46 protein-coding genes (1 of these 46 running past the window's edge) are annotated in these 56,522 nt (G+C 69.2%); 24 read left to right on the top strand and 22 right to left on the bottom strand.

Translation table 11 applies throughout. The annotated features are described in order from the left end of the window. Window positions 1-212, bottom strand: partial view of a DUF2007 domain-containing protein gene (locus HR086_RS05225; RefSeq protein WP_141642764.1) — the 5' portion only. It extends 133 nt beyond the left edge of the window; only the first 212 of its 345 coding nucleotides appear in the window; its start codon is at window positions 210-212; its stop codon lies off the left edge, out of view. A gap of 337 nt (window positions 213-549) precedes the next feature. Between HR086_RS05225 and HR086_RS05220 the strand changes: the two genes are divergently transcribed. Continuing rightward, entirely contained in the window at window positions 550-2,421 is a 1,872-nt protein-coding gene (locus HR086_RS05220; RefSeq protein WP_174465028.1) for an ATP-binding protein, read from the top strand. A gap of 24 nt (window positions 2,422-2,445) precedes the next feature. Here the strand turns inward: HR086_RS05220 and HR086_RS05215 are convergent, their stop codons facing one another. Further along, a complete protein-coding gene (locus HR086_RS05215; RefSeq protein WP_141642766.1) occupies window positions 2,446-2,868 on the bottom strand; it encodes a hypothetical protein in 423 nt (140 codons plus the stop codon). 215 nt (window positions 2,869-3,083) lie between these two features. On the opposite strand from HR086_RS05215, the gene HR086_RS05210 reads away from it, so the two are divergent. Continuing rightward, complete coding sequence (locus tag HR086_RS05210; RefSeq protein WP_174458143.1) at window positions 3,084-3,296, top strand: hypothetical protein; 213 nt, start codon at window positions 3,084-3,086, stop codon at window positions 3,294-3,296. Window positions 3,297-3,378: 82 nt separating this feature from the next. Here the strand turns inward: HR086_RS05210 and HR086_RS05205 are convergent, their stop codons facing one another. The 3 genes from HR086_RS05205 to HR086_RS05195 are packed head-to-tail and all read right to left on the bottom strand — an operon-like array spanning window position 3,379 to window position 7,294. Further along, window positions 3,379-4,218: a hypothetical protein gene (locus tag HR086_RS05205; protein WP_141642768.1), complete on the bottom strand. Its 840-nt coding sequence runs from the start codon at window positions 4,216-4,218 to the stop codon at window positions 3,379-3,381. Continuing rightward, window positions 4,215-4,982 carry a hypothetical protein gene (locus HR086_RS05200; protein WP_174458144.1) on the bottom strand — a complete coding sequence of 256 codons (768 nt, stop codon included), beginning with the start codon at window positions 4,980-4,982 and terminating at the stop codon, window positions 4,215-4,217. The genes HR086_RS05205 and HR086_RS05200 overlap by 4 nt, the downstream gene beginning before the upstream one ends. Then, entirely contained in the window at window positions 4,979-7,294 is a 2,316-nt protein-coding gene (locus HR086_RS05195; RefSeq protein ID WP_217441688.1) for a TonB-dependent receptor domain-containing protein, read from the bottom strand. Before HR086_RS05195 ends, HR086_RS05200 begins: the two co-directional genes overlap by 4 nt. Window positions 7,295-8,570: 1,276 nt before the next feature. On the opposite strand from HR086_RS05195, the gene glpD reads away from it, so the two are divergent. Next, window positions 8,571-10,268, top strand: coding sequence for a glycerol-3-phosphate dehydrogenase (gene glpD / locus HR086_RS05190; protein WP_141642771.1), 1,698 nt, complete (start codon window positions 8,571-8,573; stop codon window positions 10,266-10,268). Window positions 10,269-10,496: 228 nt separating this feature from the next. After that, entirely contained in the window at window positions 10,497-12,275 is a 1,779-nt protein-coding gene (locus HR086_RS05185) for a S8 family serine peptidase (protein ID WP_174465027.1), read from the top strand. 10 nt (window positions 12,276-12,285) lie between these two features. Here HR086_RS05185 and HR086_RS05180 read toward each other — a convergent pair whose 3' ends face one another. Both HR086_RS05180 and HR086_RS05175 read right to left on the bottom strand, forming a co-directional pair. Beyond that, window positions 12,286-12,777 (bottom strand): anti-sigma factor, encoded by a 492-nt coding sequence (locus HR086_RS05180; protein ID WP_174465026.1) that lies wholly within the window; start codon window positions 12,775-12,777, stop codon window positions 12,286-12,288. Further along, on the bottom strand, window positions 12,774-13,391 hold the full coding sequence (locus HR086_RS05175; protein WP_174458148.1) for an RNA polymerase sigma factor: 618 nt from the start codon (window positions 13,389-13,391) through the stop codon (window positions 12,774-12,776). Before HR086_RS05175 ends, HR086_RS05180 begins: the two co-directional genes overlap by 4 nt. A 148-nt stretch (window positions 13,392-13,539) precedes the next feature. Here HR086_RS05175 and HR086_RS05170 point away from each other — a divergent pair, with 148 nt between their 5' ends. Beyond that, on the top strand, window positions 13,540-14,766 hold the full coding sequence (locus HR086_RS05170; RefSeq protein WP_174465025.1) for an acyltransferase: 1,227 nt from the start codon (window positions 13,540-13,542) through the stop codon (window positions 14,764-14,766). Window positions 14,767-14,819: 53 nt separating this feature from the next. Here the strand turns inward: HR086_RS05170 and HR086_RS05165 are convergent, their stop codons facing one another. Together HR086_RS05165 and HR086_RS05160 are read right to left on the bottom strand one after the other, a co-directional pair. Further along, entirely contained in the window at window positions 14,820-15,110 is a 291-nt protein-coding gene (locus tag HR086_RS05165; protein ID WP_174458150.1) for a FruA-associating protein, FapA, read from the bottom strand. A gap of 141 nt (window positions 15,111-15,251) precedes the next feature. Continuing rightward, on the bottom strand, window positions 15,252-16,298 hold the full coding sequence (locus HR086_RS05160) for an NAD(P)-dependent alcohol dehydrogenase (protein ID WP_174458151.1): 1,047 nt from the start codon (window positions 16,296-16,298) through the stop codon (window positions 15,252-15,254). A gap of 102 nt (window positions 16,299-16,400) precedes the next feature. On the opposite strand from HR086_RS05160, the gene HR086_RS05155 reads away from it, so the two are divergent. Further along, on the top strand, window positions 16,401-17,336 hold the full coding sequence (locus HR086_RS05155) for a LysR substrate-binding domain-containing protein (RefSeq protein ID WP_174458152.1): 936 nt from the start codon (window positions 16,401-16,403) through the stop codon (window positions 17,334-17,336). Window positions 17,337-17,350: 14 nt separating this feature from the next. Here HR086_RS05155 and HR086_RS05150 read toward each other — a convergent pair whose 3' ends face one another. Beyond that, window positions 17,351-19,423, bottom strand: a complete 2,073-nt coding sequence (locus HR086_RS05150; RefSeq protein WP_174458153.1) for a BTAD domain-containing putative transcriptional regulator — start codon at window positions 19,421-19,423, stop codon at window positions 17,351-17,353. Window positions 19,424-19,672: 249 nt separating this feature from the next. Between HR086_RS05150 and HR086_RS05145 the strand changes: the two genes are divergently transcribed. The 6 genes from HR086_RS05145 (at window position 19,673) to HR086_RS05120 (ending at window position 26,760) form a co-directional block, all read left to right on the top strand. Further along, entirely contained in the window at window positions 19,673-21,259 is a 1,587-nt protein-coding gene (locus HR086_RS05145; RefSeq protein ID WP_174458154.1) for a bifunctional 3-(3-hydroxy-phenyl)propionate/3-hydroxycinnamic acid hydroxylase, read from the top strand. A gap of 192 nt (window positions 21,260-21,451) precedes the next feature. Next, window positions 21,452-22,594 carry a M4 family metallopeptidase gene (locus tag HR086_RS05140; protein ID WP_174465024.1) on the top strand — a complete coding sequence of 381 codons (1,143 nt, stop codon included), beginning with the start codon at window positions 21,452-21,454 and terminating at the stop codon, window positions 22,592-22,594. 3 nt (window positions 22,595-22,597) lie between these two features. Then, the gene (locus tag HR086_RS05135; RefSeq protein ID WP_174458156.1) at window positions 22,598-22,933 is read left to right on the top strand and encodes a protealysin inhibitor emfourin; all 336 of its coding nucleotides are present in this window, start codon (window positions 22,598-22,600) and stop codon (window positions 22,931-22,933) included. 64 nt (window positions 22,934-22,997) lie between these two features. Beyond that, window positions 22,998-23,396 (top strand): BlaI/MecI/CopY family transcriptional regulator, encoded by a 399-nt coding sequence (locus tag HR086_RS05130; protein WP_174458157.1) that lies wholly within the window; start codon window positions 22,998-23,000, stop codon window positions 23,394-23,396. Continuing rightward, on the top strand, window positions 23,393-24,997 hold the full coding sequence (locus HR086_RS05125) for a transglycosylase SLT domain-containing protein (RefSeq protein ID WP_174465023.1): 1,605 nt from the start codon (window positions 23,393-23,395) through the stop codon (window positions 24,995-24,997). The genes HR086_RS05130 and HR086_RS05125 overlap by 4 nt, the downstream gene beginning before the upstream one ends. 86 nt (window positions 24,998-25,083) lie before the next feature. After that, window positions 25,084-26,760, top strand: coding sequence for a hypothetical protein (locus HR086_RS05120; RefSeq protein WP_174465022.1), 1,677 nt, complete (start codon window positions 25,084-25,086; stop codon window positions 26,758-26,760). Window positions 26,761-26,766: 6 nt separating this feature from the next. Here the strand turns inward: HR086_RS05120 and HR086_RS05115 are convergent, their stop codons facing one another. After that, window positions 26,767-27,411: a TetR/AcrR family transcriptional regulator gene (locus tag HR086_RS05115; RefSeq protein ID WP_174458160.1), complete on the bottom strand. Its 645-nt coding sequence runs from the start codon at window positions 27,409-27,411 to the stop codon at window positions 26,767-26,769. Between the two features lie 72 nt (window positions 27,412-27,483). On the opposite strand from HR086_RS05115, the gene HR086_RS05110 reads away from it, so the two are divergent. Both HR086_RS05110 and HR086_RS05105 read left to right on the top strand, forming a co-directional pair. Then, window positions 27,484-28,299 (top strand): alpha/beta fold hydrolase, encoded by an 816-nt coding sequence (locus HR086_RS05110; RefSeq protein WP_174465021.1) that lies wholly within the window; start codon window positions 27,484-27,486, stop codon window positions 28,297-28,299. A gap of 43 nt (window positions 28,300-28,342) precedes the next feature. Continuing rightward, the gene (locus tag HR086_RS05105; RefSeq protein ID WP_254614098.1) at window positions 28,343-29,353 is read left to right on the top strand and encodes a PHB depolymerase family esterase; all 1,011 of its coding nucleotides are present in this window, start codon (window positions 28,343-28,345) and stop codon (window positions 29,351-29,353) included. A 61-nt stretch (window positions 29,354-29,414) separates the two neighbouring features. Here HR086_RS05105 and HR086_RS05100 read toward each other — a convergent pair whose 3' ends face one another. After that, entirely contained in the window at window positions 29,415-30,371 is a 957-nt protein-coding gene (locus HR086_RS05100) for an MBL fold metallo-hydrolase (RefSeq protein WP_174458162.1), read from the bottom strand. Between the two features lie 65 nt (window positions 30,372-30,436). Between HR086_RS05100 and HR086_RS05095 the strand changes: the two genes are divergently transcribed. Continuing rightward, entirely contained in the window at window positions 30,437-31,327 is an 891-nt protein-coding gene (locus tag HR086_RS05095; RefSeq protein ID WP_174458163.1) for a LysR family transcriptional regulator, read from the top strand. Window positions 31,328-31,350: 23 nt separating this feature from the next. Here HR086_RS05095 and HR086_RS05090 read toward each other — a convergent pair whose 3' ends face one another. Then, a complete protein-coding gene (locus HR086_RS05090; RefSeq protein WP_174465020.1) occupies window positions 31,351-32,331 on the bottom strand; it encodes a protocatechuate 3,4-dioxygenase in 981 nt (326 codons plus the stop codon). Window positions 32,332-32,462: 131 nt separating this feature from the next. On the opposite strand from HR086_RS05090, the gene HR086_RS05085 reads away from it, so the two are divergent. The 3 genes from HR086_RS05085 to HR086_RS05075 all read left to right on the top strand — a co-directional run bounded on the left by HR086_RS05085 (window position 32,463) and on the right by HR086_RS05075 (window position 38,462). Next, window positions 32,463-33,284: an NAD(P)-dependent oxidoreductase gene (locus HR086_RS05085; protein ID WP_174460487.1), complete on the top strand. Its 822-nt coding sequence runs from the start codon at window positions 32,463-32,465 to the stop codon at window positions 33,282-33,284. A 148-nt stretch (window positions 33,285-33,432) separates the two neighbouring features. After that, the gene (locus tag HR086_RS05080) at window positions 33,433-34,503 is read left to right on the top strand and encodes a virulence RhuM family protein (RefSeq protein ID WP_174460488.1); all 1,071 of its coding nucleotides are present in this window, start codon (window positions 33,433-33,435) and stop codon (window positions 34,501-34,503) included. 227 nt (window positions 34,504-34,730) lie between these two features. Continuing rightward, complete coding sequence (locus HR086_RS05075; RefSeq protein ID WP_254626184.1) at window positions 34,731-38,462, top strand: ATP-binding protein; 3,732 nt, start codon at window positions 34,731-34,733, stop codon at window positions 38,460-38,462. Between the two features lies 1 nt (window position 38,463). On the opposite strand, the gene HR086_RS05070 is transcribed toward HR086_RS05075, so the two are convergent. Continuing rightward, window positions 38,464-39,426 (bottom strand): hypothetical protein, encoded by a 963-nt coding sequence (locus tag HR086_RS05070; RefSeq protein ID WP_174465018.1) that lies wholly within the window; start codon window positions 39,424-39,426, stop codon window positions 38,464-38,466. Between the two features lie 183 nt (window positions 39,427-39,609). Here HR086_RS05070 and HR086_RS05065 point away from each other — a divergent pair, with 183 nt between their 5' ends. Beyond that, a complete protein-coding gene (locus HR086_RS05065; protein ID WP_174460491.1) occupies window positions 39,610-40,701 on the top strand; it encodes an isopenicillin N synthase family oxygenase in 1,092 nt (363 codons plus the stop codon). A 25-nt stretch (window positions 40,702-40,726) separates the two neighbouring features. Here the strand turns inward: HR086_RS05065 and HR086_RS05060 are convergent, their stop codons facing one another. Both HR086_RS05060 and HR086_RS05055 read right to left on the bottom strand, forming a co-directional pair. Continuing rightward, window positions 40,727-41,914, bottom strand: a complete 1,188-nt coding sequence (locus HR086_RS05060) for a hypothetical protein (protein WP_174465017.1) — start codon at window positions 41,912-41,914, stop codon at window positions 40,727-40,729. Window position 41,915: 1 nt separating this feature from the next. Continuing rightward, window positions 41,916-44,576: a TonB-dependent receptor domain-containing protein gene (locus HR086_RS05055; RefSeq protein WP_174465016.1), complete on the bottom strand. Its 2,661-nt coding sequence runs from the start codon at window positions 44,574-44,576 to the stop codon at window positions 41,916-41,918. A 312-nt stretch (window positions 44,577-44,888) separates the two neighbouring features. Here HR086_RS05055 and HR086_RS05050 point away from each other — a divergent pair, with 312 nt between their 5' ends. Both HR086_RS05050 and HR086_RS05045 read left to right on the top strand, forming a co-directional pair. Then, entirely contained in the window at window positions 44,889-46,247 is a 1,359-nt protein-coding gene (locus HR086_RS05050; protein ID WP_174465015.1) for an amidohydrolase family protein, read from the top strand. Window positions 46,248-46,387: 140 nt separating this feature from the next. After that, the gene (locus HR086_RS05045) at window positions 46,388-47,599 is read left to right on the top strand and encodes a murein transglycosylase A (RefSeq protein WP_174465014.1); all 1,212 of its coding nucleotides are present in this window, start codon (window positions 46,388-46,390) and stop codon (window positions 47,597-47,599) included. Between the two features lie 19 nt (window positions 47,600-47,618). On the opposite strand, the gene HR086_RS05040 is transcribed toward HR086_RS05045, so the two are convergent. Beyond that, a complete protein-coding gene (locus HR086_RS05040) occupies window positions 47,619-48,935 on the bottom strand; it encodes a thioredoxin domain-containing protein (protein WP_174465013.1) in 1,317 nt (438 codons plus the stop codon). A gap of 262 nt (window positions 48,936-49,197) precedes the next feature. Between HR086_RS05040 and HR086_RS05035 the strand changes: the two genes are divergently transcribed. Both HR086_RS05035 and HR086_RS05030 read left to right on the top strand, forming a co-directional pair. After that, entirely contained in the window at window positions 49,198-49,848 is a 651-nt protein-coding gene (locus HR086_RS05035; RefSeq protein ID WP_254626183.1) for a hypothetical protein, read from the top strand. Window positions 49,849-49,914: 66 nt separating this feature from the next. After that, on the top strand, window positions 49,915-50,136 hold the full coding sequence (locus tag HR086_RS05030) for a hypothetical protein (RefSeq protein ID WP_141642801.1): 222 nt from the start codon (window positions 49,915-49,917) through the stop codon (window positions 50,134-50,136). A 7-nt stretch (window positions 50,137-50,143) separates the two neighbouring features. On the opposite strand, the gene HR086_RS05025 is transcribed toward HR086_RS05030, so the two are convergent. Then, window positions 50,144-50,743, bottom strand: coding sequence for a CDP-alcohol phosphatidyltransferase family protein (locus tag HR086_RS05025; RefSeq protein ID WP_174465011.1), 600 nt, complete (start codon window positions 50,741-50,743; stop codon window positions 50,144-50,146). 207 nt (window positions 50,744-50,950) lie between these two features. On the opposite strand from HR086_RS05025, the gene HR086_RS05020 reads away from it, so the two are divergent. Beyond that, window positions 50,951-51,946, top strand: coding sequence for a DUF4846 domain-containing protein (locus HR086_RS05020; RefSeq protein WP_174465010.1), 996 nt, complete (start codon window positions 50,951-50,953; stop codon window positions 51,944-51,946). Between the two features lie 103 nt (window positions 51,947-52,049). Here the strand turns inward: HR086_RS05020 and HR086_RS05015 are convergent, their stop codons facing one another. From HR086_RS05015 to HR086_RS05000, 4 genes are all read right to left on the bottom strand, one after another. Next, window positions 52,050-53,117: a fatty acid desaturase family protein gene (locus HR086_RS05015; protein ID WP_141642804.1), complete on the bottom strand. Its 1,068-nt coding sequence runs from the start codon at window positions 53,115-53,117 to the stop codon at window positions 52,050-52,052. Between the two features lie 329 nt (window positions 53,118-53,446). After that, window positions 53,447-54,748, bottom strand: coding sequence for a cytochrome P450 (locus HR086_RS05010; protein ID WP_174465009.1), 1,302 nt, complete (start codon window positions 54,746-54,748; stop codon window positions 53,447-53,449). A 453-nt stretch (window positions 54,749-55,201) separates the two neighbouring features. Further along, entirely contained in the window at window positions 55,202-55,612 is a 411-nt protein-coding gene (locus HR086_RS05005; RefSeq protein WP_141642806.1) for an STAS/SEC14 domain-containing protein, read from the bottom strand. Window positions 55,613-55,767: 155 nt separating this feature from the next. Next, the gene (locus HR086_RS05000; RefSeq protein WP_141642807.1) at window positions 55,768-56,187 is read right to left on the bottom strand and encodes an STAS/SEC14 domain-containing protein; all 420 of its coding nucleotides are present in this window, start codon (window positions 56,185-56,187) and stop codon (window positions 55,768-55,770) included. Between the last annotated feature and the right edge of the window lie 335 nt (window positions 56,188-56,522).

Genomic DNA, 56,522 nt, shown 5'->3' with positions numbered 1-56,522 from the left:
TTCTTCAGCTCCGCCACCACTTCCCGCGCCTGCTCCACGTCGCCGGGCAGGAGCCAGAGCTCCACCCACGTCTCCCCGCTCGGAATCTCCCCGCTCAGCGGAACGAGGGCTTCGCCGCGCACCTCCACGGACATTCCCTCGGCTTCCAGCGTTCCCGCCAGCAACCGCGCCTCTCCCACCGTGCGGTGCACGGAGAACTGCACACGCGTCATGTCTCTCTCTTCACAGAACGCAAGGCGCTCGGCAACCACACCCTCCCTCCTGCTCGTGCCTTCACTCACCGCTGCCCGCTCGTCTGCTTATTGTTCATGCTTTGTCACATGTCACCTGGACCACGCGCCCCTCCTTCTCCCGTGTTTGCCTTTCACCGCGAGTCCAGGTGAAGATCCGCGCCGACGGGCTGTCGCCTCGAGAGTCTCCCTGCGCTCCTGTCATCCGGTGTGTGAAGCCTTTGTCCAGGAAGCGAGACGCCGTCCGATGCGTGCGCACGCTCTCCATTTCAGATTGGCCGCCCTCGCGCGCGCCGTGTGGGCTCGGCACGGGGTGGCCGTGCTCTGCGCGGGTTCCGCCTGGGCGTTGCCGTGGGTGCTGGGGCCTCTTCCTGCGTCCCTGGGTGTCCTCTGCTCCATCGCAGCGGTCCTCGTCGCGGCGCTCGTCGGTGGCGCGGGCCCCGCCTGGCTGGCGACGCTGTTGGGCTCGTTCGCCGTGGCCTCCAGCGCCTCCCTGAGCCCTGTCGCCACCGTCGCCTTGGAGATCGCCCTGTTCCTCGCTGTGGGGGCACTCGTTGGCCTCCTGGCGGGCCGGCGCTCCACGGGAGCTGGCGCTATCGACCTTTCCTCGCTTGAACGCGCGCCCGCTCCGTCGCACGAGGTGCTGGAGGCTCGCCTGCTGCGGAGCCTTGGCGACGCGGTCCTGGCCACGGATGCGAATGGCATCGTGCGCTACCTCAATCCCGCCGCCGCGCAGCTGCTCCAGTGTCCAGAAGAAGAAGCTGTCGGAGCCCCCCTGACGAAGGTGCTGCGCTCCCGACCTGAATCCGGCTCGTTCCCCATACGCCACCCGACGACGCCCGCGTCGTGGTCCCAGTGGCCGCGCGCCTTGAAGCGACGTGATGGCGGAGAACTCCCCATCGAGGAGTGCATCGCACCGCTCAAGGGGCGCGACGGTGAGGACCTCGGCGCGGTGTGGATGTTCCGCGATGCGACCTCGCGTCGGCAGCTCGAACTCGAACGCTCGCAGTTGCTCGCGCGCGAGCATGCCGCGTTGGGCGAAGCCCAGGCTCAACGCGAGCGCATGGAGTCGCTCTTCCTCCAGGCCCCCACCGCCATCGCCGTCTTCCATGGCCCCGACCATGTCTGCGCGCTGCTGAATCCCCAGGCTCGCGCCCTGCTGGATGTCGATGGCGCCGCCATCGGCAAGCCGCTGCGTGACGTCCAGCCCTCGCTGGACCCGGGCATGCTGCGCCTCCTCGATGAGGTCTATCGCGAAGGGAGGCCCTTCTCCGGTCGCGAAGTGCCCCTGGCGTCCGCCTCGCCCTACGTCACCCCCTCGCTCTCCCGACAGCAGCGGTTCCATGACTTCACCTGGCAACCGTGGCGCGATGCTCGCGGCGTCATTCAGGGCGTCATGGCCGTGGCCGTGGAAGTCACGGGGCTGGTGGTGGCTCGGCGCGCGGCGGAGGACCTGGCTCGGGACCTGCGCGAAGCCGTCCAGGCCCGTGACGAGTTCCTCTCCATCGCCAGTCACGAGCTGCGCACACCCATCACCTCCGTCCAGCTCCAGCTCCAGTTCCTCCTTCGCGCGGCACCCGCCGTGGATGCCGAGGGCACCGTCTCGCTCGTGCACCGTCGGGTCGACGCCACGCTGCGCTCCGTGGCTCAACTGCATCAGCTCGTCGCGACGTTGCTCGATGTGTCCCGCATCCGCGCGGGACGGCTCGACCTGCATCGCGAGCCGGTGGACCTGGCCTCGCTCACGCAGGACCTGGTCTCCCGCGTCCAGGAGGATGCGGCGGGCGCGCGGTGCTCGGTGCGACTCGTCGTGGCCGAGCCCCTGGTCGGCTCCTGGGACCGGGTGCGCGTGGAGCAGGTCATCACCAACCTGCTCTCCAATGCCTTCAAGTACGGCGCGCAACGGCCCGTGGAAGTCCACGTCACCCGGGAAGGAGACTTCGCGCGGCTGAGCGTGAAGGACCAGGGCATCGGCATCGCGCTCGAGGACCAGTCGCGCATCTTCCACCGCTTCGAGCGCGCCGTGTCCCAACGCCACTACAGCGGCTTCGGCCTGGGCCTCTGGATTGTCCGGCAGATTGTCGAGGCCCTCCACGGCGACATTCGCGTGGAGAGCCGACCCAACGCCGGCTCGACCTTCATCGTCCGGCTGCCCCTGGAGAGCGCCGTCACCGTCGACGCCTCCGCGTGAGAAGTGGCGGTGCTCGGGCCTCGGCTACTCTTCCTGACGAAGCTGGTGCGGTAGCACCGCGTGCGCGTGTCGCGGCGCCCTGGCGTGCAGCTCCCGCGTCAGCAGCGCATCCAGCTCCCCGAGCAGGGCGTCGTAGTGCGGCCCCGCTCCGTGCGCGGGCAGTCGCTCCGTGGCCAGGCGGACCCGGGGTGACTCTTCGTCCTCGAAGGCGAGCGTCACCGCGAGGCCATCCGGCCCTCCCGCTTGGGGAACGAGCACCGCGGGCGCCGGCTGCCGAGTCGCCTCCTCCAGAAGAGGTGCCAGGCTTCGCGCCTCGTGCGGAGTGAGGTCTCGCTCCGATATCACCTCTCCCTGCTCCAGGACCCACAGGTGCTTGAGTCCTTCCACCCTCAGTGCCTGGGCCGCCGTGTTCGTCCGGCCGCTGCGCTCATAGGTCATCGTTCTCACGCCCATCACCTCCGTGGGAGGGAGGTAGGCACTCAGGCGCGCATCGCCATCCCCGCACGTACGAACGGAGGCCCGCAACGCCGGGGACCCACCGCGCGGACGTACGCTTCATGACAGCGTGGCGAGCCCGCCGTTCGAGTGTCCCTTCGCGAGCCCCTCTCTACGGTGCGGCCCTCTCGAGCAACTGTCTGCTCGGGACTCCGGAGGACTCGTCCATGGGCAACAAGGGAAGTGGCAAGACGCCGAGCGCGAATGACCAGCGCTCCGATACGAAGAATCCCAACAACCCGTCGCAGAAGTCCGCGCAGGACAACCGCTCCAACCAGATGAACCCGAACCACGGGGGCAGCAAAAGCCCCCCGTCCACGACTCCGGGCGGCACGCCTGGCGGCAATGGACGCCCCGACCCGTCGAAGAACAATCACTGATTGCATCAGTCGTCCCATCTCCGGCCGGACCAGCGAACCGGAGATGGAACGACGGGGGCCACTGTGTCCCGGTGGCCTTGCTTCAGCGTGCCTTGGGCGAGCACTCGCCCTCGCCACGGAAGTGGCCCGCGGTGCGAACCAGGGCCGTGACGAAGTCGCGCAGGTTGCGCACGTTGCCCGCGCCACCCGTGCCGTACTGCTCCGCCGGCAGCTCCGTGAGGTCCACCGTCGCCAGCTCTTCCAGCGTCACCACACCGTCCGGACCCGCGATGCCCAGCCTGTCCGCCGCCGCCATCGCGTCGAAGCGCATCTTCGCGTCCGGCGACTGGAGGTCATCGAAGAAGAGGTGGTCGCCGTGGATGGTGAGCTGCACCGTCTCCTCGCCATCCTTGGGCACCGTCACGCCCGCGCCCAGCTCCGGGCTCTCGCAGCGCTCGTAGAGCGTGTTCGTCTTGAATCCCCAGTCGAACTGCTTCGTCACGCCGCCCTTCGTCGCGGTGCCCACCACGAGCAGGCTGAGCCCCTCCGTCTTCATCCGCTCCACGTCCTGCGCGTCCGCGTTGCCGGCCACGGCGCTCGCCACCGGGGCAATCGCGTAGCTGATGTCGTCCCACTCGCGCGCGTCCAGGTCCTTGAAGGACTCCACCACCACCGGTCCCGGCTTGTGCACGTCGAACACGCGGGCCTGCGTCTGCTGCGCGGCCACGTCGTCCTGCGTCTTCACCTTCACCTCGCTCAGCACCACGACGAACTTCGAGAAGCGCACCGTCCAGCCGTCGACGAAGCCCGCCTCCTCGCCCACCGCGGCGGGAATCTCCTTCTCGATGTAGTCCTCGCCATAGGTGGTGAACGTCACGTTGCCCGTGCCATCGCTGCACGCGACGAGTCCCAGGCACGACAACCCCAGCATCCAGTTCTTCATTGCACGGCTCCTTCTTCCCACGTCACCACGTAGGCGGTTGTGTCTTCCACGCCCCGCAGCAGCGCGTTGCGCGCCTGACTGTCGGCGGGGAAGGTGTAGACGCCATCCGCGTCCGGGTCGGTCGCGGTGGCGAAGTCGATGCGGTCCATCCACTTCCTCAGGTCCACGGAGATGCGCACCCGGCCCATCTCCGTCCCGAGGGACTTCTCGAAGCGCACTCCGGCCACCGGCTTGGGCAGGTCCGCGTCCACATCGAAACGCACCTGGCCTCCATCCGGGTTCGTCGCCGTGCCGACCACTCGCACCGCGTGGCCCTTCAGGGCGCCCTGCGCGTCCGTGGGCGTCGCGAGCGTCAGCTCCAACGAGCCGTACTCGCCCGTCACCGCGCTCGCCGTGCCCATGACGCTGACACCCCCGAGCAGGTCCACCGTGTGCGTCTCCAGCAGTTCGCCCAGCGCGTCGCCCGGCACGTAGTGGCCCGGATGCGCGTGCGCCGTCCCGCCGATGAGCGAGTACCAGTCGAAGCGCGGCGTGGCGCGGCTCGACAGCAACACGCGGCCCTCGAAGAAGCGCACCGGACCCACGGAGACGTGCGCGGAGTCGAGGACGATTCGCCACCCTCGCTCGTTGGGCTCCTGTGACAGCGTCGCGGCCGTCACCTCCACGGGAAACGCGCGGCGCTCCGCCTCGCTGCCACAGCCGAACGACAGGGATGACGCGGCGGCCATGGCCACCGCGCTCTTCAGCATGCGTCCGCGATTCATAGATGGACCTCCAAGGTGAGCGAGGCCATCCGAGGCGACCCCGCGGTGAAATGTCTGGCCGGCACGAGGCTGGCCGGTGCGCTCGGGTTGAAGCGCGAGCTGTAGACGAACTCGCCATCCCTCCAGCGCGAGTCGAGGAGGTTCCTCACCTCCAGCCGCAGGCCCAGCTCTCCCCGGCGCAGCCCCATCTCCGCGTCCGCGAGGAACACCGCCTGGCTGCGCTCGTCGAAGGGCAGGGGACGCGGACCGAGGAACGTCAGGCCCGTGCCGATGGAGAACAGGGTGCCCTCTCCACCGAGCCACTCCACCGGGCGCTCCCAGCCGATATCCGCCCTGGCGACGAGCGGCGCGAAGTAGGGCAGCAGCGTGTCCGTCGCCGTCACGTAGGCGTGCGCCACGGTGCCACTGAGCGCCGCGACGATGCCGGGCAAAGGACGCGCCTGGAGCGACGCCGTCACTCCCGAGCGCAGCGTCTCGCCCGTGTACACGGTGGTGCCCACCGTGTGGTCGAAGAAGAAGTCGTTCTCCACCTGCGAGCCGAAGACGCTGAGCTGCGCGGCCCAGCGCTCGCCGTCCTTCCTCGCTCCCACTTCCGCGCCGTGCACGGAGACGAAGGGGGCCCGCTCACCTTCGGACAGGCTGCGCGCCTGCGGAGAACGGAAGCCGTCGCCATAGCTGGCGAACAACCTCCACGCATCCGCGCCGTCGGACAGCGCGTACTCCACGCCCGCCTTCGCGCCCAGGTGCACTCCGAAGGCACTGCGTGAATAGCCCTGCCCGTCATAGAAACGCGGGTCCCGGAACGCGAGCGCGTCGAAGACCTCCACGCCCAGCGCGTCCGCGCGACCGCCCAGGCGCAGCGCCCAGCGACCGAGCGCCATTCTTCCCTCCGCCCAGCCCCAGACGTTCGTCTGCGTGAAGCGCGCGTCGATTTCGTCGGAGAAGAACGTGCCGTCCGACTCGCGATAGCGACGCTGCGATTGCTCCACGCCGTCTCGCCGCGCGCCCAGGCCCAGCTCCAATGTCACGGGGCGGCCGAACGCCGTCACGCTTCGACGGTGCTCCGCTCGTGCTCCGAGCACCGTGGCGTCGTTCGTCTGCTCCAGTCCGTCACCCCGGTCATCCACCCGGTAGCCGGTGAAGTTGTTGCGCAGGCGCAGGTCCGAGATGATTCCGAAGAGTTCCAGCTTCGTGCGGCCCTTGCCTGCTCGGGGCAGGTCCACGCCGAGCAGCAACTGGTGGCGGGACACCGTGCCTCCCTGGCGCGGCGTGGACGCGGAGAAGAAGTCGCTGTTGCCCGTGAGCAGGTCGTCCTCGCGCACCACTCCGGGCGAGTCGAAGCGCGTGACATAGCTGCCGCCGAGCGCTCGTACCGTGAGCCCGTCTCCGAGTCGCGCCGTCGCCTGCGCGAGCAGGGATGCCCGGCCGTAGCCTCGCTGTGTGCCGTAGCCCTTGCCCTCACCGAGCTCCACCGCGGCGAAGGTTCCCGGGTCGTCTCCGGGGCGCACCGTGGCCACGAGGCGACGCTGGCGGTACTGCCCCAACGTGCCCGCGAAGTGGACGCCCTGCTCCTTCACTCCCAGGTCCATCCGCACCGAGCCGGCGACCGCGAAGTCACCCTGTGACGCGCGATAGGAGCCCTCGGTGACTTCGATGGACTGGACGACCTCGGGGATGACGAAGTTGAGGTCCGCGTAGCCCAGCGCGTGGATGTGGCTCACCTCGTTGACTGGCAGGCCCGCGACATCCAGCTCCACGTCCTGTCCGTGCAGCGCATCGAAGCCGCGCAGGAAGAGCTGGTGGGCCTTGCCCTCGCCACTGTGTTGCGAGGCCACGAGCCCCGGGATGGCGCGCAGCAGGTCGACGGCGCTGCTGCGGGGTGCCGCGTCGAGGATGTCCCGGCCCAGGGTGACTTCCGACGCGCTTCGCGCGGTCCTGGTGCCTCGCACCACGGTGCCTGATGCTGGCTGTGATTCGGGTGTGCCCGCGGTGGCGCTGTCCTGGCTCGCGGGGGGAGTGCTGGCTTCGTCTTGCGATGCCGTGAGGGGGCTAGGGGCCGCCTCACGCTCATCCGCGGGGAAGGTTGGCGCGGAGGTGGCGTTGCCCGACGCCTCGGACTCCTGCTTGCCGTCGGCCGTACCCCCGTCTCGGGTGGCTTCGTGCTCACGCGTGGCTTCCGTGTTCGTCACACGGAGGGGCTCGACAGTGGACGGAGCCTCCGTGCGCACGGAGGACTCCTGCGCCATGGCGACGCAGGGCAGGCACAACGCCAGGAGTGGGGTCGACAATACGGCCAGGACACGCACGGACATGGAGACACCCACGGCTGGACGGCCACGCTCCGCGCCCTCGTGCACGCGGACCTCGCGTGACACCGCTGGCTCATCGTCGTGACAGCCCGCCGTCGTGGAGACGGGAAGCAATGTGCGAGAACACGTGAACCACCCCGTGCTCACCTCGCGCACGACGTGCACGAGAGCACCGGGCTCACGCTCGAAGGATTCGGGGGATGATTCGCCGACCCCGGACTACGGGCCTTGTGGCATCGCCGTCGGTCGCGGCGACGCTCCGGGCGCGACAGCTGGCCCACGCGCGACTTCGGTCACCCACGAGACCCAGCGCACAGCGGGTACATGGACCATGGCCCACGTCGTCGCCACCGCGCTCAGGTGCTCCACCGAGCCTGTCAGGTGCTTGTGTCCATCCTGACCGTGACCCTCACGCCGATGACCGTCGGTCTCCCGTGGCCTCTCCGGCGACAGGGGCGACGCTTCGGCTCGGGCTCCGTGCGAGTGGGCCTTGTCGCCATGGGCGTGGACATGCGCTGCCCCTCCCAGTCCTCCCGCATGACCCACCACCGCATGCAACACCGGCGCGACGGCAAGCCCGTACACCAGGACCATCAGGCCCAGGCTCGCGAGGTCTCGTCGGTCGTGGGGATTCAGCAAGGCTCGGTCAGCGGGTGGAGAGGACGGTGGCCGCCTCCTACCCGGCTTCCTCCATGCACGCAAGGCAGCTACCGACGTGATGCCCGCCATTCAGCACAATGAATGACATGCAGGATTGCTCGCGTGAACGAGCACTCCACGCGCTGGCATCGACAGGTCGCTTCCGTGGTTGTCGCGATGCCGATGACGACGCTGGCGCCATCAGCGATGCCGTGGAACGTGTCTCTGTCTCCCGCGACGACGGACCGACGTCGATGACCCGCGCGGGACGACGCTGTTTCACTGTCCTCGTCCGGGTGCGGCGGTCCCGGTGTGTGACGCGCGGTGAGATACCCATGTCGGCGTGCTATACGGACAGGGCCCGTCGTCCGGATGTCTGGCGTGTCGTCATGCGCTCACAACACCCGTGGGTGAGGGCAGGGGCCTCCGGTCCCAGGTGCGCCCGCGCGGGGTCGGCGCCACGGTCCGTGGGCTCCCTCGGCCCCGCCCCCCTCCAGGACGAGCCTTCCGCCTCCACCGCGTCACTCCACCCAGGAGGTTGTCCACCATTCCTCCCTCGCGGATGTGGGTGCTGTGGCCCGCTTGACGCGCCGCATTGATTCCCGTGTCACCGGGGGCGGACCGTTATTACAATCCGCGTGTGCGTTCTGAATCCGCGGCGCTTCGCCAGCAGTCCACCGAAGGGGTCATCCCACCGACGAAGCCTCGCTCCGAGCGGCTGAAGTCCCTGGCCACCGAGGAGTTCGATGTCCTCGTCATCGGAGGTGGCGTCACCGGTGCCGGCACCGCGCGCGATGCCGTCCTGCGCGGCCTCAAGGTGGCGCTCGTCGAGCGCGAGGACTTCGCCAGCGGCACCTCGAGTCGCTCGTCCCGACTCATCCACGGAGGCCTGCGCTACCTCGAGCACGGCCACCTGGGCCTCGTCTTCGAGTCCAGCATCGAGCGCCAGCGCCTGCTCAAGCTCGCACCGCACCTGGTCCGCCCGCTCGCCTTCGTCTGGCCCGTCTATGCCGGTGCTCGCGTGCCTCGCTGGAAGCTCAACGCGGGCCTCATGCTCTACGACGCCCTCTCCCTCTTCCGGAACGTGAAGGGCTACAAGCGACTCAACCGCGAGCAGCTCCACGCGGCCGAGCCCGCCCTGCGCACCGACGAACTCAAGGGCGGCGCCCGCTACTACGACGCCGCCACCGACGACGCTCGTCTCACCCTGGCCAACGCCCTGGGCGCCTCCGAGTCCGGCGCCGTCGTCCTCAATCACGCCTCCGTGCAGCGCCTCACCGTCGTGGACGGCCACGCCCGAGGCGCCGTGGTGGTGGACCACCTCACCGGCCAGGAACTCACGGTGCGCGCTCGCGCCATCGTCAACGCCACCGGCCCGTGGAGCGATGAGATTCGCAAGCTCGATGCCTCCGGCGGCAACGTGCACGCGGTGCGCGGCAGCAAGGGTGTCCACATCTCCGTCCCTCGCGAGCGGCTGGGCAACCATGATGCCCTCACGCTGCTGTCCCCCAAGGACGGCCGCGTCATGTTCGTGCTGCCCGCCGACGGCTTCACCATCATCGGCACCACGGAGACGTCCACGCGCGCCCACCCGGCCGAGGTGCGCGCCAGTGAGACCGATGTCGCGTACCTCCTCGAGTCCGCGAACGCCTTCTTCCCCGAAGCCCACCTCACCCGCGCCGATGTCGTCAGCGCCTGGGCCGGCATTCGCCCCCTCTCCGCCACCGGCTACCATGGAACGCAGGCCGACCCGGGCAGCGCCAGCCGCGAGCACCACATCGACGTGAGCCCCACCGGCGTGCTCGCCATCAGCGGCGGAAAGCTCACCACCTACCGCGTCATGGCTCGCGATGTCGTGGACGCCGTGGAGCGTCAGCTCGGGCAGCCTCGTCGCAAGTCGCCCACCGAGACGCTGCCGCTGCCCGGCGGAGACATCCCCCGCATGGACGCGGAGCTCGCCGCCGCGCGGGAGACCATCGGCGACGCCGCCACCGCCACCCACCTGGTGCGCGCCTATGGCAGTCGCTGGCGCCGGGTGTGGGACCTCACCCGCGAAGACGCCTCGCTGGCCCGGCCGCTCGCCGAGGGCCTGCCGTACCGCGCCGCCGAGGCCGTCTGGGGTGTCACCCACGAGTTCGTCCACTCGCTCTCCGACCTGCTGATCCGCCGACTCAAGGTCGGCTTCGAGACGCGGGACCTGGGCCGTGGTGCCGCCCAGGTGGCGGCCGAGGTCATCGCACCTCGCCTGGGGTGGGATGCCGCGGAGACCCAGCGGCAACTCGACACGTATGCCTCCGACGCGCTGCGTATCTTCGGTGTCGACAGCGCCGAGTCCTGAGTCGGTCGAAGTCGCTCGCCCAGCGTTCGCCGGTTCACGCCCGCGTGTCTCACTCCGTGAGAGAGACGTCCATCGCCTGACAGGCCCGCGAGCGGCCGGACGGCCAGCGTGCTTAACTTGCGCCCGGGGACTGGGAAGCGATGTGCTCCCGTTCACCCCGGCCGATGCATCCACGCCGGCGCTGATGACGTACCTGTCCGCTGGCCGGGATGCGCAAGGAGAACGACGATGAAGCGTTGGGTCTGGCTCGGGTTGCTCGGTGGGGCGGTGGCGTGCACCAAGGTGCCAGAGCGTCCTCCCGTGGAGACCGAGGACGTTTGTCCCGGCACCGAGGAGATGTCGCTTCCCACGCGCTCACAGTCGTCGCTCGACGCGGAGGACGGCTCGGAGTCGGTGCTCATCACCTTCCGCCCCCGGGTGTCCGCCAGCGCCATGGCGAGCACCGACGCCTTCGCCGAGGACGCGCGACGCGTGGGGGCCCACGTCAGCCACCGCTTCCCCCGCATCAACACCATCGCCGCGAACGTGACGCCCGAGGCGCGCGCGGCGCTCGCCAACAATCCGGACGTGCTGAGGGTGGAGCTCAACCGCCCGGTGCACGCGTTTGGAATGCCGAGCCTCTCTCCCTCGCTGTGGCAGGGCGCGCTGCCCCCCAACACGCGCGGCTCCACCGGTGAATACACCGACGGCTTGAAGGCCGTGCAAGCGCCCCAGGTCTGGGATGCCAACGGCGACGGTGAGCTGGACGTCGGCGCTCCGTCGGGCACGAATATCAAGGTCTGCATCATCGACAGCGGCTGGGACAGCCGGCACCCGGAGCTCGCGGCCGCGTACATCGGCGGCAAGGACTTCCTCGACGGAGACGATGAGCCGCTGGACCAGGGCAAGGTGGACGGCGTGCTGCAGTGGGGCGGCGGTCACGGCATGCACACGGCGGCCACCATCGCCGCGCAGCTCGGCGCGGGCGCGCACGTGCGCCCCGGTGAGGAGCCCAACGGCGTGGCGGGCGTGGCGCCCACCGTGTCGCTGCTCGTCGCCCGTGTGCTGAACGTCAACGGTGACGGCAACACGGCGAACGTCATCGCCGCGATAGACTGGTGCGTGTCGCAGGGCGCGAACATCGCCTCGCTGTCGCTCGGGTCGGTTGCCGACTCGGACGCGGAGAAGCTCGCCTTCGAGAGGGCGCAGGAAGCGGGCGTGCTGGCCATCGCGGCCACGGGCAACCGAGGCACCAACGAGACGTCCTATCCGGCTGGCTACGATACGGTGATTGCCGTGGGCGCGGTGGACTCCAACAGCGCCTGGGCGCCCTTCTCGCAGTACGGCGACTTCGTGTCGCTGGTGGGGCCGGGCGTGGGCGTGCTGAGCGCGACCATTGTCGGCGGCGCGCCGTACGGTGATGTCCAGGCCGCGGGGACGCGCTACGCCTCCGAGCCGCTGGAGTACACCGCCGTCGGCGTCTACACGGGGAAGATGGTGTACTGCGGCCTGGGCGAGCGCGTGTCCTCGTGCGGTCAGGGCGCCACCTGCGACGGGTTCGTGGCGCTGGTGGACCGGGGCGGCGGCATCCTGTTCCAGGAGAAGGCGCGCAACGCCATCCGCGCGGGCGCCAAGGCCATCATCATCGGCAACAACACCACCGAGGGTGGTGGGGGCTTCACGCTCACCGACCCCGCCGAGTACTGGGTGCCGACGACGGCCGTCACGCTCGCCTCCACCAACACCCTCAAGGGACTCGCGGGTCAGGACGTGACGGTGGACGTGTCCGGCCTGGACTACCTGCGGCAGTCGGGCACGTCCATGGCCACCCCGCACGTGGCCGGCGTCGCGGCGCTGGCGTGGAGCGCGTGCCCCGCGCTCACCAACGTGCAACTGCGCGCGGTGCTTCAGGAGAGCGCGCACGATTTGGGCGACACCGGCAAGGACCAGAAGTTCGGCTACGGACTGGTGCAGGCCAAGGCCGCGGTGGACCTCGCGAAGCTGCGCTGCCCGTCGCCCGCGCCGTGAGTCGCGGGGGCTAGTCCCCGCGCAGGGCCACCATGGGTGAGGCGATGAGGCACGCGCCCACCCGAGCCTCCAGCGCGGCGGCGGCGTCCTCGCACGCCTCCACGCCGGTGGCGACGATGAGCTCGCGGCTCCACGGCTCCTCCGTCGTGCCGCCGACGCCGGTTCCGCCCCGAGGAAGGCTGAGGCCCACGAAGGCCACGGCCGCCGCGGCGGCCATCGCCATCTTCCCCCAGTGTCGCCACTGTCCCTCGCGCCGCGCGTGACGCACGGGCGCCTGGGGCTCGTGGGCGAGTCGGGCCTCCAGCGCGTCGAAGCTCAGCGCGGGCCGGGCGGGCTCGCGGCGCGCGCGCTGGGCCATCCACCCTCGCTCCAGTCGCTGCCACGCCAGCGCGTGTTTGCAGGCCGCGCAGCCTTCCGCGTGCGCGCGCACCCGCGCGGCGTCCTCCGGTGCCAGCTCTCCTGCCAGCAGCGCATCCAGCTCGCTCTCGCGGCACGTGCTCATGGGCGTCCTCCTCCGACGTGCGCCGCCAGTTGCTCGCGCAGGCGCAGGCGCGCGCGGTGGATTTCGTTCTTCACCTTCGGCAGCGACCAGCCCATCACCGAGGCAATCTCCTCATAGGCAAGCCCGTGGTCGATGCGCAGCAGCAGCGCCGCCCGCCGCTCCGCGTGCAACATCCCCAGGGCCTCCGTCAAAAGCCCCGCCAGCTCCTGGTCCAACAAGAGGTCCTCCGGCGACGGCGTGGGCAGCACCGCCTCCACCTGGTGGGCGTGCTCCTCGTCCGCCACGTCCACGTGGACCCCCCGGGTGCGACGGGACTCCAGATAGACATGCCGGGCGATGCCCAGAAGCCACGAGCCCACCCGGTCCTCGTCGCGCAGCGCGCTCAGCCGCGCATGGGCGCGCACGAAGGTCTCCTGGGTGGCCTCGTCCGCGGCGGACTCGTCGCGCAGGAGGTCTCTCAAGAAACGCCAGACGCCCGGGGAGTGCCGCTCGAAAATCGTGCGGAAGGCAGCGGGGTCTCCCGTGCGCGCCCGGCGCAGCAGGCCTCGCTCCCCATCCGTGTCGGATGGAGGCGCACCCACCAGGACCATCTTCACCGCGGAGAGAAGAGCCACGGCTCCACCGTGTCACGAGTCGCCCGGGAGTTTCAGCGGCCCTGTCGAATCTGGATTCGCGAGGGTGTCACGCGTGCCCGCCTGGTCTTCTCCCGAGGGCCGGGAGCCAACCTTGTTGGGGAACTGGCGTTGTTGGTATGAGAATCCCATGTCTTCCGATTACGCCCGCCCGGACGCGGCTCCGGCGGCGCACGCTCCGCGTCTGCATGGGCATCTGCCCGTGCTCGACGGTGTGCGGGGCCTCGCGGTCCTGCTGGTCGTCTTCTTCCACACCACGCACTTGAGCGACCAGAGCGTCGCGGGGCGTGCCACCTGGTGGCTGGCCGGTGCGGGGTGGACGGGCGTGGACCTGTTCTTCGTCCTCTCCGGCTTCCTCATCACCGGCATCCTGTGGGAGGCGAAGGGGCAGACGTATTACTTCCGCAACTTCTATGCGCGCCGCGTGCTGCGCATCTTCCCGCTGTATTACGCGGCGCTGGCCGTCTCGTTCCTCGTCCTGCCGTCGCTGGCGGGGCGGCTGAACCTGGACGAGCGCATCACCACGGACGGCGCCGTCTGGTACCTGCTCTACTTCTCCAACTTCTACCAACTCTTCATCGACACCACGCACCCCATCCTCGGGGTGGTGTGGTCGCTGGCGATTGAAGAGCAGTTCTACATCGTCTGGCCCTTCCTCATCGCCGCCGTCTCCTACAAGGGCGCCATCCGCCTGTGTCTTGGCACCATCGCCATGGCGGTGGCGGTGCGCGTGGGCCTCACGCTGTACGGCGCCAGCGAGGAGAGCACCTACGTGGTGACGTTCTGCCGCGTGGACTCGCTCGCGCTGGGGGCGCTGTTGTCGCTGGCGCTGCGACAGCCGGAGGGCAAGGGGCTGTCCGCCTTCCCGTGGATGCGCTGGGCGCCATGGTTGGCATTGCCCATTGTCGCGGCGGTGATTGTGTTGCCGGTGGGCCCGGCCTTCAAGACGGTGCTGCGCACTGGCGGCTACACGGCGGTGGGCATCCTCTACACGGTGCTGGTGTACCGCGTGGTGTCCGCGAAGCCGGGCACGCTCCTGCACCGCTTCTTCTCCAACCGCGTGCTCCTGATGTACGGCAAGTACAGCTATGCCATCTATCTGGTGCACTCGCCGCTGGATGCCATCCTCCGGCGCACCGTGTTGAAGACGCCGCTGAAGGAAGTGGGAGGCTCCGACTTCCCCATGCAGCTGCTCTTCTACGTCGTGGCCGCGTCGCTCTCGTTGGGCATCGCCCTGGTGAGCTGGAACCTCTTCGAGAAGCACTTCCTCAAGCTCAAGGACTACTTCCCGTACAGCGAGCGTCCGGCTCCGGCCCCGACTCCTGCCCCGAGCAGCACTCCGGGCGCCGCGAGCTGACGCGGAAGTCGCGCGCGGGAGTCATTGCGTCCCGCGCGCCGTCGTGCGCGCCGTCAGTCCGGCTGGATGAGCGCCTTGGCGACGAGCAGGGCCCACGCCTCGGCGGAGTCCAGTTCCGCGCGGGCGCCGCAATAGCGGTCCATGCTCTCGTCGGAGCCGTCTCGCAGGAAGATGGCGTCATGCAGCTCGCGCTGCGCACGGCTGAGCCAGAGGCTCGCCTGGAGTCGCAGCTTGGCCGCCGCGTGGGGGTCCTTCAGCGACTGACCAGGCGTCAGCAGCTCATGCTCTTCGGGATACAGCACCGTCATCTTGTTGTAACCGGCATGCTCAAGTGTCGTAGTCATGGTTTGAGAATGTGAACCGAGCGCCGAGCAGGCACCTGTCCGCTCGGGCAGGTGTCTGTCTTGTAGCGAGCACATGGCGCCCAGAAGCCATCCAGAGCGGAAACTTCCGGACGGTGCGAATTCTGTGCGCCGCGTCAGGCTTTACTTCAGGCTCTTCATGTCGATGACAAACCGGTATTTCACGTCACCCTTGAGAAGCCGGGTGTAGGCGTCATTCACCTGCTGGATGGGAATCACCTCCACGTCGGAGACGACGCCGTGCTCACCGCAGAAGTCGAGCATGTCCTGGGTTTCCTGGATGCCGCCGATGCTGGAGCCGGAGAAGTTGCGACGCTGGCCGATGAGGGCGAAGGGCTGGACGGGCAGCGGCTTCTCCGGGACGCCGACGAGGACGAGGCTGCCGTCGATGCGCAAGAGGCGCAGGTACGCGTTGATGTCGTGGGGCGCGGAGACGGTGTCGAGCACGAAGTCGAGCGTGCCCTCGCGCGCCTTCATCTCCGCCTCGTTGGAGGAGACGACGACTTCATGGGCGCCCAGGCGCAGCGCGTCCTGCTTCTTCTTGTCGGTGTGGCTGAAGACGATGACGTGCGCGCCGAAGGCCCGAGCGAACTTCACGCCCATGTGTCCCAGTCCGCCCAGGCCGACGACGCCCACGCGCTGACCGGCCTTCACGTTCCAGTGCTTCAACGGAGACCAGGTGGTGATGCCCGCGCACAGGAGCGGCGCGGCGGCGGCCGGGTCCAGGTTCTCCGGGACGCGCAGGACGTAGGCCTGGTCGACGACGAGCGCGCTGGAATAGCCGCCCTGGGTGGGCTGCTGGCTTTCGCGCTCCCGCGAGTTGTACGTGTAGGTCGGCCCGCGCTCGCAGTACTGCTGGAGGCCCTGCTTGCAGGCATGGCAGGTGCGGCAGGTGTCGACCATGCAGCCGACGCCGACAGAGTCGCCGACCTTGAACTTCTTCACGTTGGCGCCGACGCGCGTGACGCGGCCGATGATTTCGTGGCCGGGGACCATGGGGAAGATGGAGCCGCCCCACTCGTCGCGGGCCTGGTGGAGGTCGGAGTGGCAGATGCCGCAGTACTGGACGTCGAACTGGACGTCGTCGGGGCCGGGCTCGCGGCGCTCGAAGTTGAAGGGGGCCAGCGGGGACTTGGCGTCCTGGGCGGCGTATCCGAGAACGGGAATCATGGGAGGTCCTTGATGGGGGTGAGCGAACGCATGGAATATGCGCGGGGGGCCCCATTCGCGAAACCAGTGGAATCAGGACACGTCATGTAGAAAAACTTCGCAATGGCCTTCACCCCGCTGAACGCGCTGAACGCATTCCTCGCCGTGGCCCGCAGGCGCAGCTTCGCGGCGGCGGCGGCGGACCTGGGCGTTTCCTCCTCCTCGTTGAGCCAGTCCGTCCGCCAGCTCGAGGCGCGACTGGGCGTGGCGTTGCTGACTCGCACCACCCGCAGCGTGGCGCTCACCGAGTCGGGGCGTCGGCTGATGGAGAGCGCGGGTCCGTCGGTGGACCAGGCGCTGGCGGCGCTGAAGGTGGCGGCGGCCCAGCCCGGCGAGGTGACGGGGCTGGTGAAGCTCACCGTGCCGACCGTGTCCGTGAGCCACGTCGTCGCGCCGGTGCTGACGCGCTTCCTGGCCCGCCATCCCCGCGTGGAGGTGGAGCTGCGCGTCGAGGACTCCATGGTGGACATCGTCTCAGAGGGCCTGGACGGCGGCATCCGCTTCTCCGAGTCCCTGGAGCGGGACATGGTGCAGGTGCGCCTGTCGGAGGGCTTCCGCTTCGTGGTGGTGGGCTCGCCCGCATACTTCAAGCGCCGCGGTGTCCCAGAGAAGCCGCGCGACCTGCTGACGCATGACTGTCTTTGCATCCGCTCCGGCACCACCGGGGCGCTCTATCAATGGGAGCTGGAGCGCGGCGCGCGGAGCTGGCGCGTCCCCGTGCGGGGGCCGCTGGTCACCTCGAACCACCACGCGTTGATGGAGCTGGCCGAGTCGGGGGTGGGCTTGATGTATGCCTTCGAGCCGGAAATTGCGGACCGGGTGAAGCGGGGCGTGCTGCGCATCGCGCTGGAGTCCTATGCGGCCCACGTGGATGGCTTCTTCCTCTACTTCCCCAGCCGCTCCCACGTGTCCCCCGCGTTCCGCGCCTTCGTGGACGTGGCGCGCGAGGTGACCTCGGAGCCGCGGGCTTCCGAGTCGCGTCCCTCGCGCACCCGCTAGCCCGGCGGGGGAGCTCAGGCGCTGGGGATGCCCCGGGCGCGGGCCCTGACACGGGCGGCTTCCTCGAAGGCGCCGGCTTCCTCCAGCGCGGTGGCGGCGCGGAAGTACAGCAGCGCGGCCTCCATGTGTCGGAAGGCGGAGGCCTCCGCGTTGGCGGCGGCGACGAGGTAGGGCGCGGCGCGCTCCGGCTCCTTGCCCTCCAGCCAGTGCTGCGCGACGACGACGGGGGCGGCCTTGCGCTGCTCCAGCGCGCTGGCCAGCCTGCGATGGAGCAGGGGAATCAGCGACGGGGGAATCGTCTCCCGCACCACCTCGAAGAGCAGGTCATGGGTGAAGCGCTCTCCGCGCAGGATGTGCGCCGCCTCCAGCTCGGAGACGTGCGCGGCGAGCGTCAGCGGCGTCATCTCCAGGACTTCGACGGCCAGCTCCAGCTCGAAGGACGTCTTCGCGAGCGCCGCCAGCCGGGCGACTTGAAGCGCCTGGGGGGACAGCCGCTCCAATCGCTGTTGAATCAAGTCCCGGCCCCGGCCGGAGGGGTGGATGTGTTCGGGCCAGCCCCGCTCCAGCCCGCCCGACTCCAGCAGGTGGCGCAGCGCCTCCATGATGAACAGGGGATTGCCGCCCGTGTAGCGCATCACGTTGTCCGTCAGGCTCTCCGCGCCCGCCAGCTCCAGGCTCCCCAGCAGCGAGCCCACCGCGTCCGTCTGCAGTGGCTCCAGCTCGATGACGATGGCGAGCCCCGCCTCCACCAGTTGCTGGATGCAGGCGACGGCCACCGGGGACAGCTCGCCCTTGCGGAAGGTGTCCACGAAGTGGGGGAAGGCGCCCCCCGGCTGCGTGTCGTGGCGACGCGACAGCATGAGCAGGGCGAACTCCGCGGTGGCCGCGTCCATGTACTGCAAGTCATCCGCGACGATGGCGTCCAGCCCGGCGCACAATTGGTAGACAACCTGACAGTTGGCTTCCAGGAAGCGGCTGCGGTCCGCCTCGTCCACCATGGGCGAAGGCAGTCCCTCCGGGCCGGCCAGGTCTGGCATCAGCCGCGCCAGCTCGCGGCGCACCCACGGCTCCAGCTTGGGGTCCGGACGCCGGGCCAGAATCTGTCGCAACAGCCGCACGTGCGTGGAGTAGGCCACGTGCATCTCTCCGGGGCGCGACTCCAGGATGAGGTGGTTGCCTCGCGAGGCGGCGAAGTCATGCGCCAGCCGCGTCTTTCCCACCCCGGGCTCGCCGCTGAGGAAGATGGTCAGCCCCGCCGCCCAGGCCTCCTCCATCCGCGCCCACTCCCGCTCGCGCCCCACCAGCACGGGCGGACGCAGCACGGACAGGGGCAGCTTCGCCGCCAGCGCGCGCGGGGCGTGGGACGCGGTGGGGCCCCGCTCGATTTCCCGCGCCAGCGCCACCGTCTGCGGCAGGGGCTGCGTGTCCAGCTCCTCGCGCAGCAGGCGACGACAGCGCTCGAAGGCGTTGAGCGCGGCCATCCGGTCTCCGGACACGTAGTGCAGCCGCATCAGCCTGCGCCACGCCTCCTCCGAATACGGGTCCATGCCCAGCAGCTTCTCCGCCAGCACGAGCGCGCCGGACAGGTCCCCCGCGCGCTCGCGGGCCTCCGACTCCGCGGACGCGGCCCGCCGGCGCAGCTTGTCCAGCCGCTCCCGCGCGCTCTCCAGCCACGCCTGGAACTCCGGGCAGTCGTCGAACTCCAGCGCGGCCAGCAGCACGCCCTCCTGCTCCAGCACACGCGCGTGGCGCCCGGCCAGGGCATGGGCCTGGAGTTGAGAGGCGTCAATGGTGATGCCTTCCACCAGCGACAGGACATCCCCGCCCTGCACCAGCTCCGCGCCCGTGGACAGACGCAGCCGGCGCAAGAGCTGTCGCATGTTGTTTCGGGCGGTGACTTCGCTGGACTCGGCCCACAGCAGGCCCGCGAGACGGTACTTCGGGTGCGGGCCTTCCAATGCCAACCACGCCAGCACCGCGGCGGTGCGGCGCTCCAGGGGCAGGTGTGCGCCGTCGTGCCGCAGGCGTGCTTCGCCGAGCAGCTCCAGATGAAAGACTTGCGTCTTCACCGCGTCGTCGCCTGCCATGGCCTCCGGAGTTCCAAGAATGAGAGAGCGCGTTTCGCGTAACGTAACACGTCGCACCCGATGCTCCCTCACGGGTAGGGATGACCCCAGGCAGGGTCCGAGGTACCGCCTGCTTTCCCTCTCGAATTTCCAGGACACGGCAGCTCGCCGTCACGAACGGACGACGTTGCGAAACCTTTCGTGCGGTCACACCCTGGTCACACCTCATTCGTTATTGATTGCTCCAGACTGAATGGACCGGGGGCTCTCATGGTTTGTGACAAGCAGCAGGCCGACATGGAGGTTGATGTCATCATCAGCGGCTGCGGTCCCGTGGGAGCCCTGACATGCAATCTGCTGGGCTCCCTGGGCGTGCGGACGCTGGTGCTGGAGCAGGACCTGGCGCCGCATGGACAGCCGCGCGCCTTCTCCTGCGATGACGAGGCGTTGCGCATCTACCAGTCCACGGGCCTGGGCGCCGAGCTGCAGAAGGACATGCGGGAGAACCGGTTCGCCGAATACGTGGGTGAGACGGGCAAGCGCTTCGCGGAGGTGCACACCGGCTCGGCGGATTTCGGCTTCGGCTACTCGCCGCTGTGGTTCTTCCACCAGCCGAAGGTGGAGGGGGTGCTGCGCGAGGGCATGGGGCGCTTCCCCCACGTGAAGCTCCAGGTGGGCGCGAGCGTGGAGAGTCTGGAGCAGGACGCGGCGGGCGTGACGGTGCGCTACCAGCTCTTGCAGACGGGCGAGACGCGCACGGTGCGCGGGCGTTACTTGCTGGCGTGCGACGGCGCGCGCAGCGGCGTGCGCAAGGCGCTGGGCATCAAGATGTCGGGGCGGGCCTACGGGGAGCCCTGGCTGGCGGTGTCCGGCTCGGTGGAGGGTGACGCGCCGGAGCTGTGCCGCTTCGTGTGCGACCCCAAGCGCCCCGCCTTCGTCGCGACGGGCGCGGTGGGCCAGTTCCGGTGGGAGTTCATGCTGATGCCGGGCGAGACGCGCGAGGAGATGGAGCGGCCGGAGACCATCAAGAAGCTCCTGGCGCCCTACATCGACCCCGAGCGTGTCCACGTGGAGCGCGCGCAGGTCTACACGTTCCACTGCCTCAACGCGGCGCGCTGGCGGGACGGCAACGTCTTCCTGCTGGGTGACGCGGCGCACACCATGCCGCCCTTCATGGGTCAGGGGCTGGTGTCCGGCATGCGCGACGCGTCCAACCTCGCGTGGAAGATTCAGCGCGTCGTCCGGGGCCTGGCGCCGGCGTCGCTCCTGGACACCTACGAGGAGGAGCGTCGCCCGCACGTGGAGGCGGTGCAGAAGCTGTGCGTGCGAGTGGGCCATCTCTTCCTCGCTCGCAACCGCTGGGTGGCGGGTGCGCGCGACATGGTGATGCGCGCGCTGCAGCGCATCCCCCGGGTGCGCCGCTTCATCCAGGGCTTCGAGTTCAAGCAGCCGCCGATGCACGAGCGCGGCTACTACCTGGGCGGAGGGCACGCCCCGGAGTCTGCGGAGGGCACGTACTTCATCCAGCCCAAGGTGCGGTTGCAGTCCGGCAAGGAGGTGCTGCTGGACGACGCCATCGGCAACGACTTCGCGGTGTTGTGCCGGGCCAACGCTCCCTCCGCGCAGGTGGCGGCGGCGCGCGGGCTGGCGGAGGCCCTGGGTGCGCGGCTGCTCGCCGTCCAGTCGTCGGGCGCGGACGGGAGCGAGGTCCCCGCGGTGGAGGACATCACCGGGAAGCTGGGCGACTGGTTCTCGCGCCATGACTCGGACGTGGTGGTGCTGCGGCCGGACCGCTTCGTCTTCGGCGCGGTGAAGGCGGAGCGCCTGCCGGAGCTGCGCGACGCGCTGGGGGTGTGACGGACCCTCGCCCGCGCGCCTCGTGGATATCCGAGGGGTGCGCGGGCCCCCCGTCCCACGGGGGCGCGGTGTGGCGCGACGCGCGTCGCAGGCAGGGCGTGGGAGCGCGGGAAGACAGTCGGTGCCCGAGTGCTCGACGCGACGCCGAGGTCCCTACCTTCAGGGCTGAGACGCTCATGAGGGGGGACCTCGATGACGACGCGCGGCACGCGGCACATTCATTCCATTCATTGCATCCTGCCTCCGTATCTCCTGCGCTCCATCGCGGAGAACGGCACGCCGCAGCAGCGCGTGAAGGCCCTGCACACCGTGGCCACGGACAGCACCTTCCGGGCGCTGCGCTTCGCGGGAGGTCGGGTGGCCGCCTCCGCGTCATCGGTCCGCCGGATGCCGGCGATGATGGTGGAGTCCCAGCGACAGCGGAGCATCTACGACTTGAAGGGCGAGGAGGCCTTCCCTGGGACGCTGGTGCGCTCGGAGGGGCAGGGGCCGTGTGGAGACACCGCGGCCGATGAAGCCTTCGAGGGCCTGGGCGCCACGTATGACTTCTTCTGGGAAATCCTCGGGCGCAACTCCATCGACGGGGATGGAATGCCCTTGCAGGCGTATGTCCATTACGGGCGGGACTACGACAACGCCTTCTGGGACGGGCGTCGCATGGTGTTCGGCGACGGGGATGGTGAGTTGTTCAATCGCTTCACCATCGCCCTGGATGTCATCGCGCACGAGCTCGCCCACGGCGTGACGGAGGATGAAGGGCCGCTGTGGTACTTCCGACAGGCGGGCGCGCTGAACGAGTCGATGTCGGATGTCTTCGGCTCCCTGGTGAAGCAGCGGCTGCTCGGTCAGACGGTGGACCAGGCGGACTGGCTCATTGGAGCGGGGCTGCTGGCGGAGGAGGTGGAGGGCACGGCCCTGCGGTCCATGAAGGAGCCCGGGACGGCCTTCGACGACGACGTGTTGGGCAAGGACCCACAGCCCGGACACATGCGCGACTACGTGAACACGTGGGAGGACAACGGCGGGGTGCACATCAACTCCGGCATCCCCAACCGGGCGTTCTGCCTGACGGCCATGAGCCTGGGAGGCAGCGCGTGGGAGCGCGCGGGCCGCATCTGGTACGAGGCCATGAGGGACCCGCGCATCATGCCGGACACGAACTTCTCCGACTTCGCGCGCATCACCGTCATGGCCGCCACCCGGCTGTACGGCGCGGGCGACGAAGAGGCGGCCGTGAAGGAGGCCTGGGAAGAGGTGGGCATCCGCGTCTCGCGCGACAGGGTGTCCATCCCTCAGTGGGGGCCGGGTGGTGGTGGCGTCCAGCCGGGAGCCTGAGCCGTGTCGCGTGACAGCGTTCGCATCCAGCTCTCGCAGGAGGGAGGGCTCGCCGCCTTCCCGGGGCTCGCTCGCCCGAGGAGCGTGGAGCTGGGCGAGCTTCCCGCCGAGCAGGCGGAGGCGATTGAACAGGGGCTGCGCGACGCGCGCTTCCATGAGCTGCCGTCCGTGGTGGAGGGCTCCGGCTCGAGGGGCGCCGACCAGCGCCAGTACACCCTCACCGTGGAGGAGGGGACGCGGCGACACTCCGTGAAGCTGGTGGAGCCCGTGGAGGACCCCCACCTGCGCGAGCTGCTGTCCCTGGTGAAGCGCGCCACGCGCCGCCGCGGTGGACACTAGAACTAAGGGCTTAGTTGACGAAGAACTAAGGTCTTAGTAGTAATGCTGGCCACGGAGGACACCCATGGCCAGACAACCCGAGCCCGAGGCGCCCCGGCCGTTGACGCCGGTGGAGCTCGAGCTGATGCACATCGTGTGGAAGCAGGGCGAGGTGAGCGTGGCGGACGTGCTGGCCGCGCTGCCGGCGGAGCGCGCGCTGGCGTACACGTCCGTCTCCACCGTGCTGCGCATCCTGGAGCAGAAGGGCGTGGTGGTGAGCCGCAAGCAGGGGCGGGGACACCTGTACTCTGCCACGCTGCCGCGCGAGACGTATGAGGCGCAGAGCCTGCGCCACCTGGTGGACACCGTCTTCGATGGAACCCCGTCCGCGCTCGTGGCGCGACTGGTGGAGGCGGTGCCGTTGGCGCCCGACGAGGTGGAGCAGATCCGCAAGCTGCTGAAGGGCAAGGCGGGCAAGTCGTGAGCGGCCTCGTGTCCTTCTATCTCGCGGTGGCGCTGCTGCTGCCGGTGGCGTTGCTGCTCGCATGGGGGGCGCTGGCGCTCCTGACGCGGCTGGGATGGCCGCTGTCCGCGAGGCAGGCGCTGCGGGTGGGGCGCGGGGCGCTGGCCCTGGTGCTCCTGCTGCCGCTCCTGGCGATGGGCGCGCGGGCACTGTCTCCCGCGGGGCCGCTGTTCACGTTCGAGCGCTCGGTGGCGCGACAGGCGGAGCGGCTTCCCTCCACGGTGTGGACGGGAGGCGCGAATGTCTCCGTACCCGTGGCTCGTGGGACTGCCTCCGTGCCCGCGTCCATTTGGATGCTGTTGTCACTGGGTTGGTTGTCTGGAGCGGGGCTCTTCATCGGGCGGGCGCTCGTGCGTCATGGGCGACTGTTGCGTCGACTGGAAGCGCTGCCCCGGGTCCGCTCGGTGGGGCGCGTGGTGGTGGTGCTCGGTGAAGAAGGGACTCCGGCGTTCTCCGCGTGGTTCCCTCGTTGGGGACAGCGTCCGTGCGCGTGGGTGGTGGTGCCTCCCGCGCTGCTGGAGGACGCGGAGTCGTTCCGGCTCACCGTGCTGCATGAGCTTCAGCACCACCGTCAGCGCGACACGCACCTGGCCCTGGGGCGACTGGTGCTCACGGGGGCCTTCTTCTGGCATCCGGCGGCACATGGGTTGTCGGCGTGGCTCGCGTCGCTCCAGGAACTCGCCTGTGACGAGGCGTTGGTCGCGAGCGGCCGTGCCCAGGCCCAGGCCTATGCGCGCTGTCTGCTCCAGGCGGCGCTGCGTCTCCCGGGCGCTCCGCCCGTTCCCGCCGGTGCCACCGGCATGTCTCATCCCACGCAGAGGAGAATCCACATGCTGTTCCAGCCGCGTCCCCGCCGCACCCATGCCGTCCCCGCGCTGCTCGCCGCGCTGTCCCTGCTGTTGCTTCCCGTGGCCGTCCTGGCGCAAGGCGCGGCGCGTGGCCGCGCGGTGACGCAGGCCGATGCGGAGGCGCTCGCTCGGACGAGTCAGCCTCGGGGGGATTTGCCCATCGTGGTGGATGCGAAGGTGGTGGAGCACCTCAACCGCCTGGTCGGCACCGACAAGGGCCGCGCGTTCATGAAGCGGGCGCTGGAGAACCTGGGGACGCACCGGGCCGCGCTGACGGCGACGCTGCGCTCGAAGGGGCTGCCCGAGGGGCTGCTGGCGGTGGCGGTGGTGGAGTCGGCGGTGACGAACATGCCGGAGACGGATGGTCGGCCGTCACTCGCGCCCGGAATGCGTGGGGCGGGCGTGTGGATGTTCATCCCGGAGACCGCGCGTCGCTATGGGTTGGAAGTGAGCGCGGCGCGTGACGAGCGACTGGACGTGGCGCGTGAGACGCAGGCCGCGTCGGCCCTGCTGTCTGACTTGCATGCGCGCTATGGCGACTGGCGATTGGCGCTCGCGGCGTACAACCAGGGTGAGAAGAAGGTGGACCAGGCACTGACCGAGGGTGCCAGCCGCGATGTGACGGCGCTCATCGCGGGCGGTCACCTCAATGACTACGTGGCCACCGTGCAAGCCGGACTGCTCATTGTCCGCAATCCGCATCTGTTGGACTGAGGTGCCGGGCCCGCGTGTCGCGGGGCCTCACGGGATTCGATATGGCGCGCTATAAGGTGCGCGCTCTCGCTGGTCCCGGGGTCCACATGCGAAGACGCATCGTGTCTGGAGTCTGTCTCGCCACCTGGTCGTTCTGTGTCCTGTCCGCCTGTGCTTCCACGTCCTCTGGAAGCGCGGCTCCCAGCATCGTGAAGCCTGAATGCGGCGAGGCGCCACGGGGGCTCGAGGCGCTGCTCAAGCCCGGTGGACTGGTCCTCTTCGGAGAGATGCACGGCACCGAGGAGGTGCCCCGCTTCGTGGGTGACGTCGCGTGCCACGCGTCCGTCCAGGGGCTGGCGGTTCGCGTGGGGCTCGAGATTCCCTCGGAGGAGCAGGGCCCGCTGGACGCCTTCCTGGCGGCGGATGACGCCCAGAAGAGCCAGGCGGACTTGTTGCTGCGTCCGTTCTGGATGCGAGATGTCCAGGATGGGCGCAGCAGCAAGGCGATGCTCCAGTTGTTGAGCCGGCTGCGCGAGCTGCGTCGCTCCGGCGCGAAGCTCACCGTCGTCGCCTTCGACGTCGCGAAGAGCGCGGACCGGGACGGGGAGATGGCGAAGAACCTCCTCGCTGCCCTCTCGAAGGGTGCGGAGGACCTCACGCTGGTGCTCGCGGGCAACCTCCATGTGCGGCTCGAGAAGGGCACGCCATGGGATGCGAACTACACCCCCATGGGCTGGCACCTCGCGCAGGCGAAGCTCCCGGTGACGTCGTTGAACAACAGCTACACCGGTGGCAGTGCCTGGGTCTGCATGGGCCAGAACGCCGTGTGCTCGGCATACCCGATGAAGGGGAAGGACAAGGGCGAGCGTCCGTTCGTCGAACACGCGGCCTCTGTCGAGAATGGCTATCACGGCGTCTTCCACGTGGGCGCCATCACCGCCTCCTTGCCCGCGGTGGAGTCGAAGCAGGGCGCGGGCATCAACGTCCAGGCGGTGTCGCTGCGCGCCCAGGGCGACGCGGCCTATGACGCGAAGCAGTTCGCGCAGTGCGCGAAGCACTTCGCCGAGGCGGCCCGGGTGGACTCCTCGAAGGCCTCGTCCGACGCCTACAACGAAGCCTGCTGCCACTCCCTGGCCAAGGACTCGGACGCGGCCATCACCGCGCTCCAGCGCGCGGCGAAGCATGGGTATTCGAACTGGCAGCATGTCCGGCGCGACGAGGACCTCGCCCCGCTGCGTGCGGACGCGCGCTGGGCCCCGCTGATGGCCCAGGTGAGGGCGAACCTGATGGCCGCGGCGCCTCCTGGTACCAACGCGGAGCTGTATGGCCTCTACCTGGATGACCAGGACGACCGACAGGATGAGTCAAAGATAGACTGGGCGGTGGTCGGTCCCCGGGACGTGAAGCGCCTGGCCCGCGCTCGCCAGCTCCTGGAGGAGGGCAAGGTCCAGAGCGCGAAGGACTCCTTCCACGCCGCGCTGCTCTTCCACCACGGCAAGGATGTGGCGGACTTCAAGCGCGCGCACACGCTCTTGCTCAAGGCCGTGGAGCTCGACCCGAAGGACGGACTGGCTCGCTGGCTCACCGCCGCCGCCGAGGACCGGCTGTTGACCCAGCAGGGCAAGCCGCAACGCTACGGAACCCAGCGTGAGCAGGTGAACGGGAAGTGGCGACTCGTCCCGGTCGACCCCTCGGTCTCGGACGAGGAGCGCGCGAAGTGGGGCGTGCCGCCGCTGAAGAAGTTGCAGACGGAGGTGGAGGCCGCGAACGCGACCCCTCCGTGAGTCCCCTCACCGCGCCGCGCCATCTCCCAGCATGCGCAGCGCCAGCTCCGCGTGGAGCTCCGAGAGGGTCTCCACGTCGAGCGCGCCGCCTTGCTCGTACCAGTAGGGCAGGCGCACGCCCATCGCGGAGATGGCGGCGGCGGTGACGCGGGGATGGGGCGGCGAGAAGCTCTTCTGCGCCACCCCGCGCTCGATGACCTCCGCCAAAAGCGCGGCGGACTTGTCCCGCAGCGCCACCGCCGGCGCGGCCAGCTCCGGCGTCAACGCGTACAGCTCCTCGTTCACCACCACCGCGAGCTGGGGATGCAGCGCATGCGTTCGCGTGTGCGCGCGGACCAGCGCTCGCACCTGCTGCCTCGGCTCGGGTGCTGATTCCTTCAGCGCCGTCTGGAGCGCCTCGTGGTGCGCCTCATGACCAATGCGCACCAGCTCCGCGAGCACGTGCTCCTTCGAGGCGAAGTGCGCGTACAGCGCGCTCGGCTGCAACTCCAGCACCTTGGCCAAATCGCGGATGGATGTGTCGTGGTAGCCGCGGCTCGCGAAGAGCTGGAGCGCCGTCTCCAGGATTCGACGTCGGGTGCCGTCCGACGGAGCTGACGGCGGGAGGCTCGCCGGCTGGGCGCGGAGCCGAGAGCGAGTGGGTGTGCTCATGTGGGTTCTTGTTAAACGAACGTTCGTTCAGATAGGGTGGGCCAACGTTACTTCCGCGCCTGGAGTTCGAGGATGTCCACGTTGCAGCTCGAAGGCTTCACTCTCCACTACGAAGAGTCGGGTCAGGGCATTCCTGTGTTGCTGCTTCACGGGCTCGGCTCCTCCGGAGTCGACTGGGAGCTGGTAACGCCACGGCTGGTAAACGGTTACCGACTCGTCGTCCCGGATGCGCGGGGCCACGGTCGCAGCGGTCGCCCGGCCGGTGCCTATGGCGTGCCGCTCTTCGCCCGGGATGTGGCCGCGCTCTGCGACGCGCTCGGCCTGAAGCAGGTGCACGTCATCGGCCTGTCGATGGGCGGGATGATGGGCTTCCAGCTCGCGGTGGATCGGCCGGACCTGGTGCGCAGCCTGGTCATCGTCAACAGCGGCCCGGAGCTCGTCGCCCGCACGGTGCGCCGCAAGTTCGACTTCGCGCTGCGGCTGACGCTCCTGCGCTTCCTGGGTCCCAAGGCCCTGGCCAAGGTGCTGGCGCCCAAGCTGTTCCCCAAGCCGGAGCAGGAGTCGCTCCGTCAGCGCGCCATCGCCACGTTCTCCGCCAATGACCCGGATGCCTACCTGCGCGCGACGCGCGGGCTGTTGGGCTGGAGCGTCATGGCGCGGCTGAAGGACGTCACCTGTCCGGTGCTCGTGCTCCACTCCGAGCGCGACTACACGCCGCTGTCCGCGAAGCAGGCCTATGTGGACCTGCTGCCCCAGGCGCGGCTCCACGTGCTGGCGGACTCCGGCCATGCCGCTCCGCTGGACCAGCCCGGTCCGCTCACCGACGCCGTGGAGGATTTCCTCCGCGCCGTCGACAGCGATGCGCCCGGCACCTCGCTCGGCGCCTGAGCCGAGCAGCGAACCCGAGCTCCACAACCCAGGAGGCATGACGATGTCGATGCATCGACGTGGTGTCGCACTCTCGCGGTCGCTGTTTGTACTCACGGTGTTGCTGGTGCTCTCCACGGGAGCACCCGCGTACGCCGGCTCGTGGGTCCATGGCAACTATGTGGGCGCATGGGGAGCCCGGGGCTACCAACTCTGGGTCCCCACGGGCTACCAACCGGGGACACCGCGCCCCCTGCTGGTAGCGCTACACGGCTGTCTCCAGAACCCGGACCAGTTCGCGGGACTGACGCGCCTGAACGAGAAGGCGGATGCGGAGGGCTTCCTCATCCTCTATCCGAACCAGGCGACGTTCGTGAACGCGACGCAGTGCTGGAACTTCATGCTCGGCAACAACCAGGAGCGCGGCACGGGCGAGCCGTCGCTCATCGTCGGCATGGTGGAGTTGATGAAGCAGCGCTACTCGGTGGACGCGCGCCGCGTCTACGTGGGCGGCGTGTCCGCGGGCGGCGTGCTCACGACGACGCTGATGTCCTGCTACTCGGATGTGTTCGCCGCGGGCATGGTGGGTGCGGGCGCCATGTACAAGGCGGCCACCACGGTGTCCGGCACTGCCTTCGCCATGCTCTTCGGCAGCATCTACTCGCCGGATGACAAGGGGAAGGACGCGTGGGTCTGCTCGGGCCGGCCGCGTCGCACGGTGCCGGTGCTCGTGGTGCATGGCACCGAGGACAGCGTCGTCAATCCCCTCAACGGCGAGCAGGCCGTGAAGCAGTTCCTCCAGACCAGCGACTACGGTGATGACGGCGTGGCCAACGACAGCGTCAAGGGCACGCCGACGAGCACGCGGACCTTGAGCGTCCCCGGGGGCCGCACCTACGTCGTGAAGGACTACGTCTACGGCGGTGAGTTGGTGGCCCAGAAGTACGAGATTCGTGGCATGGACCACGCGTGGCCGGGAGGCAATGCGAGCTACCCCTTCGCCGACCCGGCCGGCCCCGACGCCACCACGTTCATGTGGGACTTCTTCAAGCAGCACGCGCTCGACCTGCCGTAGCCGCGCGGGACTTCCACCCGCGCTCCTCGAGCGTCGATGAGGAGCGCGGGCCTTTTCCGAGTCAGTGCTTGTGGCCGAAGCGCACCGCGACGTTCGGGTGCGCGGCGGCGAAGGCGCGCAGCTTCTTGAAGCTCTCGGTGCCGCGCGTCGCGTCGGCGGTGAAGGTGCCTGGCTCCACGTCGTGCTCCCAGCCCCAGCGGGTGTGGCTGGCGTCGCCCAGGAGCAGCACGGGGCCCTTCGTCGAACGCACCAGGTACGCGGTGCTGCCCGGCGTGTGGCCCGGCACCCAGAGCGCCCACACGGAGCCGTCACCGAAGATGTCCACCGCGCCCTCGAAGAGTCCGCCCGTCTCGGCGGCGTAGGTCCACTCGGACAGCGCGGCCTTGCCCGCGAGCGCGCGGTCCGTGTTGGGCTTGATCAGCACGTTGAGGAAGGCGCGGGCCTCCGCCTCGCCCGGGCCGGTGTAGACGGGGGTGCCCGCGGGCACGTCGGCCATGCCGGTGAGGTGGTCCAGGTGCAGGTGCGTGAGGAACACGCCGGCCAGGGGCTGGGGCTGCTTCGCCAGCCACTCGCCCAGCGGCTGGTGCACCTTGAGCTTCTCCAGCTTCATGGCGCTGGCGACGATGCCTTGCATGGCCGCCTTCTCCGGCGCGTCCCGCAGGGCCGTCTCGATGCCGGTGTCGACGATGAAGAGCCCCTTCGTCGGGTGGCGCAGCGCATGGAAGAAGACCTGGATGGGCTCATCCCCGTCCTCCAGCTTCGCCGCCTTCGCGGTGGGGTGATTCAGGTTGATGAGGCCGCTGCGCGCCACGGCCCAGTCGGAGGACGCCACGGACTCCAACTCCACGGGGCCGGGCTCGTCCAGCACCGCGAGCAGGTCATTCGCGGGCCGCGCCGCGCCGAGCGCCGAGCGCTGGTGGGGGTGCGAGGTGGCCGCCACGCCGACGACTCCGAGGATGACCGCACCGAGGACGAGGACGGCGAGGACGGAGAGGGTGATGCGCTTGACGTTCTTCATGAGCGCCAAGGTATCGATGCGTTGATGCATGGGAAATGGCCATTTTGGTATGAAGCCATCCAAATATGGATATTCCGTGGGATGACGCGCGGCTGTTCCTGGCCATCGCGGAGACGGGCAGCTTCAGCGCGGCGGCGAAGCGGCTGCGCATCGGCCAGCCGACGGTGAGTCGCAGGCTGGCGGCGCTCGAGTACGAGGTGGGGGCGAAGCTGTTCCGGCGGAGCGTGGACGGCGCGGCGCTGACGTCGGCGGGGGAGCGGCTGCTGCAGCCCGCGAGGAAGATGGCGGAGTGGGCCGGAGAGCTCCAGCGCGCCGCCGAGTCGGCCGATTCCTCGCCCCAGGGGCTGGTACGCGTGACGGCGAGCCCCTTCGTGAGCTTCGACTTCCTGGCGCCCTTCGCGGGCCACGTGGCGCGCAAGCACCCGGGGCTGCGGCTGGAGGTGCAGTCGTCGGTGAACTACGCGGACCTGGGGCGCGGGGAGGCGGACCTCGCGCTGCGCACGCGGTCCACGAGGAACGCGGACCTCACCCGCGTGTACACGCTGGAAGTGGAGACCGCCGTCCTCGTCTCCAAGTCGCTCAAGGCGACGCTGCCGAAGCGGCCGACGCTCCAGGAGTTGCCCTGGGTGGCGTGGGCTCCGCCGTTCGAGGCGATGTCGCCCAATCCCCAGTTGGAGTCGCTCATCCCGAACTTCGCCCCCGTCTTCACCGCGGACAACTTCCTGGTGCTGCTGGCGGCGGCGGAGGCGGGCGTGGGCGCGATTGCGCTGGGCCATGTCACGCACCGCTTCAGCCAGCAGCGGGAGCGCAACCTGGTGCCGCTCGACATCGACCTGGGGCCCTACAAGAAGAGCCAGCTCCACCTCATCTGCGCGAAGTCGGCCCTGGAGATTCCTCGCGTGCGCAAGGTGTCGGAGCTGCTGGTGGAGGAGCTGGAGCGCGCGAAGTCGCGCTGACTTCGCGCGCTCGGAGACGCGGGCTACGGCATGGGAGGCATGCCGCCGTCCCAACCCGGCGGAGGGCCACCGGGGCCTCCGTCGCCGCCCGGCGGAGGGCCGCCCGGACCACCACCGCCTCCGCCGCCTCCTGGAATCTGGCACTGCGCGGTGTCCAGTGAGGAGCGGATGATGAGCGTCTTCCACGCGAGCATGGCGCCGTCCGCCTGGCGTGAGGTCTGGAAGAGGTAGTTGCCCACGGACTCGGCGGACACGACGTTGTCGTTGGCGTTCGTCGTGTCTCGCGGTCCGCGCGTGTTGTAGAGCGGCTGGTGGTTGATGACGTCGTCGTTGAGCGCGTCGTCGAAGAAGAGCTGCGACGTCACGTACTCCGCCTCGCCCATGCGAATGGTGAAGTGGATGTGGACGGTGCGGCTGCTGTACCAGCCGGGGAAGCAGGTATCGAAGTCGGCGCGGCCGTCGGCGTCCGTCACCTGCACGCCTCGGAACCACCGGGCGGACGTGGCCGTCGGGTCGTCCGAGGTGCAGAAGGTGCTGGCGTCCTCGCCCGAGTAGAGGCCCTCCGGCGCGGCGTGCCAGATGTCGACGGAGGCGCCCTGGATGGGCTCGCACGCCTCGTTCAGCACGCGGAAGGCCAGCCGCACGGGCAGGCCGTCGTGGCCCTCGCTGATGTCCTTGCGGACCAGCGTCTGCGCATAGCAGGGGCCCAGGGTGGCCGCGCAGGTGAGGGCGCAGGTGGTGCCCGCTTCGTCGGTGAAGGGGTTGGCGTAGGTGCCCGCCATCACCGCGGTGCCGCCGGTGGCCCAGTCGGTGGCGGTGGTGCCCGCGTCGGTGTTAGTTCCGGAGTCGGTGTCTCCCCCGGTTCCCGGGGTGCCCGAGTCATCCGCGCCACAGGCGAGCACCTGCACCAGCGGTATCGCCGCCAGCGTCAGGCCCATGCCGCGCAGCACCCTTCGGCGGGATATCACCGAGGTGAGGGTGTCCTTCCTGTCCTGGTCGCTCATCGCGAGTCCTCTCCTGGGCCGGTGCGAGTGGGGAGGTCCGGTCCATGTCGCCCGTGTTCTCGGGCCCGAGAATCGCTATACCCAGGGAGTTCTTAAGCAGACCTTACGTGCCACCCACGGAGACCGGCCGCATGACGACACTCAAGGGGAAGACGCTTTTCATCACCGGGGCCAGCCGAGGAATCGGCAAGGCGATGGCCCTCCGGGCGGCGCGCGACGGCGCCAACATCATCATCGCCGCGAAGACGACGGAGCCGCACCCCAAGCTGCCGGGCACCATCTACACGGCCGCGGAGGAAATCGAGAAGGCGGGCGGCCGGGCGCTCCCCTTCGCGGTGGACATCCGCGACGAGAAGCAGATTGCCGCGGCGGTGGCGAAGGCGGTGGAGACGTTCGGCGGCATCGACATCCTCATCAACAACGCGAGCGCCATCAGCCTCACCGGCACGGAGGACACGCCGATGAAGCGCTATGACCTGATGCATGGCATCAATACGCGCGGGACGTTCGCCTGCTCGCAGGCGTGTATTCCGCACCTCAAGCGCTCCAGCAATCCGCACATCCTCAACAACTCGCCGCCGCTGAACATGGAGGCGCGCTGGTTCTCGCCGCACGTCGCGTACACGATGGCGAAGTACGGCATGAGCATGTGTGTGCTGGGCATGGCGGACGAGCTGCGCCCGGATGGAATCGCGGTGAATGCGCTGTGGCCGCGCACGGTCATCGCGACGGCGGCGGTGCAGAACCTGCTGGGCGGTGAGGAGACGATTCGCGGCAGCCGCTCGCCGGACATCATGGCCGACGCCGCGTACGCCATCCTCACCAAGCCGAGCAAGAGCTTCACCGGCAACTTCTGCATCGACGAGGACGTCCTGCGCGCCGACGGCGTGACGAACTTCGACAAGTATCAATCCGTGCCCGGCGCGGAGTTGTTCCCCGATTACTTCCTCTGAGGGGTGGATTGGTACGGCCCATGCTTCCGGTTCGGGAGCGTGGGCCGTGCGTTGAGTATTCCGGCAAGGGCCCAAGGCGAGGAGGGTGGCGAGATGGCGTGGGAGTCCGAGCAGGGTGTGACGTCGAGTGTCGCGAGGAGCCGCCAGGATGAGCGGTGACGCCAAACAGGGAGGGCCCGGTCCGGGAGAGTTCCTGGTCTACGTGGGTGAGGATGGTGTCTCGAAGGTCCACGTGCGGCTCGTCGAGGGCACCGTCTGGCTGACCCAGAAGCAACTGGCCGAGCTCTTCGGCAAGGACGTGCGAACCGTCAACGAGCACCTCCAGAACATCTACGAGGAGGGAGAGCTCGACCCGGCGGCAACCCTCCGGAAATTCCGGATAGTTCAAATGGAGGGCACCCGGGAAGTCGCGAGGCTGGTGGAGCACTACTGCCTGCCCGCGATTCTCGCGGTCGGCTACCGGGTCCGCTCCACTCAGGGGACGCGGTTCCGGCAGTGGGCCACGGCCCTGCTGGACGAGTACCTGGTGAAGGGCTTCGTGCTCGACGATGCCCGCCTCCAGTCCGCCGACTCGTTGGGAGAGGACTACTTCGACGAACTCCTGGAGCGAATCCGGGAGATTCGAGCGTCGGAGCGTCGGTTCTATCAAAAGCTGACCGACATCTACGCCCAGTGCAGCGTCGACTATGACGCCCAATCGGATATCACCCAGACGTTCTATGCGACGGTGCAGAACAAGCTGCACTGGGCCATTCATGGCCACACCGCCGCGGAGCTGATTCGAGAGCGCGCCGACGCGAGTCAGCCCCACATGGGACTCGCGACCTGGAAGCACGCTCCCGAAGGACCCATCCGGAAAGCGGATGTCACGGTGGCGAAGAACTACCTCACGGAGCCCGAGCTGCGAGAGCTCAGCCGTGTCGTCACGATGTATCTGGACTACGCGGAGGACCAGGCCCGCCGCCGGCGCCCCATGACGATGGAGAGCTGGGTGGCGAAGCTGGATGGCTTCCTCCAGTTCAACGAGCGGGACGTCCTGTCCCACGCGGGGCAAGTCAGTCACGAGCTGGCGACGGCCCACGCGGAATCCGAGTTCGACCGGTATCGCGAGAACCAGCGGAAGCTGGAGTCGAACCTGCCGACTTCCGACTTCGACCGGGCCGTGGAGAAGACGAAGCAGCTCGAATCCAGGACAGGGGGCCGAGGCAAGAAGCCATGAGTCGGCTGCTCCCGGGCGGCGAGCCCGCCTGCCCCGGGGGTGGGCGGACCACCGGTAAAATGTTCGGGAGAAGAGGCTCCATGCGGCAGTGATTGCGTGCTTGTGGACGCGACACTAGAAGCCCAGGTCACTTCCATTCTTCCGAACGAGCACTGATGTCCGCGCCGGACTTCCCCAAACAGCGAGCCACGGCATTCCAGGAAGGGCACCTCGGCGGAGCCGGCGAGATGGCGGAGTTGGTCCGCTCCAAGGACTGGTCCGCGACACCGCTGGGCCCCCTCTCCGGCTGGCCCACGAGCCTGAAGACGATGGTGGGCGTCGTCCTGGGCAACCGCTTCCCCATGCTGCTGTGGTGGGGACCCCAGATGCTTCAAATCTACAACGACGGCTACCGGCCCGTGCTCGGCCTGAAGCACCCGGGCTCCCTGGGCGCTCCCGCCTCCGTTGTCTGGGCTGAAATCTGGGACGTCATCGGCCCCATGGCCCAAGGCGTGCTGAAGGGCGGACCCGCGACATGGAGCGAGCACCTTCCGCTCTTCATCAGCAGCCGAGGCTTCATCGAGGAGACGTTCCACACCTTCTCGTACAGCCCCGTGTATGACGAAGCCGGCCAGGTCGGCGGTGTCCTCGTCACGGTGCAGGAAACCACCGAGCAGGTGCAGGACAACCGCCAGCTCAAGATGCTGGGCGAGCTGGCCACCAGCTCCGCCGCCGCGAAGACGGCCGAGGAAGCCTGTCAGACCGCCGCGTCCATCTTCTCCGGCTACGACCAGGACCTGCCCTTCACGCTGCTCTACCTGCTCGACGACGCCGGCACCGAGGTCCGGTGCGTGGGCTCCAGCGGCATGGAGGGCTACGCGGGCTCCGCGAAGCCCGCGCACTGCGCCTTCAACGGCGTGACGGACCCCGCCGGCTGCTGGCCCTTCGTGGAAGCGGCGCGCACCGGACGGGAGGTCCTCGTCGATGACCTGGCCTCGCGCTTCGGGGACCTCCCCACGGGCCGCTGGGGAACGGCGCCGTCGCGCGCGGTGGTGCTGCCGCTGGCTCGCTCCGGGCAGCCGCATCCGTATGGCTTCCTGGTGGCTGGCGTCAGCCCGCGCCGCGTCCTGGATGACCGCTACCTGGGCCTCTTCCGCCTCACCGCGGACCCGGTGGTGACGGCCATCGCCAATGCCCGCGCCTACGACGAGGAGCGTCAGCGCGCCGAGGCCCTCGCGGCCATCGACCGCTCCAAGACGGCCTTCTTCAACAACGTCAGCCACGAGTTCCGCACGCCGCTGACGCTGATGCTCGGCCCCACCGAGGACGCGCTGGCCTCGCCGTCACGCGCCCTCTCCGGCGAGCCGCTGGAGACGGTTCACCGCAACTCGCTGCGGCTCTTGAAGCTGGTCAACTCCCTGCTCGACTTCTCCCGTCTGGAGGCGGGGCGCATCCAGGCCCACTACGAGCCGGTGGACCTGCCCGCCCTCACCGCGGGACTCGCGAGCGCGTTCCGCTCCGCGATAGAGCGCGCGGGCCTGCGCTTCGACGTCGACTGCGCGCCACTGCCCGAGGACGTCTACGTCGACCAGGACATGTGGGAGAAGATTGTCCTCAACCTCCTCTCCAACGCGCTGAAGTTCACCTTCGAGGGGACCATCCGCATCTCCCAGCGGTGGACGAATGGTCAGGTCGAGCTGCAGGTCTTCGACACGGGCATCGGCATTTCGGAGCAGGAGCTGCCCCGCGTCTTCGAGCGCTTCCACCGCGTCCAGGGCGCACGCGCGCGCACGCATGAGGGCTCCGGCATCGGCCTGGCGCTCGTACACGAGCTGGTCCGCCTCCATGGCGGCACGCTCGGCGTGGCGAGCACGGAAGGCAAGGGCACCACGTTCACCCTGCGCATCCCCTCCGGCGCGGACCATCTGCCGAAGGCGCACGTCGGTGCTCGTGACTCGCGGGCCTTCACGGCGCTGGGCGCCGCGCCCTATGTGAACGAGGCCCTGCGCTGGCTGCCAGGCGGGCTGGAGGTGGAGTCGCTGGAGCTGGGGGAGGAGGTCCCCTCGGCGCAGAACGTCGCCAAGGGCGCGCGCATCCTGCTGGCGGACGACAACGCCGACATGCGCGAGTACCTGACGTCGCTGCTCTCGCGGACCTGGGAAGTGGAAGCGGTGGCGGACGGCCTCGCGGCGCTGGAGTCCGCGCGAGCCCGACCTCCGGACCTGGTGCTGACGGACGTGATGATGCCGGGGCTGGATGGCTTCGGCCTGCTGCGCGAGCTGCGCGCCGACGAGCGGACGCGCGGAGTGCCCGTCACCGTCCTCTCCGCGCGAGCGGGTGAGGAGGCTCGCATCGAGGGCCTGCGCGCCGGCGCCGACGACTACCTGGTGAAGCCCTTCTCCGCGCGCGAGTTGATGGCGCGGGTGGAGACGCAGCTCACCAAGGCGCGGTTGCGGTCCATCCAGGAGGCCCATGCCCGGCTCCTGACGCGCGTCTTCACGTACGCGCCGGTGGGCATCTGCATCCTGAAGGGGCCCGAGCACATCTTCGAGTTCGCCAACGCGGGTTACCTGCGGCTCGTCGCCAACCGCCCCGTCGTCGGCCAGCCCATCGCGAAGGCGCTGCCGGAGCTGGCGGGCCAGGGCATCTTCGAGCTGCTGGACAGGGTCATCGCCACGGGCGAGCCATACATCGGCCGTTCGCTGCGACTGATGATGGTCTCCGGTGAGGGGGGCCCTCCGCGCGAGGTGTTCTTCGACTTCGTCTACCAGCCGATGCTGGACGACGAGGGCCGGGTGGACTCCATCGTCGTGGTGGCCTTCGACGTGACGGACCTGTCCAACGCGCGCCGCGAGGCGGAGGCGGGCAGCCGCGCCAAGGACGAGTTCCTGGCGATGCTCGGCCATGAGCTGCGCAATCCGCTGGCGCCCATCCTCACCGCGCTCCAGCTGATGCGGCTGCGTGGCGGTGACGGCGCGGAGCGCGAGCGCACCGTCATCGAGCGACAGGTGCATCACCTGGTGCGACTGGTGGACGACCTGCTCGACGTGTCCCGCGTGACGCGGGGCAAGCTGGTCCTTCGCCGTGAGCGCGTGGAGCTGGCGGAGGTGGTGGCGAAGGCCATCGAGCAGTCCAGTCCGCTCCTGGAGGAGCGCGGCCACCACCTGGTGGTGGAGCTGCCTCGCCATGGCCTGTTGCTGGACGCCGACGCGACGCGACTGGGGCAGGTGTTCTCCAACCTCCTGACGAACGCGGCGAAGTACACGGAGCCCGGTGGGCGCATCACCATCACCGGGACGCGAGAGGGTTCGGAGGTGGTGGCCTCCGTCCAGGACAACGGCAGCGGCATCACTCCGGAGATGCTGCCGCGCATCTTCGACCTCTTCTTCCAGGAGCGGCAGGAGCTGGACCGCTCGCAGGGCGGACTGGGACTGGGGCTCGCGATTGCCCGGAGCCTGGCGGCCCAGCACGACGGCACCATTCAGGCGAGCAGTGATGGCCGGGGACAGGGCAGTACCTTCACCGTGAGACTGCCCGCGCTGGAGGCGCTGCCCGCCGAGGCGAGCGTGGCCTCCGCGGTCGCGGCGCAGGAGGTCGCGCCGATGCCGCACCGCGTGCTGATTGTCGACGACAACCGCGACGCGGCGGACGTACTCGCCGAGGCCCTGGACATGCTGGGCTGCGAGACGCGCGTCACCTACGACGGCCCGAGCGCGCTCCAGGTGGCGCCGTCCTTCTGCCCGGAGCTGGCGCTGCTGGATATCGGCCTGCCCGTCATGGACGGCTACGAGCTGGCGCGCAACCTGCGCACCCAGCGCCCGGACGGGGGCCTCCAGCTCATCGCGGTGACGGGGTATGGCCAGGAGTCGGACCGGCAGCGCTCGAAGGAGGCGGGCTTCGACGCGCACTTGGTGAAGCCCATCGACTTCGCCACCCTGGGCTCGTTGCTCAAGCGCCTGAACTCGGCCCGCTCCAATTGACTCACCCCGCCGAGCGCGCGGCCTGGCTCGGCGGCGGTGCCCAGGTGGCATTGAGCGAGTGGATGGTGCTCACCGGGATGTCGAGCAGGAACATGTAATAGAGGGCGCGGTGCTGGTCGTTGACCTCGTCCTCGAAGGCGCCGAAGCCGCTCACCGAGTAGACGGTTCCGAGCAGCTCCGTGCCGGTCGTGGGCTGCTGGTACGTCAGTGCGTTGTCCCGGAGGGTCCTCAGCGCGGCGTCGACGGCCGCCTTGCACAGCAGGCCGCACGCGGGGCCGCCGGGGTACAGGGACAGGATGGACGTCAGCCCTTCCTCGGTCCACGCGCGCGGCACCACGTCGAGCGCGTTGTAGTAGCGCTGGGCCTCCGGGAAGGCGGCGTCGAAGGCCTCGGCGAAGGCGGGATTGCCCGCGGTGGGCGCGGCGAAGGTGACGGGGAGCACGGACACGTTCGTCAGCGCGCCCTGGAGCCACGCGGCCAGCACGGTGGCCACCTGTCCCCCCAGGCTGTGCCCGGTGACGAGCAGCGACGTTCCCTGGGGCAGCCCCTGGAGGAACGTCAGCAGCGCGCCGCCGCCGGGGCCCACGGACGAGGACATGGCCACGACGTTCTTCCACACCTCCACGGCGCCCTTGGAGATGGCCGCATCGGCGGGAAACGACGGCGCGGTGAAGGGCAGGGGCTCCTGGGGGTTGATGTTCTTGTCCTGGAGCAGGTCCTCGATGCGGTCGAACAGGGTGCCGCGCACCACCACCGCGCAGTCGCCGCTCGTGTTGGCGGCGACGTAGACCAGGTCCTCGCCGTGTGTCGCCGGGCCCCACGTCACCTGCCAGCCCTCCGTGAGCGTGGCGGACAGGGCCTCGTTCATCAGGGTGTAGCGCTTGGAGTTCGAGTCGAACTGGCCCAGGTAGGAGACGGCGCAGAGGGTGATGCCGAGCTGGGAGGGATTGTTCGCGGAGGCCATGGTTCTTCCTTCAGGACAGGGAGCCGGAGACGCTTGCCCCCATTGTGCACCGGCCGGGGCTTCGTCGCCGTCCTCGCGCGCGGGGACTCGGCTATGCTGGGGCCCTCCGCATGGCCCTGGAAGGGCACGGCGCGCGTCGCCCCCCTTCCACGCGGTCCGGGGAGAAGAGACGAGGCGTTCGGGATGAGCAGCGATGTGGCGGGAGCGAAGGACGGAGTGGTGGTTCTCGATTACGCGAAGCTGGTGGACGGCGCGGACCTGTCCGCCGACATCGAGCGCGCGTATGGGTATGACGGCATTGGCCTGCTCATCGTCCGGGGCATCCCCGGGCTGGTGGAGCTGCGGCAGGGGTTGTTGCCGCTGGGCTTCCGGTTCGCCGCGCTGCCCAATGACGTGAAGGACCGCTACGTCCACGAGCGCAGCAGCTATTCCTTCGGCTGGAGCCACGGCAAGGAAGTGCTCAAGCCCGGCCAGTTCGACGAGTTCAAGGGCTCCTATTACAACAATCCCCAGTACGACTCGCCCCAGGTGGATGCGTCGCTGGTGGAGAAGTACCCGGAGAACTACCTCCCCAACGTGTGGCCGGACCCGGACTTCCCCGCGCTGCGCCCGGCCTTCCAGGCCCTGGGGCGGAAGATGGTGGACGTGGGGTTGCTCGTGGCGGCGCAGTGCGACCGGTACGTGACGGCGCGGCTGGGCGAGAGGCTCTCGCCGGATGCACAGCTGGCGCGGACCATCCGCGAGTCCCGTGCGTGCAAGGCGCGGCTGCTCTACTACTTCGCCATCAACGAGGACTCGACGCCGCGCACGCGCGATTCCTGGTGCGGCTGGCACAGCGACCACGGCTCGCTGACGGGGCTGTGTCCGGCCATGTACTTCGATGCGGAGCCTGGGGCCTCGGAGCCGACGCGGCAGGACATCGCGGTGCCGGACCCGGAGGCGGGGCTCTACGTGCGCACGCGCGGTGGCGAGGAGCGCAAGGTCGTCATCCCCAAGGACTGCCTCGCGTTCCAGATTGGAGAGAGCGCGCAAATCGTCACGGGCGGACTGCTGCGCGCGACACCGCACGCGGTGCAGGCGCTGGCGCACCCGGCGAGCCGCAACATCTCCCGCTCGACGTTCGCCGTCTTCATGCAGCCCGATAACGAGGAGCGCCTGCGTCCGCCCGAGGGCACGGACCCGGCGGAGCTGCGCGTGGGCGCCTTCCAGCCGGGCATGACGTTCGGCGACTTCGCCCGCGCCACATTCGCGAAGTTCTACAACCCCTACGCGTGACGCGCGGCGCGCGCGGGGTGTCTCCTCAAAAGACAGACACCTCGCGCAGTTGGTGGAAGTAGCCGCGCATCGGTGGGTTGCTGGACGGTTTCGCGGTGAAGATGCGCACCCGGTCCACGAGCGGCGTGTCTTCCCGGAGGGGCGCGTCGACGTCGCGCTCGAAGGCCACCTGCGTGTTCCTGTCGTCCGTGTGGGGCGGGGTGTCGAGCGCCAGAATGAGGGTGTCCTGGCCCAGCGGCTGCCATGCGCCGCCCTCCAGCGAGCCCTCGACGTGAAGGACCTCTTCCATGAACGTGCTGTTGTGGCCTCGCACCAGCACGCGGCGGGGATGGACGGGCTCCCGCAGCCGGATGATGAGCACCTGCTCCAGCGCGCCGTACATCGGCGTTGGCACCTTGACCGACTCGAGCTTGCCGTCGGTGAAGGGACACGGGTCCACGACGCCGTCATCCGTCTCGCAGGGCTGTCCCCGGCTGAAGGGGATGCGTCCCGTGAAGGGCAGCGGCACCGGGGGCGCCTCATGCACATCCACATATTCCAGGACGCTCAGGAACCAGTCCCGCCAGCCCTCGGCTCGGGCCTGCACGAAGGCGAGCGGTGGCGCGAAGTCCTCCAGCATCTCCGGCCCCAGCCACGCCTCGCCGGAGCGCTTCTCCTGGCTCCACACCACGCCGGACTCGCCACGCGCCTGCACGAAGTAGCCGTGCTCGGGGATGTCCGCGAGCGGCGGCACGTCCACCCACGTCAGGCGAACGCCGCCCTCGTCCTCGCTCGCACGCAGCTGGCTGTCCCAGCGGCGCAGCGGCGGCAGGTCCACGTCCCGCATGAAGTTGAAGGCCAGGAAGTCCCTCGCGCCGTCCAGGGACGGCAGGTGGAGCTGGAAGGCGCTGAGGCTCGCCCAGGGGGATGGGCGATCCAGTTGGTCCGCGCCGGTGTCGCGCGCGGTCAGCTCGTGGAGGAACAGTCCTTGCGCGTCCGGAGTCACCAGGGCCCAGGGCTCGTACGCGAGTGTGAGGCGTCCACTTGGAGCTTGTCCTGGGATCGGCTGGGGTCCATCCAGCCGGCGCGGACGCATCAGCGTGAGCGGAGCGCCGCGCCAGGGTGAGCCGTCGGACTCCAGCGCGGTGCCGGAGAGGAAGACGGGAGACTCGGGCTCCAGCGCGCAGCCCGCCGAGGTGATGACGCAGGCGAGCCCCATGAGCAGGTGGCGCATGTCAGAAGGTCCCCTTGACGCCGAGCGTGGGCAGAATCACCGGGATGCCGAGGCTCTTGCGCTTCAGGCCCACGGGCTGGCCCTCTTCACCCTCGTAGCCATAGTCGCGGGTCAGCACCTCGCTGCGCGCGGTGACGTTGAAGACATCCAGGTACACATCGAGCATGAAGTTGTCGAAGACGAGGCTGCGTGAGGCGCGGAAGTCGACGCGGAAGAAAGAGGGCAGTCGGTCCACCGCGTCGCGGCTCACCGGTTTCCACTCGGGCTCGCCGTCCTCGCCCAGGCCCTCGCGCATGGTGCGGTAGCCGAACTGACCCGTCTCGGGGCGGCCGGTGTTGAAGTGCGCCACCGCGCCCACGGTGACGAAGTCGAAGCGGTAGCTGAGCGCTGCGTTGACGGAGTGCGCCTGCTCGAAGGCATAGGGCAGGTAGCCCTCCGCCATGCCGAGCTCCTCGCCATCCGGGCCCACCTTCGCGTAGCGCGTGAAGCGCCGGCTCTGGTTGAAGCCATACGTGAGCCAGCCGAACCAGCGTCGCCCCAGTGGCCTGCGCACCATCAACTCCACGCCGTAGCTGTGGCCCCGGCTCTCCACGTCCTCGGCCTCGAGTCCCCGACGCCGCAGGTTGCTCACCACGTCCTCGAAGTTGAACTCCAGCGTGCGCAGGAGCGGGTTGAAGTACGCCTCCGCGGAGATTTCCCACTCCGAAGATGGTCGCCACTCCGAGCCGAGCGAGAACTGCGCCGCGCGCTGGAGTCCCCGCTCCAGCGCGAGCATCTCTCCGGCGGGCACGGGGAGCAGCACCGTCGCGGGCTGGTGGTACAGGCCCGCGCCTGCCTTCAGCGTGAGCGTGTCCGTGAAGGCATGCCGCACCGCGAGCCGAGGCTCCACCGCCAGCCGCGTCGTGTCCCCGAAGCCGTGGTAGCTGTCCAGCCGCAGGCCCGGCACCAGCGTCCACCGCGGGGAAGGCCGCCAGGTGAGCTGCGTGCCCACGCCCGCGAAGGTGCCCAGGATGCCAGGGCGCGAGTACGCGTCCTTCCCGTCGACCGGGCCCACGGGGCGGAACAGGCCGGTGGCCACCATGCTCGCGTCGCGTCGCTCCAGGTGTCCGAAGACCTCCAGGTTCAGCTCGGAGGACAGCTCGCGTGTGTAGCCCGTGCGCAGGGCGACGCTGCCCTGGGTCAGCTCGTAGCGGCCGGGCGCGCTGCCGCCCTTGTTGTAGGCGAGGCTCAGCCGGTCATACCCGAGCGTCAGGCCCACCTCCGCCTCGCCGCTCGCGAAGGGGTGGCGACCGCGCAAGTCGAGCCGGTGGAACAGCAGGCCCACGCCGCCCGAGCTCTGCGTGGGGATGCGCGCCGTGAGTCCCACCGCGTCCGATGTGCCGAGCGCGAGGACTCGGAGGTTGCCCTGGCCCACGCGCTGCTCCACGCGCGTCTGGTAGTCCCAATAGTCCGCGTACAACTTGGGCTCGCCGGGCTCCGAATACACGTTGCCGCCTATCGTGGTCGACGACGGCCCGGTGAGGCTGTTGGCGATGCGGGTGATGAGGAGGCCCGTGTAGCTGATGCGCGCGGCGGCGGTGACGGTGGTTCCCGTCTGGGGAATGGGGACCTCGAGGAACGCGCCTGCGTGGATGAGGTCCAGGTAGGCGCTGCCGTGCAGGCCCTCCTCGCGCGGCCGGCTCACGTGCGCGTCCACCGCGCCGCCCAGCAGGCTGCCGTAGCGCGCGGAGGGCACACCGACCTGGAAGTCGAGTGACTCGACGAGGTCCGGGTACACCACCGCGTTGCCGACGAGCAGGTGGTACAGGAAGGGCACGCGCACGCCGTCCACGTAGAAGGCACTGGCGGCGGGCTGCACTCCGCGCACCACGGGATAGGAGAGCCCCGAGGCCAGCGCCGTCACACCCGGCATGAGCATCACCACGCGGAACGGGTCGCCCATGGTGCCGGGGACCTCGCGCAGCTCCTGCTCGTGCAGCGTGACGCGGGAGACCTCGGTGCGCGGCCGGTCCGCGCGCACCACCGTCTCGTAGGGGTTCACCGCGAGCGGCTCCAGCGAGTACAGCACCTCCAACTGCTGGCTCGCGTCGAGCGTCTCGGTGAGCATCAGCAGCCGATGCCCGGGCGCGGTGATTTTCAGCGCATGCTCGCCGGGGGGCAGCTCCAGTTGGAAGAGTCCCTGGGCGTCTGTCTCCGTCGACGCCGCGTCGGCGCGCACGGTGGCTCCGGCGATGGGCTTGCGTGTGCCCTTGGCGCGCACCCGGCCGGTGAGCACCGCGCGGAGGGCGGCCACGGGGGGCGGCTCGAAGCGATAGGTGAAGGGCAGTCGCACCGTGACGGGTTGCCCTTGTGAGGTGGCTGGGTGGAAGCGCAAGCGGGGCGCGGCGTGCAGCGCGGCCTGGGCGAGCGCGGAGGGAGGCTCGCCCACGATGCGGGCCTCGACGACGTCACCGGCCTCGTCGACGGTCAGCTCCAGCTCGACGGTGACGGGCGCGTCCAGGTGGAGGCCTTGAGGCAACCGCGCGGGAGCGTCCTCGGCCAGGGTGGGGGGAATGAGCGCGGAGAGCGGCGAGGACTCGGTGCCGGGCCGCGGAGTCGTCTGGGCACGAAGGGGGACGGCGACCAGGGCCAGGGCGAGAAGAGACGGTCCGAGTCGCGTCATCGTGTGGGGGCGGGGGTGTGGGCGCTGAAAACCTCCTATACGTGACCACAACGGAAGTCAGGTTGTCGCGGGCCGTGTGGCAATGACGTTCATCTGGCAATGAGTTCATCTCAGGTGGACGGTTTGCCCGAGGCGACTGGCGCAATACCCATCCACGGCCACGGCACCCAGGATGAAGGCGGCGGCCGCGGCGATGTTCCCCTTGCGAGGGCTCTGTCGGAGCGCGGGCCCCAGGCTCGCGAAGGGCCGGTGCTTGCCTTCGCAGTCCGGCAGGGCGAGCGTGGGGCTTCCCTGTCGTTCAGGAGCGGCGCGATGACCCTGGGTTCCTGGCGTTCGTTGTGGTGGAGCATGGGTGTCCTGCTGTCCTGGGGGCTGGCTGCTCCGGCGAGGGCGCAGGCGACCGGGCCCGAGCGGGTCGCGGTGCGCGCGGCGAGGCTGTTCGACGGCAGGAGCGCGAAGCTCGTGACGAAGGCCGTGGTGCTCATCGAGGGCAATCGCATCCAGGCGGTGGGCTCCGGCCTGGCCATTCCCGAGGGCACGCGGGTGCTCGAGTTAGGGGACGTCACCCTCCTGCCGGGACTCATCGATACACATTCGCACCTGCTCACGAACCTCGAGTTGGGAGGGGATGGGTCGAGCATGGAGCTGCAGGTGGCACGGATGAGCACGGCCGAGCGTGCCTTGATGGGTGCGAAGCTGGGGCGCGAGTTGCTGGAGGCGGGCATCACCACGGTGCGGGACGTGGGCAACTCCGGTGTGAATGGGGATGTGGCGCTGCGCAATGCCATCCAGCGAGGCTGGGTGGAGGGGCCGCGCATCTCCGCGTGTACCCGCGCGCTCGCGCCGCAGGGTGGACAGTTCGGGCAGCTCCAGCAGCCCGTGCAGGGACTCATCGACCAGGAATACGTCACCGTGACAGGCGTGGACGAGGCGCGCCGTGCCGTGCGGCAGGCGGTGTATGACGGCGCGGACTGCATCAAGGTCATCGTCGACAATGGCCACAACATCCTCTCGGTGGAGGAGCTGAAGGTCATCGTCGAGGAAGCGCATCGGGTGAAGCGCCCGGTCGCGGCGCACACGACCAAGGACGACAGCATCCGCGCGGCGGTGGAGGCGGGGGTGGACTCCATCGAGCATGGGTATGCGTTGCCGGATGACGTGCTGGCTCCGATGGTGCGCAAGCGCATCTTCCTCGTGCCCACCGAGGGACCGCTGGAGATTTGTGAAGAGTTTCCTTCGGACGCGGGTGACGCGGAGGCGCGGCGCGCCATGAAGGAGCGCTGCCAGAAGCTCGTGGCCAAGGGGTATGAGCGCACGCGTCGAGCCGTGGCGGCGGGCGTGCGGTTGGCGGCGGGCTCGGACATGTACCTCGCGGTGCCAGGGCAGACGCGTGGCGCGTCCACGATGCGCTCGCTCACCGCCCATGGTGAGGCGGGCCTTCCACCGGTGGAGGTCCTGCGCGCGGCGACAGCGAATGCGGCGGAGCTGCTTCGCATGCAGGACCGGGTTGGCACGCTGGAGGCGGGCAAGCTCGCGGACCTGGTGGCGGTGAAGGGCGACCCGTTGAAGGACCTCAAGGCGCTGCGTCAGGTGCGCTTCGTGATGAAGGACGGCAAGGTGGTGGGGGACGCCCAGGGAGCGCTGTCCCCGGTGGCGACGCCCGCGCGCTGAGAGCTGGCGGAGCGCTCCTCGGAGCCACGCGGGGTGGCGCGTCGATGGCGCCGCGCTCGTGCGTTTCGCGAAGCCTCCGTCCTCCGGCACGCTCCTCGGAAGTGTCGCGAGGGCTCCGGCTGGAGTAGTTACCAGGGGCCATGCTCTCCCGGTCCGCTCGACGCGTCTCGCTCACGGTGCTCCTCCTCGTCTGCGCCTCCTGTGCGCGCGTGCCGCGTCCAGCGGTCACCCGTCCCCAGGAAGCACTGGTGGAGTTCTCCGACACGGTGAAGCTCGTGGACGACGGCGAGTCGGCGTCCCTGCGCATCGCGCTGGACCAGAGCCTCATCTGGCTGCGCACGCGGCCGGTGGACCAGCGCTTTGTCTACGGCCCGCGCGAAGTCACGGCCGGAGAATTGGTATCCGCCCTGGAGCGGCTGCGCGCGCGCCTCACCGACGGCATGTCCTCGCTGGAGGTGTCGAAGGCGGTGATGGAGGACTTCGACCTGCTCGAGTCCGCTGGAGGCGAGGACGGCACCGTGCTCTTCACGGGCTATTACGAGCCCGTGCTCGAAGCGAGCCTGTCGCGAACCGACGAGTACCGCGTCCCCGTGCTGTCCGCGCCCGATGACCTCATCGAGGTGCCGCTGGAGCCCTTCGCGGAGCGCTTCGCGTCAGAGCGCGTCTTCGGGCGACTGGAGGGCAAGCGACTGGTGCCCTACTGGAACCGCGCCGAGATTCGCGGCGGCAGGCTGAGCCCGCGCAAGCTGGAGCTGGCCTGGGTGAAGGACCCGGTGTCGCTCTTCTTCATGGAGGTGCAGGGCAGTGGCACCCTGCGGCTGAATGACGGCGGCGATCGTCGCGTGGGCTACGCCGCGTCGAATGGCCGTCCATACCGGAGCATCGGCGCCCTGCTCATCCAGGAGGGTGTGATTCCCCGCGAGCAGATGTCCATGCAGGCGTTGAGAGCGTGGCTGGCGGCGAACCCCACCGAGCGCGACCGCGTGCTGGACTACAACGAGTCCTATGTCTTCTTCCGCTTCCTGCCAGGCGCGGCGGTGGGCTCGCTGGGCAGGGAGGTGACACCGGGCCGCTCCATCGCCACGGACGCGCGACTGTTCCCCAAGGGCGGTCTGGCCTTCATCCTCACGGACCACCCGGTGAAGATGGCGGATGGCTCGGTGCAGTGGAGGCCGCTGTCCCGCTTCGTGTTCAACCAGGACACGGGCGGAGCCATCCGGGGGGCGGGCCGCGTGGATGTCTTCTGGGGCCGAGGCCCCGAGGCGGAGCTGGCCGCCGGCATGATGAAGCAGAAGGGGCGGCTGCTCTTCCTGGTGCCCAGGCCCCGCGTCCCGGTGGTGGAAGCCCGGTGACGCGAGGCCCGGAGGTGGCTCAGCGCTGGGCCACGCCGGCCTTCTTCAGCTCCTCGTCGATGATGCGACGGAAGTGGTCGATGGGCATCGCGCCGACGATGGGTTGGCCATTGACGAAGAACGTGGGTGTCCCCCGGGCACCCACCCGAATGCCCTCGGCCGAGTCCAGGTCGATGCGCGCGTCGAACTTCCGGGCGTCGAGCGCATTCTTGAAGCGCGTCACATCCAACCCGACCTGCTTCGCGTAGCCCTCCATCGACGACCGGTCGAGCTGCCGCTGGTTGGCGAAGAGGAGGTCGTGAAACTCCCAGAACTTCCCCTGCTCATGCGCCGCCATGGACGCGGCCGCGGCGAGCTTCGCGTTCGGATGGTTGGGCAGCGGCTGGTGCTTGAAGGCCACGCGCAGCTTGCCCTCGTACTCCTTCTCCAGCGCCTTCAGCGTGGGCACCGCGCGAGAGCAGAAGGGGCACTCGAAGTCGGACCACGCCACCAGCGTGACGGGCGCGTTGGCGGGGCCGCGCGAGGGCGCCTCACCCACCTCCACCTGCTGCCGGGGCAGCTCCGCCGGAGCGGGAGGCGCGGGTGGGCGCTCCACGCCGCGCTCGATGATGCGCGCGTAGACGTCCGCCTTGGGCACGCCACCCTTCACCAGCGCCTCCGCCTTGTTCAGCTCCTCGTCCACCACGCCGGTGAAGACCGTCAGCGGCTGGGCTCCGTTGATGAAGCGACCGTTGACGAAGAAGCCCGGCGTCCCGCTGGCGCCGAGCTGAATCGCCATCGCCTCATCCCGGCGGATGCGCTCGGCCAGCTTCGGCTCCGCCAGGTCCTGCTTCCAGCGCGCGACGTCCAGCCCCAGCTCCTTCGCGTAGCGCTCCAGGTCCGCGTCGGACTGGGCCCTCGGGTTGGCGAAGAGTACGTCATGGTACTGCCAGAACTTCCCCTGCTCTCCGGCGGCCAGGGCCGCGACCGCCGCGGGCCGGGCGCGCGGGTGCATGTCCAGCGGGTGGTGCTTCATCACCACGCGCAGCTTGTCGCCATAACGCTGCTGCAACTGCTTCACCGTGGCGTGGCCGCGAGCACAGAAGGGGCACTCGTAGTCGGAGAACTCCACGAGCGTGACGAGCGCGCTCTCCTCGCCGTGGATGAGCGAGCCATCCACCGGCACCTTGTAGACGACGGGAGAGATGGGAGGGCGCTGGCGGTCAGAGGGTTGGGCCACGGCGGCTGGCGTGGGAGTGGTGCCCTTGGGGGCAGCGGCGGGCGCCGACGTGCGGCCTCCCACGAATCCCAACACGAGCCCCACCACGAGGCTCACCCATACGGATGGCTTGCTCACGACACGACTCCTGGAAAAGTGACGCCACGGAGTGCGCCGAGCGCGCCGAAAGTTTCAGCGCTCTTTTTCGAGGACCTGGGTGCGAGTCAGGCCGACCTGTCGGCCGGAGCACCTGACTCCAGGGGAGAGGGCCATCCAGCGCTGCCCTGGTGGCCTGCTCTCGGGGCGCTTGCCCGCCATTTCGGCGGTTGTCCATGAGCGGGCAGGCCCCACCTTTGTGGAGGAAGGGAGGCCGTGCCTCATGCGAGGGAAGGTTGCCTGGATGGCGGTCGTGGTCGCGAGCCTGTCGCTCATGCTGTGCGCGGGGGGCTGTACGGCGGAGGCGCAGTCAGCGTCCGAGGAGGCACGGCCGCCGGCCGCCCCCTCGGAAGTGAAGCCGGTGCCTCCGTCAGGACAGACGCCGACACCCGCCGAGGTGTCCGAGCTGTGGAACAGCATGTCGGGGCTGCGCGCGGAGGTCCGCCAGCTCCGTCAGGAGGTCTCGAAGCTGCGCATGCAGGTCGGCGCCCAGGCGCAGGGCACGGGCGGCTCGGGCACACAGGCGCGGGCGGGTTCCGAGCCGGATACCCAGGCGAGCGGCACGGGGGGCGCTGGCACCGCGCCACGACAGGTGGAGAACGACGTGCCGCCCGCTGGCTCCAACGTGCCGGCACCGACGGGGACGGCGGTGGTGATGGCCACCTTCACGGGGGCGGTGCGCTCGGTGGCTCCGCCCGATGTCGTCATCGCGCAGGACAGTGGAGAGCCGCTGACGCTGGAGGTGACTCCGCGGACGCGGGTGCTGCGCAACGGAAAGAGCGTGGGCTTGCGGGACCTGGACCCGGGAGATCGCGTCAGCGCGGTGGTGGACATGGTGGGTGAACACGAGACGGTGGAAATCTCGGTGCTCCGGAAGGAGGACCCGGACAATTGAGACGCGGGAGCGACCCGTCAGTCGCTCGCGTTCAGGTTCGTCGTCGCTCGCAGGGAGGTTCCCATCATGACGGCCTTTGACCGATACCGCGCACTGCTGCGCAAGTTCGAGAGTGTGCGTGCGCGAAATCCACAGGGTGGCTCACCCGAGGAGGATGCCTTGTTGGACGACCTGGACGATGTCTGGTCGGAGATGAGCGAAGGCGAGCGCGCCGCCGCATCCCCCGAGCGCGACCGGGCCCTGGGGCTCTCGGATTCGCAAGACTCCGCGTCTCCACCTCCGGGCTGAGGTGCTTCTATTTACGGGCCGTGGGGAGAGGCGTTCCCCGCGGCCCGTGTTCGTCGGAGCGCGGGACAGGTGAAGCCCCCCGAGCCCTCCGCCGGGAGCGCAGCACCGCGCGCGTGTAGTCCACCACCGAGGCGAGCGACAACACGGCGATGAGCGCGACGAGCGGGCGCACGGCGGGGGGAAACAGCAGCACGCACAAGAGCGTCACCAGTTGCAGCGAGGTGACCACCTTGCCGAGCATCCGCGCCTTGAGCTCCACCCGCCGCAGCTTCGGCACCAGCCGGGTGACGATGAAGCCCACCGCGGTGCCGATGTCCCGCACCAGCAACAGCAGGACCTCCGGCAGGGTGATGAGGCTGTCGAGGTAGCAGACGAGGATGGCCGTCACCATGAAGGCGCGGTCGGCCACCGGGTCGATGAGCGCGCCCAGTCGCGTGGCCAGGCCCTTGTGTCGCGCAATCCAGCCGTCGAGGAAGTCGGAGAAGGCCGCCAGCACGACGAGCGCCGCGCGCACCTTCGCGTCGGACTCGACGATGAAGGCCACCGCCATGGGGAGGCGGGACAGGGACAGGATGTTGAGCAGCACGAGGCTCGCCTGGCGGCGCATCTTCGTTCAAAGGTAGTGCACGAGCGTCATCACGCACCTGCCGGGGAGGAGGAGGTGTCGTCGAGTCGTCGGTCATCGCCCCGGCGGAGAGCAGGCGACCTCACGCGCGTGCGCATTCCACGAAACGCGAGGCTGCGAGGGAACCTTCGAGCGGCGAGAATCCTCCCATCCGAAGCGCCGCTCCCCACCTGCCTGGAGTCTCCCGTCGTGACCGCATCCGAGTGTCCGCCCCTCTCCCCGTCCTCTCCACTTCGCACCGGGGCGGCGTGGCTCGCCCGGGCCTGTCTGGTGGCGCTGTTGTGGCCAGCAGCCTCGGGGGCCAGCCCGCTGGCGCCGCGCCTGCGGGGCACGGTGCTCGCGACGGCGGCTTCACGGGCCCCCGAGCAGTCCACCGCCTCCGCCGAGCCCCGCGCCCCCACGCGCGAGGAGCTGGCGCGCTACGGCTGGCTGGCGAAGGACGCCCAGGTCCGTCCACTGGAACTCGCCATCCCCGCGCCGGAGGGCTACACGCGCGTGACGCTGGAGACGGGCTCGTTCGGCGCGTGGCTGCGCGGCCTGCCCCTGCGCGCGCGGGGCACGCCGGTGCTGCACTTCCGGGGCGGAGAGGTGTTGCCCGGCGACGATGCTCGACTGGCGGCGGTGGCGGAGCTGGACATCGGCTCGGCCAATCTCCAGCAGTGCGCGGACTCCATCATCCGGCTGCATGCGGAGTGGCAGTGGTCCAGTCAGCAACGGGAGCGCATCGCCTATCGCTTCACCAGCGGACACCTGGCCTCGTGGCCGAAGTACGCGGCGGGAGACCGGGCGCGCATCGCGGGCTCCAAGGTGACGTGGGCGAGGAGCGCGGCGGCGGACAGCTCTCGCGCGGCGTTCCGTTCCTACCTGGACCTGGTCTTCACCTACGCGGGCACGCTGTCACTGGAGAGCGCCAAGGGGCGTCCCGTGCGAGACGAGCTGCGTGGCGGGGACTTCTTCGTGCTGGGCGGCAGCCCGGGGCACACGGTGCTGGTGCTGGACGTGGCGGCCGACGCGGGGGGCCGCCGCGTGGCGCTCCTGGGGCAAGGGTTCATGCCCGCCCAGGACTTCCATGTCCTCTCCTCGGGGAGTGACTCCGTGGGGCCCTGGTTCCCGCTCGATGCCGACGCGGTGAGCACGCCCTTCTGGAAGCCCTTCCCGTGGACGTCGCTGCGTCGCTTCCCGTGAGGCGTGTCGTCGACCTGTCGTTCTCCGCGGGGCCCCCACCCCGACGGTGACTGACAGCGGCCAACGCCTCGCTCGCCAGGGCGATGCGTGCGTCGTCACGAGGCTACGAGTGCAGCGGCATCCTCACGCCCGAAGCCGGAGTCGGCGTCGGCGTGGCGGCGGGCAGGGCCTCCGCGACGGTGGCGGGCTTGCGCGTCAGGTACTTCACCAGGCTGTTGTGCTTGCCCAGGTACGTGTCGAAGCGGTTCACCCCGTCCTCGAGCATGCCCGCCTTGTCCAACTCCTCGTGCATGACGGGCAGGTTGTAGAAGGGCACGGACGGGAAGGCGTGGTGCGTGAGGTGGTAGTTGCAGTTGAGCGGCGCCACGAAGAAGTTCTCCAGCAGCGTGCCCTTCACGTCGCGCGTCTCGCGCGTCTCGTCGCCCTTGATTTCGGCGTCCAGCGGGTGCTCGCCCAGCGCGCGCATCCGGAAGAAGGCCATCATCACCGTCGTCGTCGGCAGCACCCACAACAGCAGCCAGTGCAGCCACGCGCCCGTCATCACCAGTGTGGTGAGCAGCGCGGCGACGTAGATGACGTAGCGCACGTGCTCGGCGGCGGAGACCTTGGGCTTCGCGCCGCCCAGGAGCCGGCCCCAGTACGTCCACGGCAACACCACCTTGAGGTGGTTGGGCGCGTACAGGCCCAGCGCGTCGCCCATGAACACCGCCGCGGCGCGCATCGGCGTGCGCGGGAAGTGCCAGGACGGGTCCTGCTGCATGGAGGCCCAGTACGGGTCCTTCGCCGTGTTGACGTGGCGGTGGTGCTCCATGTGCTGGTGCCGGTAGCCCGCCGTCGTCATGTTCAGCGGGAAGGCGCACAGGAAGTCGGCCACCACGTCACCCACCTTCCGGTTCGACAGGAAGTGGTAGTGCGCCGCCTCGTGCATCAGCGCGAGCATCGCGTGCTGACGCGTGGCGATGACCAGGGCCGCGATGGGCCAGGCCCACCACCGGTCCACCCACACAACCGCGGCAAACGCCGCGACAATGACGAGCCATTGCGTGCCGAGCGCCCACAGCGCCCTCACGTTGCTCACACGGGACATCTCCCGGGTCATTTTCGCCAGCGCCTGCCGATCGACGCGCCGCGCGAACTGCACATCCGCTTCGTCTATGACCTCGGCGTACATGGGGGGCTCCTTCGTCTTTACGAGCAAGCAGGGTATTCCAGGACTCTTTCTCGCAAGAACGGCCAGTATGGCAAGAAATTTCTCTCTGTAACGTACGCACGCCCGTTTCAAACAGCCAAGTGAAGTCCGTCGAAACCCCATGAGGGTCGACAGTGACTCCGACTCTGGCCGGAAGCCGGGTGCGAGTGGACCGCTTGTGGGAGGCACGGGTCCACTGAAGTCAGAGCCCAGACATGCGCCGGGCCCTGGAGACCGATGAAGGTCCGCAGGGCCCGGCTCATGACATGGATGGGGAGGCGCGGGAAGCGCCGATTTCCCGGGGGCGGTGGCTACGGGACAGCCGCGGACGGCGTCCACTCCACCTTCAGGTGCCGCATCTGGCGCAGGACGATGCTCTGCCAGGTGCCGTGGTCCTGGTTGGGGACCATGCGCGGGTCTTCCAGTGCGTCCAGGAGGACGTTGGTGGTGATTTGCGCCTGGAGCCGGGCCAGGGGCGCGCCCAGGCAGAAGTGCGTGCCACGGCCGTAGGTGAGGTGCTGGGGCGGCTTCTCGCGGTCCACGTCGAGCTTGTTCGAGTGGGGGCAGAGCGACTCGTCCCGGCTGGCCGCGGCGTACAGCATGAGGAGCCGTGAGCCCTTGGGCAGTTGGACGCCGCCGACCTCCACGTCCTCCAGGGCGGTGCGAATCATCGCGTGCTGGACGGAGTCGTAGCGGCAGCCCTCCTCGATGAACTTCGGGACGAGCTCGCGGTTGTCTCGCAGGCGCTTCCAGAGGCCGTGCTCCAGGGCGAGCTTCCAGGTGTTGGACATCATCGCCGTGGTGGACTCGTGGCCGGCGGACAGCATGGACGCGCCAATGGCCATCACCAGCTCGTGCAGCGTGAGCGCCTCGCCGTCGGCCTCGATTTCCACCAGGTAGCTGATGAGGTCTTCCTGGGGCGCCTTGCGCCGCTCCTCGATGAGCTGGATGCAGTAGCGCTGGAACTCAATCACGCCGCGAGCCATCTCCGGCTGCTTCTCCGGCGGGACGTGCTCGAAGGTGAGCTGCTGCCAGTCCGCGCTCCAGCGTTTTATCTTCCAGACATCCTCCTGCGGCACGCCCATGACGCCGAGGATGACGTGGGCGGGCAGCGGATAGGCCAGCTGCTCCACCAGGTCCGCGTGACCTTCCTGCGCGAAGCGGCCCACCAGCTGGCGCGCCATCTTCTCGATGAAGGGCGCCATGCCGGAGATGCGCTGCGCGGTGAAGCCCCGGTTCATCAGCCGTCGCAGGCGGGTGTGCTCCGGCGGGTCCATGCCCAGCAGCACGTGGGCGATGGGAAAGCCCTGCGCGAGGATGCCCTTCGCCTCCTCCGTGAGGTGGGTGCCGCTCACCAGCATGTCCCGGTTGGAGAAGCGCGACGTGTCCTTGAGTACCTGGAGGACGTCGTCGTTCCGACTCACCAGCCACATGCCCAGCATCGGGCTGAAGCTGACCGGCTCTTCCTTGCGCAGCTTCTCGAAGAAGGGGTGGGGGTTGTCGACGTGCGGCCCCGCGAAGGGGTTGTACTGCGCCCCCAGGTGAGGGCATCGCGAGGCGGGGGCGTGGGCCGGAACACCGGTCTCTTCCTGCTTCTGAACCGTTACGGGCATGGCGTCACTCGTCAGTTCGAGCGCGGGCCCCCCCAGCTCACCGCTCGGACAAAGGATGGTTGAGGCATGGGGCACAGCCGGCTTCCGGAGCCCTGACTTGGAATACCGGGCGCGATGGGGGCTCCAGAATGACCGCCTATACCTCAATTTCCTGGGTTTATGCCAGTATGGTGCGATTTTTTTAGTGAAACTGGTCTCTTGTGACACCACGAAGGTTTAGTATTTATAGAATCCGCCTGATTCCGGAGGGTTGGCCGGACGCACGGACGTCGCATCGGCTTGGATTGTGAGAAATCCAGCAGGCACCAGGGGTACGGGGAGCGCGTCCTCGGAGAGGAAACGGCACTCAACCCGGTTACAGGCGCGAGCTGGGCCCGGGGGGGCGGCGGGGCCCCGGACAGGGGCCACCGCGAAGGTTGAAGCAGACGACGGAAAAAGGCGGACTGCGTGCGCTCAGCCGCTCTTGCGGAGGTTGGCGCGGCGCTGCTGTTCCACCCAGGCGTGGGCCTCGGCCATCGTCTTGACGAACTCCGTCTTGAACTCCGACTTGCCCGTCAGGAACATGCCCAGCGAGATGACCTTGCCAAAGGTCTGCTGGACCATGTCCGCGCCGACGTAGACGCAGCCCTTGAACCACTCCGCCTTGCTGTTGTCGGACAGGTACCGGCGGGCTTCCGCCTGGAGCTGCGAGTTGCCGATATCGGCAATCATGTAATAGCCGCCGCTCTTGGCGACCTGGCCGTAGATTTCAACGGCCCGCTTCATGTCCTCCAGATTCAGCATGCCGCTGAACACGGCCACCACCAGGTCCGGGGCCTCGTGGCGAATCTGGTGGGCACCGAACTTCCATTCCTGTTGCTGCATGGGCGCTCCCTTGGGCTGACGACACAAGCATACCGCCCGTGGCAACAGGGAGCGAGAATCCAGTCTTCCCTCCCAAACCAGGACTTTCGGAGGGGGCCTGGGTCTGGAAGGAGACAGCGGGGGTGTCAGACTTCACACAGCCCGTGAAGCGAGACTCAGCCGGCCTTTCGCTGGGAGCGAGCGCGGTTCTGCTGGACCCAGGCGCGGGCGTCGTCGAGCGTCTTGACGAAGGTGGTCTCGAAGCTGGACTTGCCGGTGAAGAGCATGGCGAGGGAGATGGCCTTGCCGAAGGTCTGCTGGACGATGTCGGCGCCGACGTAGACGCAGCCCTTGAACCACTCGGAGCGGTTGTTCTCGGACAGGTAGCGGCGGCCGGCGGCCTCAATCTGGGAGCGGCCGATTTCCGCGAGGATGTAGTAGGGGCCGAGGACGGTGAAGACCTCCTTGTAGATTTCGGAGGTGCGCTTCACGTCGTCCATCGTGATGGGGCCCTCGAAGGTCGCCACCGCGATGTCTGGCGGCTCGATGCGAACCCGATGCGCGCCGTACTTCCACTCCCGAGCCTTCTCCACCATGTCATCCCCCACCCAGAGGTCCAGTCTGTCGGAAGGATAACGCCCGTTCCCGGGGTGAAGGCAAACGGACGCCGTGGGTTTGGTCCCTGGAGTTCCAGAGGGGCGTTTTTCTCCAAATGGGCACGAATTACCCGACGTGGGGCCTCCGACGTGCCGGTGGGGGTGTTGGGGTGAGAACCGTGGGTCGTCGGAGTGGGTTGACGGTGGCGTGGAGGGTTGGAGACATGCCGGGCACCCATGGTCCGCTCGTTCTTCGTCGTGTTCGTGTTGGGTGTCGCGGTGCTGTCGGCGGGGTGCCGGCGGGGCGGCTCGGGCTCGGACGAAGGGCGTGATGG

It is taken from the genome of Myxococcus sp. CA039A (assembly GCF_013336645.1).
Lineage (GTDB): Bacteria > Myxococcota > Myxococcia > Myxococcales > Myxococcaceae > Myxococcus > Myxococcus llanfairpwllgwyngyllgogerychwyrndrobwllllantysiliogogogochensis.
This window is presented reverse-complemented; position numbering and strand designations above follow the sequence as displayed.

What these genes read in the sequence shown, in the direction of transcription:
- HR086_RS05210 (WP_174458143.1), top strand. Translation starts at nt 3,084, where the DNA reads ATGGGCAACAAGGGAAGTGGCAAGACGCCGAGCGCGAATGACCAGCGC.
- HR086_RS05205 (WP_141642768.1), bottom strand. Translation starts at nt 4,218, where the DNA reads ATGAAGAACTGGATGCTGGGGTTGTCGTGCCTGGGACTCGTCGCGTGC.
- HR086_RS05200 (WP_174458144.1), bottom strand. Translation starts at nt 4,982, where the DNA reads ATGAATCGCGGACGCATGCTGAAGAGCGCGGTGGCCATGGCCGCCGCG.
- HR086_RS05195 (WP_217441688.1), bottom strand. Translation starts at nt 7,294, where the DNA reads ATGTCCGTGCGTGTCCTGGCCGTATTGTCGACCCCACTCCTGGCGTTG.
- HR086_RS05185 (WP_174465027.1), top strand. Translation starts at nt 10,497, where the DNA reads ATGAAGCGTTGGGTCTGGCTCGGGTTGCTCGGTGGGGCGGTGGCGTGC.
- HR086_RS05180 (WP_174465026.1), bottom strand. Translation starts at nt 12,777, where the DNA reads ATGAGCACGTGCCGCGAGAGCGAGCTGGATGCGCTGCTGGCAGGAGAG.
- HR086_RS05170 (WP_174465025.1), top strand. Translation starts at nt 13,540, where the DNA reads ATGTCTTCCGATTACGCCCGCCCGGACGCGGCTCCGGCGGCGCACGCT.
- HR086_RS05165 (WP_174458150.1), bottom strand. Translation starts at nt 15,110, where the DNA reads ATGACTACGACACTTGAGCATGCCGGTTACAACAAGATGACGGTGCTG.
- HR086_RS05160 (WP_174458151.1), bottom strand. Translation starts at nt 16,298, where the DNA reads ATGATTCCCGTTCTCGGATACGCCGCCCAGGACGCCAAGTCCCCGCTG.
- HR086_RS05155 (WP_174458152.1), top strand. Translation starts at nt 16,401, where the DNA reads ATGGCCTTCACCCCGCTGAACGCGCTGAACGCATTCCTCGCCGTGGCC.
- HR086_RS05150 (WP_174458153.1), bottom strand. Translation starts at nt 19,423, where the DNA reads ATGGCAGGCGACGACGCGGTGAAGACGCAAGTCTTTCATCTGGAGCTG.
- HR086_RS05145 (WP_174458154.1), top strand. Translation starts at nt 19,673, where the DNA reads ATGGTTTGTGACAAGCAGCAGGCCGACATGGAGGTTGATGTCATCATC.
- HR086_RS05140 (WP_174465024.1), top strand. Translation starts at nt 21,452, where the DNA reads ATGACGACGCGCGGCACGCGGCACATTCATTCCATTCATTGCATCCTG.
- HR086_RS05130 (WP_174458157.1), top strand. Translation starts at nt 22,998, where the DNA reads ATGGCCAGACAACCCGAGCCCGAGGCGCCCCGGCCGTTGACGCCGGTG.
- HR086_RS05120 (WP_174465022.1), top strand. Translation starts at nt 25,084, where the DNA reads ATGCGAAGACGCATCGTGTCTGGAGTCTGTCTCGCCACCTGGTCGTTC.
- HR086_RS05115 (WP_174458160.1), bottom strand. Translation starts at nt 27,411, where the DNA reads ATGAGCACACCCACTCGCTCTCGGCTCCGCGCCCAGCCGGCGAGCCTC.
- HR086_RS05110 (WP_174465021.1), top strand. Translation starts at nt 27,484, where the DNA reads ATGTCCACGTTGCAGCTCGAAGGCTTCACTCTCCACTACGAAGAGTCG.
- HR086_RS05105 (WP_254614098.1), top strand. Translation starts at nt 28,343, where the DNA reads ATGTCGATGCATCGACGTGGTGTCGCACTCTCGCGGTCGCTGTTTGTA.
- HR086_RS05100 (WP_174458162.1), bottom strand. Translation starts at nt 30,371, where the DNA reads ATGAAGAACGTCAAGCGCATCACCCTCTCCGTCCTCGCCGTCCTCGTC.
- HR086_RS05095 (WP_174458163.1), top strand. Translation starts at nt 30,437, where the DNA reads ATGGATATTCCGTGGGATGACGCGCGGCTGTTCCTGGCCATCGCGGAG.
- HR086_RS05090 (WP_174465020.1), bottom strand. Translation starts at nt 32,331, where the DNA reads ATGAGCGACCAGGACAGGAAGGACACCCTCACCTCGGTGATATCCCGC.
- HR086_RS05085 (WP_174460487.1), top strand. Translation starts at nt 32,463, where the DNA reads ATGACGACACTCAAGGGGAAGACGCTTTTCATCACCGGGGCCAGCCGA.
- HR086_RS05080 (WP_174460488.1), top strand. Translation starts at nt 33,433, where the DNA reads ATGAGCGGTGACGCCAAACAGGGAGGGCCCGGTCCGGGAGAGTTCCTG.
- HR086_RS05075 (WP_254626184.1), top strand. Translation starts at nt 34,731, where the DNA reads ATGGCGGAGTTGGTCCGCTCCAAGGACTGGTCCGCGACACCGCTGGGC.
- HR086_RS05070 (WP_174465018.1), bottom strand. Translation starts at nt 39,426, where the DNA reads ATGGCCTCCGCGAACAATCCCTCCCAGCTCGGCATCACCCTCTGCGCC.
- HR086_RS05065 (WP_174460491.1), top strand. Translation starts at nt 39,610, where the DNA reads ATGAGCAGCGATGTGGCGGGAGCGAAGGACGGAGTGGTGGTTCTCGAT.
- HR086_RS05060 (WP_174465017.1), bottom strand. Translation starts at nt 41,914, where the DNA reads ATGCGCCACCTGCTCATGGGGCTCGCCTGCGTCATCACCTCGGCGGGC.
- HR086_RS05055 (WP_174465016.1), bottom strand. Translation starts at nt 44,576, where the DNA reads ATGACGCGACTCGGACCGTCTCTTCTCGCCCTGGCCCTGGTCGCCGTC.
- HR086_RS05050 (WP_174465015.1), top strand. Translation starts at nt 44,889, where the DNA reads ATGACCCTGGGTTCCTGGCGTTCGTTGTGGTGGAGCATGGGTGTCCTG.
- HR086_RS05045 (WP_174465014.1), top strand. Translation starts at nt 46,388, where the DNA reads ATGCTCTCCCGGTCCGCTCGACGCGTCTCGCTCACGGTGCTCCTCCTC.
- HR086_RS05035 (WP_254626183.1), top strand. Translation starts at nt 49,198, where the DNA reads ATGGCGGTCGTGGTCGCGAGCCTGTCGCTCATGCTGTGCGCGGGGGGC.
- HR086_RS05030 (WP_141642801.1), top strand. Translation starts at nt 49,915, where the DNA reads ATGACGGCCTTTGACCGATACCGCGCACTGCTGCGCAAGTTCGAGAGT.
- HR086_RS05025 (WP_174465011.1), bottom strand. Translation starts at nt 50,743, where the DNA reads ATGCGCCGCCAGGCGAGCCTCGTGCTGCTCAACATCCTGTCCCTGTCC.
- HR086_RS05015 (WP_141642804.1), bottom strand. Translation starts at nt 53,117, where the DNA reads ATGTACGCCGAGGTCATAGACGAAGCGGATGTGCAGTTCGCGCGGCGC.
- HR086_RS05010 (WP_174465009.1), bottom strand. Translation starts at nt 54,748, where the DNA reads ATGCCCGTAACGGTTCAGAAGCAGGAAGAGACCGGTGTTCCGGCCCAC.
- HR086_RS05005 (WP_141642806.1), bottom strand. Translation starts at nt 55,612, where the DNA reads ATGCAGCAACAGGAATGGAAGTTCGGTGCCCACCAGATTCGCCACGAG.
- HR086_RS05000 (WP_141642807.1), bottom strand. Translation starts at nt 56,187, where the DNA reads ATGGTGGAGAAGGCTCGGGAGTGGAAGTACGGCGCGCATCGGGTTCGC.